Annotated in this window: 43 protein-coding genes, 1 tRNA gene, 15 pseudogenes, 1 riboswitch and 1 other annotated feature (2 of these 61 cut by a window edge); of the genes and pseudogenes, 18 read left to right on the top strand and 41 right to left on the bottom strand. The window is 37.0% G+C overall.

Going from position 1 to position 57,671, the window contains the following annotated elements:
• From NBRC111893_RS03730 to NBRC111893_RS03690, 10 genes and pseudogenes are all read right to left on the bottom strand, one after another.
• Positions 1 to 824, bottom strand: the 5' portion of a protein-coding gene (locus tag NBRC111893_RS03730; RefSeq protein ID WP_439957174.1) for a DUF1002 domain-containing protein. 88 nt of this gene lie to the left of the window's left edge; only the first 824 of its 912 coding nucleotides appear in the window; it begins with the start codon at positions 822 to 824; its stop codon lies off the left edge, out of view.
• A gap of 173 nt (positions 825 to 997) precedes the next feature.
• The gene (locus NBRC111893_RS03725; RefSeq protein ID WP_125008040.1) at positions 998 to 1,753 is read right to left on the bottom strand and encodes a serine hydrolase; all 756 of its coding nucleotides are present in this window, start codon (positions 1,751 to 1,753) and stop codon (positions 998 to 1,000) included.
• A 97-nt stretch (positions 1,754 to 1,850) separates the two neighbouring features.
• Positions 1,851 to 2,636 (bottom strand): C40 family peptidase, encoded by a 786-nt coding sequence (locus tag NBRC111893_RS03720; RefSeq protein ID WP_369689696.1) that lies wholly within the window; start codon positions 2,634 to 2,636, stop codon positions 1,851 to 1,853.
• 133 nt (positions 2,637 to 2,769) lie between these two features.
• Complete coding sequence (locus NBRC111893_RS03715) at positions 2,770 to 3,840, bottom strand: dipeptide epimerase (RefSeq protein WP_125008039.1); 1,071 nt, start codon at positions 3,838 to 3,840, stop codon at positions 2,770 to 2,772.
• A 9-nt stretch (positions 3,841 to 3,849) separates the two neighbouring features.
• Positions 3,850 to 5,473, bottom strand: a pseudogene (locus NBRC111893_RS03710) (peptide ABC transporter substrate-binding protein).
• A 95-nt stretch (positions 5,474 to 5,568) separates the two neighbouring features.
• Positions 5,569 to 6,114 carry a C39 family peptidase gene (locus NBRC111893_RS03705; RefSeq protein ID WP_125008038.1) on the bottom strand — a complete coding sequence of 182 codons (546 nt, stop codon included), beginning with the start codon at positions 6,112 to 6,114 and terminating at the stop codon, positions 5,569 to 5,571.
• A pseudogene (locus NBRC111893_RS03700) lies at positions 6,114 to 7,220 on the bottom strand (DmpA family aminopeptidase). The gene NBRC111893_RS03705 and the pseudogene NBRC111893_RS03700 overlap by 1 nt, the downstream one beginning before the upstream one ends.
• A gap of 119 nt (positions 7,221 to 7,339) precedes the next feature.
• On the bottom strand, positions 7,340 to 7,561 hold the full coding sequence (locus NBRC111893_RS11130) for a CPBP family intramembrane glutamic endopeptidase (protein WP_225417555.1): 222 nt from the start codon (positions 7,559 to 7,561) through the stop codon (positions 7,340 to 7,342).
• 4 nt (positions 7,562 to 7,565) lie between these two features.
• A complete protein-coding gene (locus NBRC111893_RS03695) occupies positions 7,566 to 8,048 on the bottom strand; it encodes a hypothetical protein (RefSeq protein WP_225417553.1) in 483 nt (160 codons plus the stop codon).
• Between the two features lie 12 nt (positions 8,049 to 8,060).
• A complete protein-coding gene (locus NBRC111893_RS03690; protein ID WP_125008037.1) occupies positions 8,061 to 9,902 on the bottom strand; it encodes a S53 family peptidase in 1,842 nt (613 codons plus the stop codon).
• Between the two features lie 356 nt (positions 9,903 to 10,258).
• On the opposite strand from NBRC111893_RS03690, the gene mscL reads away from it, so the two are divergent.
• From mscL to pgmB, 3 genes and pseudogenes are all read left to right on the top strand, one after another.
• A complete protein-coding gene (gene mscL / locus NBRC111893_RS03685) occupies positions 10,259 to 10,636 on the top strand; it encodes a large-conductance mechanosensitive channel protein MscL (protein ID WP_125008036.1) in 378 nt (125 codons plus the stop codon).
• Positions 10,637 to 10,743: 107 nt separating this feature from the next.
• Positions 10,744 to 13,455 (top strand): annotated as a pseudogene (locus NBRC111893_RS03680) (glycoside hydrolase family 65 protein).
• 15 nt (positions 13,456 to 13,470) lie between these two features.
• Positions 13,471 to 14,140: pseudogene (gene pgmB / locus NBRC111893_RS03675) on the top strand (beta-phosphoglucomutase).
• Positions 14,141 to 14,211: 71 nt separating this feature from the next.
• Here pgmB and NBRC111893_RS03670 read toward each other — a convergent pair.
• On the bottom strand, positions 14,212 to 14,982 hold the full coding sequence (locus NBRC111893_RS03670) for a Cof-type HAD-IIB family hydrolase (protein ID WP_125008035.1): 771 nt from the start codon (positions 14,980 to 14,982) through the stop codon (positions 14,212 to 14,214).
• Positions 14,983 to 15,133: 151 nt separating this feature from the next.
• Here NBRC111893_RS03670 and NBRC111893_RS03665 point away from each other — a divergent pair, with 151 nt between their 5' ends.
• Complete coding sequence (locus tag NBRC111893_RS03665) at positions 15,134 to 15,790, top strand: deoxynucleoside kinase (protein WP_125008034.1); 657 nt, start codon at positions 15,134 to 15,136, stop codon at positions 15,788 to 15,790.
• 34 nt (positions 15,791 to 15,824) lie between these two features.
• Here NBRC111893_RS03665 and NBRC111893_RS03660 read toward each other — a convergent pair whose 3' ends face one another.
• Together NBRC111893_RS03660 and pepV are read right to left on the bottom strand one after the other, a co-directional pair.
• The gene (locus NBRC111893_RS03660; RefSeq protein ID WP_125008033.1) at positions 15,825 to 16,301 is read right to left on the bottom strand and encodes a universal stress protein; all 477 of its coding nucleotides are present in this window, start codon (positions 16,299 to 16,301) and stop codon (positions 15,825 to 15,827) included.
• 14 nt (positions 16,302 to 16,315) lie between these two features.
• Entirely contained in the window at positions 16,316 to 17,710 is a 1,395-nt protein-coding gene (gene pepV, locus NBRC111893_RS03655; protein ID WP_125008032.1) for a dipeptidase PepV, read from the bottom strand.
• Positions 17,711 to 17,819: 109 nt separating this feature from the next.
• On the opposite strand from pepV, the pseudogene NBRC111893_RS03650 reads away from it, so the two are divergent.
• Positions 17,820 to 18,646 (top strand): annotated as a pseudogene (locus NBRC111893_RS03650) (NAD(P)H-hydrate dehydratase).
• Between the two features lie 35 nt (positions 18,647 to 18,681).
• On the opposite strand, the gene NBRC111893_RS03645 reads toward NBRC111893_RS03650, so the two are convergent.
• Positions 18,682 to 20,331 carry a putative polysaccharide biosynthesis protein gene (locus NBRC111893_RS03645; protein WP_125008031.1) on the bottom strand — a complete coding sequence of 550 codons (1,650 nt, stop codon included), beginning with the start codon at positions 20,329 to 20,331 and terminating at the stop codon, positions 18,682 to 18,684.
• A gap of 209 nt (positions 20,332 to 20,540) precedes the next feature.
• Here NBRC111893_RS03645 and NBRC111893_RS11125 point away from each other — a divergent pair, with 209 nt between their 5' ends.
• From NBRC111893_RS11125 to NBRC111893_RS12075, 3 genes and pseudogenes are all read left to right on the top strand, one after another.
• Positions 20,541 to 21,137: an acyltransferase family protein gene (locus NBRC111893_RS11125; RefSeq protein ID WP_225417552.1), complete on the top strand. Its 597-nt coding sequence runs from the start codon at positions 20,541 to 20,543 to the stop codon at positions 21,135 to 21,137.
• A 49-nt stretch (positions 21,138 to 21,186) separates the two neighbouring features.
• On the top strand, positions 21,187 to 21,573 hold the full coding sequence (locus NBRC111893_RS11120; RefSeq protein ID WP_225417549.1) for a hypothetical protein: 387 nt from the start codon (positions 21,187 to 21,189) through the stop codon (positions 21,571 to 21,573).
• A gap of 1 nt (position 21,574) precedes the next feature.
• A pseudogene (locus NBRC111893_RS12075) lies at positions 21,575 to 22,452 on the top strand (alpha/beta hydrolase).
• 124 nt (positions 22,453 to 22,576) lie between these two features.
• Here NBRC111893_RS12075 and leuS read toward each other — a convergent pair.
• Positions 22,577 to 24,996: pseudogene (leuS, locus tag NBRC111893_RS03630) on the bottom strand (leucine--tRNA ligase).
• A 73-nt stretch (positions 24,997 to 25,069) separates the two neighbouring features.
• Positions 25,070 to 25,276, bottom strand: a binding site (T-box leader).
• 97 nt (positions 25,277 to 25,373) lie between these two features.
• On the opposite strand from leuS, the gene NBRC111893_RS03625 reads away from it, so the two are divergent.
• Entirely contained in the window at positions 25,374 to 26,009 is a 636-nt protein-coding gene (locus NBRC111893_RS03625) for a phosphatase PAP2 family protein (RefSeq protein WP_125008030.1), read from the top strand.
• A gap of 7 nt (positions 26,010 to 26,016) precedes the next feature.
• On the top strand, positions 26,017 to 26,580 hold the full coding sequence (gene mnmM / locus NBRC111893_RS03620; protein WP_125008029.1) for a tRNA 5-(aminomethyl)-2-thiouridylate-methyltransferase MnmM: 564 nt from the start codon (positions 26,017 to 26,019) through the stop codon (positions 26,578 to 26,580).
• A 55-nt stretch (positions 26,581 to 26,635) separates the two neighbouring features.
• Here mnmM and NBRC111893_RS03615 read toward each other — a convergent pair whose 3' ends face one another.
• Together NBRC111893_RS03615 and metK are read right to left on the bottom strand one after the other, a co-directional pair.
• The gene (locus NBRC111893_RS03615) at positions 26,636 to 28,102 is read right to left on the bottom strand and encodes an MDR family MFS transporter (RefSeq protein WP_125008028.1); all 1,467 of its coding nucleotides are present in this window, start codon (positions 28,100 to 28,102) and stop codon (positions 26,636 to 26,638) included.
• 78 nt (positions 28,103 to 28,180) lie between these two features.
• Positions 28,181 to 29,370: pseudogene (gene metK / locus NBRC111893_RS03610) on the bottom strand (methionine adenosyltransferase).
• A riboswitch (SMK box riboswitch) is annotated at positions 29,368 to 29,452 on the bottom strand. (Overlaps the previous pseudogene by 3 nt.)
• Before the next feature lie 109 nt (positions 29,453 to 29,561).
• On the opposite strand from metK, the gene NBRC111893_RS03605 reads away from it, so the two are divergent.
• Both NBRC111893_RS03605 and NBRC111893_RS03600 read left to right on the top strand, forming a co-directional pair.
• The gene (locus NBRC111893_RS03605; RefSeq protein ID WP_125008027.1) at positions 29,562 to 30,215 is read left to right on the top strand and encodes a hypothetical protein; all 654 of its coding nucleotides are present in this window, start codon (positions 29,562 to 29,564) and stop codon (positions 30,213 to 30,215) included.
• 164 nt (positions 30,216 to 30,379) lie between these two features.
• A complete protein-coding gene (locus NBRC111893_RS03600) occupies positions 30,380 to 30,634 on the top strand; it encodes a hypothetical protein (RefSeq protein ID WP_125008026.1) in 255 nt (84 codons plus the stop codon).
• 139 nt (positions 30,635 to 30,773) lie between these two features.
• On the opposite strand, the gene NBRC111893_RS03595 is transcribed toward NBRC111893_RS03600, so the two are convergent.
• The 5 genes and pseudogenes from NBRC111893_RS03595 to NBRC111893_RS03580 all read right to left on the bottom strand — a co-directional run bounded on the left by NBRC111893_RS03595 (position 30,774) and on the right by NBRC111893_RS03580 (position 35,327).
• Entirely contained in the window at positions 30,774 to 31,844 is a 1,071-nt protein-coding gene (locus tag NBRC111893_RS03595; protein WP_125008025.1) for a hypothetical protein, read from the bottom strand.
• A gap of 16 nt (positions 31,845 to 31,860) precedes the next feature.
• On the bottom strand, positions 31,861 to 32,358 hold the full coding sequence (locus NBRC111893_RS11115) for a hypothetical protein (protein WP_225417547.1): 498 nt from the start codon (positions 32,356 to 32,358) through the stop codon (positions 31,861 to 31,863).
• A gap of 48 nt (positions 32,359 to 32,406) precedes the next feature.
• Positions 32,407 to 32,961, bottom strand: coding sequence for a hypothetical protein (locus NBRC111893_RS11110; RefSeq protein WP_225417545.1), 555 nt, complete (start codon positions 32,959 to 32,961; stop codon positions 32,407 to 32,409).
• Between the two features lie 100 nt (positions 32,962 to 33,061).
• Complete coding sequence (locus tag NBRC111893_RS03585) at positions 33,062 to 33,955, bottom strand: magnesium transporter CorA family protein (protein WP_125008024.1); 894 nt, start codon at positions 33,953 to 33,955, stop codon at positions 33,062 to 33,064.
• Positions 33,956 to 33,975: 20 nt separating this feature from the next.
• A pseudogene (locus NBRC111893_RS03580) lies at positions 33,976 to 35,327 on the bottom strand (amino acid permease).
• A gap of 315 nt (positions 35,328 to 35,642) precedes the next feature.
• Here NBRC111893_RS03580 and NBRC111893_RS03575 point away from each other — a divergent pair.
• Positions 35,643 to 36,005: a hypothetical protein gene (locus NBRC111893_RS03575; protein WP_125008023.1), complete on the top strand. Its 363-nt coding sequence runs from the start codon at positions 35,643 to 35,645 to the stop codon at positions 36,003 to 36,005.
• A 69-nt stretch (positions 36,006 to 36,074) separates the two neighbouring features.
• On the opposite strand, the gene NBRC111893_RS03570 is transcribed toward NBRC111893_RS03575, so the two are convergent.
• On the bottom strand, positions 36,075 to 36,506 hold the full coding sequence (locus tag NBRC111893_RS03570) for a MarR family winged helix-turn-helix transcriptional regulator (protein ID WP_125008022.1): 432 nt from the start codon (positions 36,504 to 36,506) through the stop codon (positions 36,075 to 36,077).
• Between the two features lie 210 nt (positions 36,507 to 36,716).
• Here NBRC111893_RS03570 and NBRC111893_RS03565 point away from each other — a divergent pair, with 210 nt between their 5' ends.
• Positions 36,717 to 37,538, top strand: a complete 822-nt coding sequence (locus tag NBRC111893_RS03565; RefSeq protein ID WP_125008021.1) for a LicD family protein — start codon at positions 36,717 to 36,719, stop codon at positions 37,536 to 37,538.
• 74 nt (positions 37,539 to 37,612) lie between these two features.
• Positions 37,613 to 37,921, top strand: coding sequence for a DUF960 domain-containing protein (locus NBRC111893_RS03560; protein WP_125008020.1), 309 nt, complete (start codon positions 37,613 to 37,615; stop codon positions 37,919 to 37,921).
• A 170-nt stretch (positions 37,922 to 38,091) separates the two neighbouring features.
• Here NBRC111893_RS03560 and NBRC111893_RS03555 read toward each other — a convergent pair.
• The 9 genes and pseudogenes from NBRC111893_RS03555 to cdaA all read right to left on the bottom strand — a co-directional run bounded on the left by NBRC111893_RS03555 (position 38,092) and on the right by cdaA (position 47,598).
• Positions 38,092 to 38,163: transfer RNA gene (locus tag NBRC111893_RS03555), tRNA-Asn, on the bottom strand.
• 81 nt (positions 38,164 to 38,244) lie between these two features.
• Entirely contained in the window at positions 38,245 to 38,553 is a 309-nt protein-coding gene (locus NBRC111893_RS03550; RefSeq protein ID WP_125008019.1) for a hypothetical protein, read from the bottom strand.
• Between the two features lie 186 nt (positions 38,554 to 38,739).
• Entirely contained in the window at positions 38,740 to 39,807 is a 1,068-nt protein-coding gene (locus NBRC111893_RS03545) for an ABC transporter ATP-binding protein (protein WP_125008018.1), read from the bottom strand.
• A gap of 108 nt (positions 39,808 to 39,915) precedes the next feature.
• Complete coding sequence (locus NBRC111893_RS03540; protein ID WP_225417543.1) at positions 39,916 to 40,683, bottom strand: glucosaminidase domain-containing protein; 768 nt, start codon at positions 40,681 to 40,683, stop codon at positions 39,916 to 39,918.
• A 137-nt stretch (positions 40,684 to 40,820) separates the two neighbouring features.
• A pseudogene (locus tag NBRC111893_RS03535) lies at positions 40,821 to 42,040 on the bottom strand (glycoside hydrolase family 73 protein).
• 380 nt (positions 42,041 to 42,420) lie between these two features.
• Complete coding sequence (gene glmS, locus NBRC111893_RS03530) at positions 42,421 to 44,238, bottom strand: glutamine--fructose-6-phosphate transaminase (isomerizing) (protein WP_125008017.1); 1,818 nt, start codon at positions 44,236 to 44,238, stop codon at positions 42,421 to 42,423.
• Positions 44,239 to 44,414: 176 nt separating this feature from the next.
• A pseudogene (glmM, locus tag NBRC111893_RS03525) lies at positions 44,415 to 45,760 on the bottom strand (phosphoglucosamine mutase).
• A 26-nt stretch (positions 45,761 to 45,786) separates the two neighbouring features.
• Entirely contained in the window at positions 45,787 to 46,746 is a 960-nt protein-coding gene (locus NBRC111893_RS03520) for a CdaR family protein (protein WP_125008016.1), read from the bottom strand.
• 2 nt (positions 46,747 to 46,748) lie between these two features.
• Positions 46,749 to 47,598, bottom strand: a pseudogene (gene cdaA, locus NBRC111893_RS03515) (diadenylate cyclase CdaA).
• A gap of 258 nt (positions 47,599 to 47,856) precedes the next feature.
• Here cdaA and NBRC111893_RS03510 point away from each other — a divergent pair.
• The gene (locus NBRC111893_RS03510; RefSeq protein WP_369689707.1) at positions 47,857 to 48,441 is read left to right on the top strand and encodes a DUF1361 domain-containing protein; all 585 of its coding nucleotides are present in this window, start codon (positions 47,857 to 47,859) and stop codon (positions 48,439 to 48,441) included.
• Positions 48,442 to 48,475: 34 nt separating this feature from the next.
• On the opposite strand, the gene NBRC111893_RS12270 is transcribed toward NBRC111893_RS03510, so the two are convergent.
• The 3 genes and pseudogenes from NBRC111893_RS12270 to murB form a co-directional block, all read right to left on the bottom strand.
• Entirely contained in the window at positions 48,476 to 48,913 is a 438-nt protein-coding gene (locus tag NBRC111893_RS12270) for a hypothetical protein (protein WP_439957170.1), read from the bottom strand.
• A gap of 554 nt (positions 48,914 to 49,467) precedes the next feature.
• Positions 49,468 to 50,597 (bottom strand): annotated as a pseudogene (locus tag NBRC111893_RS12265) (cation:proton antiporter); the annotation flags it as partial.
• Positions 50,598 to 50,611: 14 nt separating this feature from the next.
• Positions 50,612 to 51,478: a UDP-N-acetylmuramate dehydrogenase gene (murB, locus tag NBRC111893_RS03500; RefSeq protein WP_125008014.1), complete on the bottom strand. Its 867-nt coding sequence runs from the start codon at positions 51,476 to 51,478 to the stop codon at positions 50,612 to 50,614.
• Between the two features lie 203 nt (positions 51,479 to 51,681).
• Between murB and NBRC111893_RS03495 the strand changes: the two genes are divergently transcribed.
• Complete coding sequence (locus NBRC111893_RS03495; RefSeq protein WP_125008013.1) at positions 51,682 to 52,215, top strand: 3'-5' exonuclease; 534 nt, start codon at positions 51,682 to 51,684, stop codon at positions 52,213 to 52,215.
• A 49-nt stretch (positions 52,216 to 52,264) separates the two neighbouring features.
• Here NBRC111893_RS03495 and NBRC111893_RS03490 read toward each other — a convergent pair whose 3' ends face one another.
• The 4 genes and pseudogenes from NBRC111893_RS03490 to NBRC111893_RS03475 all read right to left on the bottom strand — a co-directional run bounded on the left by NBRC111893_RS03490 (position 52,265) and on the right by NBRC111893_RS03475 (position 54,998).
• On the bottom strand, positions 52,265 to 52,756 hold the full coding sequence (locus NBRC111893_RS03490; protein WP_125008012.1) for a GNAT family N-acetyltransferase: 492 nt from the start codon (positions 52,754 to 52,756) through the stop codon (positions 52,265 to 52,267).
• Positions 52,757 to 52,758: 2 nt separating this feature from the next.
• On the bottom strand, positions 52,759 to 53,190 hold the full coding sequence (gene tsaE, locus NBRC111893_RS03485; RefSeq protein WP_230402945.1) for a tRNA (adenosine(37)-N6)-threonylcarbamoyltransferase complex ATPase subunit type 1 TsaE: 432 nt from the start codon (positions 53,188 to 53,190) through the stop codon (positions 52,759 to 52,761).
• A gap of 103 nt (positions 53,191 to 53,293) precedes the next feature.
• Complete coding sequence (pta, locus tag NBRC111893_RS03480; RefSeq protein ID WP_125008010.1) at positions 53,294 to 54,277, bottom strand: phosphate acetyltransferase; 984 nt, start codon at positions 54,275 to 54,277, stop codon at positions 53,294 to 53,296.
• A 29-nt stretch (positions 54,278 to 54,306) separates the two neighbouring features.
• Positions 54,307 to 54,998: pseudogene (locus NBRC111893_RS03475) on the bottom strand (uracil-DNA glycosylase).
• Between the two features lie 110 nt (positions 54,999 to 55,108).
• On the opposite strand from NBRC111893_RS03475, the gene NBRC111893_RS03470 reads away from it, so the two are divergent.
• On the top strand, positions 55,109 to 55,633 hold the full coding sequence (locus tag NBRC111893_RS03470) for an LURP-one-related/scramblase family protein (RefSeq protein WP_125008009.1): 525 nt from the start codon (positions 55,109 to 55,111) through the stop codon (positions 55,631 to 55,633).
• A 50-nt stretch (positions 55,634 to 55,683) separates the two neighbouring features.
• On the opposite strand, the gene smpB is transcribed toward NBRC111893_RS03470, so the two are convergent.
• On the bottom strand, positions 55,684 to 56,160 hold the full coding sequence (gene smpB, locus NBRC111893_RS03465) for an SsrA-binding protein SmpB (RefSeq protein ID WP_125008008.1): 477 nt from the start codon (positions 56,158 to 56,160) through the stop codon (positions 55,684 to 55,686).
• Positions 56,161 to 56,179: 19 nt separating this feature from the next.
• Positions 56,180 to 57,671 (bottom strand): annotated as a pseudogene (gene rnr / locus NBRC111893_RS03460) (ribonuclease R) (it continues 877 nt past the right edge of the window).

Below are 57,671 nucleotides of genomic sequence, written 5' to 3'. Positions count from 1 at the left end.
AAATCTTTTAGATCTGCCATTTTATCACCAACAGAATTAGCTAAATCGCTAGCCATTCCCTTAGCATTATTAATATATGTGTTAGACTCTGAAATTGGCGCTTTTTGCACGTTTCCTAAAGCAATAACAATGTTATTAATAGTGGTTTGTGATGTCTTATCGTTAATTCCTTGTTCCTGCAAAGCATCTTGAAGCATTTGTTGAATATCATTCTTCGTAGCTAATTGATCATTTTTTTGTCGTTGTTTAGCTAAATCAGATGAAACTTGGCCAACTGCGGCCATTAGTTTACCTGGGTAACTTTTGTCATCACTATTTTGGTTAATTGCTGGTTGCGTTGCATCAAGGACCCCATTAGCTGCCTGAGTGTTCTGTTGATTCAAGGTAATTCCATCGTTCGCTAACGCTTTATAAACACCAGTTAATGCCGATTCACCCGATACCGGTTTGTCTGCAGTAACAGTGATAATCACATCGTTAACTCCAGCCATCGTTGCCACCATCGAATACTGTTGGGATGTCACTTGAGTAATATTATTACTACCATCGTAGGGTTCAATATTTACCTTAACGCCAGTTCCAGGATCAGCAGGAGCCAAAGAAACACTACTGATCATACTAGCGTCGCTAGTCCCAGCTGAATTGATATAGGTAGCATAGTCAGAACCATTAACCGTTAACGATTGATAGTTTGACTTAACCCCCAAAGCATTACTAATGCTATCTTTATCTTCCGAAGCCAATCCTGATCCATACACTACGTATGGCTGCGATAGTGCTTTAGTTTGAACATTTTCATCAGCACTAATGGTTTTGACTCCCATAAAGAAGACTCCCAAAATAGCAACTAACGTAACTGCAATCGTCGCTAATCTAGTCTTAATTTGTGTATTCATAGTGGACTCCTTAAAAATTTATTTGTGCTTAAAGTTTACATCAAAAAAGCCAATTCCTATTTGAATTGACTTTAATTTAACGTTTCTCAAGATAAAATTAACTATTTATTTAGAATTGTCGATGCGATTAATTGGCCAACCTGATTAAACAAACTAATTGTATCAGACCGATTTGCAAAGTCACTGGTCAGTAAAGCTATGTCGATTGTTTGATCACCATAGATAAATTGGGCAACATCGTGATCCAATGACTGACCCTCACCCGTCTTATTAGCAACTGTGATTTTTAATCCTAACTCATCAAAATTCCCAGGTAACTTATAGCGAAATTGCTGATTAATAAACCAACTATTAATTTCACTGCTTCTAGCTAAAGCTCGCTTAAACAAAGCAAGTGACTCAATAGCCGTTGTAAAATTATCTCGGCCAGCTTGTAAAGCATTAGTATCCATCATCATTCGATTTAATTGAGTTGACTTAAAGCCAGCCGATTTTAACCACTGATTAACCACTCCAATGCCACCTATATAGTTAATTAATATATTAGTGGCACTATTATCAGATACGCTAATCATCATGCTCATAAGCTTTCTAACTTGCAATTTTTGGGGACGCAAAACTGAAATAACACCTGAACCAGCTACCAGAGCTTGATCATCAATTTCGATTATTGTATCTAGATTAGTATGACTGTCAATTAACGTATTAAGAACTGCCAATTTAATTAGCGAAGCGGATCTAATTACTTCGTTTTCTTTGATGGCTAGGACATTAACACCATTCTCCGAAATAATAATACTAGCTTTACCCGCAAATTGATTAACTAAAGTCTTAATTGCATTTATTGGTATCGTCATTAGTGCCAATATCTCCTAAAGCCCGCAAATTCTTCGGCAAACTTTTGCTCTGTTAGCTCAGCAATATCAACACTTTTACCTAATGTCCGTGATTCAATCATTTGCCATTACCAATGTACATCCCAACATGATGGACATAGCCCTTGCCATGATCATAAGCGAAAAATACCAAGTCACCTGGCAGGACTTCTTCCGGGGAGATTGGTGTCCCATTTGCGTGTTGATCATCAGCGTCTCTTGGAATCATAATTCCTAACACCCGGTGCAAACTATACACTAATCCAGAGCAATCAAATCCATATGATGAAATACCACTCCAGATATAGCGAAGTCCCAAAAATTGCTTGGCCAATTCAACCATAATTTGACCAGAATTGTCAGCATCGATTGGAATTTTCGTTGCATCAGCCTTAATATAACCTGGACCAACCGGAGTATTTATCTCAATCCAGTCACCATCTCGGCTAAGCTCTTCAAAAGCAGTCCCCTGACTCAATTCCATGATTGGATGTTTAGCTTCATCATACAAATCGGCGAACTTAGTGGCAACTCTTACCTGACTTGTAACCGGACTACTCTCAGTCTCAGAAATCAAAGCGCTGGGAATCCACCCTGGATAACCACGCTTATCTAAATCATCAGCTTGAGTGGGTATCACAACCTTGGTCCAAGCATTATCCTTTCGATCGACTATAACCTCATCGTTAAATAATGCCTGGGTGACAACCCGATCATTATCACCTAAATCAATTGTTTCTTGATCAGTCATCTGTTCAATCCATTGCTTAGTATTCCCTTTAATTGCAGGCTCATCAACTGATCGAACAGCATCTTTTGATGTCCAAATCGTTGCAACAGGAACGTTAATTCTCATTGTTTTCATTCGTCACCCCTCCTATTTCTTCATATGTTACCACTTTATTTTTGATTGTCATTCGTTATCTACTATGACGTTTTGCTTAATTTGTTACTAACAAAATGGGATATGAATTTATTCATACCCCACCTGCTAATTATTAAAATCCTAATCCGGGTTTATTTAATAATTCAAGTCGATTTTGATCACTGACATATCCACCTGAAACTGGATTTTCAGAAAACATCAGTGCCGCATCCAAATCAACATACATAATATTCCGCTTGGCCGCAGCAAGATGAGCAGCTGCCGAAACAGAAACAGATGATTCAATCATGCTACCAACCATGCATCTAATGCCGGCTGCTTCAGCCAGTGCGTTGATTTTTAATGCGTTATCGATTCCACCAGCCTTCATCAATTTTAAATTAATCAAATCACAGCCGCGCATGGTGATTAATCTCAAAGCATCTTCAATCGAAAAAACACTTTCATCCGCCATAATCATCGTATCAACGTTTTCGGTTACATATTTCATTCCCACAAAATCAGCAGCTTGGACCGGTTGTTCAACTAATTCGATATTCAAACCAGCGCTTTCCATCCGTTTGATTGCAACCACCGCCTGCTTTGCGCGCCAACCTTGATTAGCATCTAATCGAATCTTGACATCTGGTCCAACCGCTTTTCGAATTGCTGTGACTTTCTTCAAGTCAGCTAATGCATCCTCTGCTCCCACCTTGATTTTTAATGTCGTAAAGCCATCATTTACCAACTGTCTCGCTTGATCAATCATATCTTCAGTATCACCAACACTGACTGTATAATCAGTGACCACTTCATTACTTGTGCCACCCAATAATACATATAGCGGCACCTGATATCTTTGAGCAATTAAATCATTAATTGCAATATTTACCGCTGCCTTCGGACTGGAGTTATGCACCATCGAATTATCGATCAATTCTTTGATAACATCCGGTTGATCCAATGAGATGTCAATAATTTTGGGGGAAATGATGTCTTCAATTGCTCCAACAATGCTCTGGGTAGTATCCCCAGTAATCACTGCGGTTGGAGCTGCTTCACCATAGCCAACATTGTTATCAGAGTCCCGAATCTCAACAATCACGGTTTCAGCAGTCGTCACTGTTCTTAGTGCAGTGACAAACGGGCGTTTTAACGGAACGTCAACCACCCTGGTTTTCACACTTTTAATTACTGAACTCAAAACAACCTCCTACTTCACGTAAGCTTCTTTATAGTTATAGTTGGCACCAGCAGTGTTATAAACAATTCCTTTAATATTACTGTTTACTAACCATTTCTCACCCGATTGATACAATGGAACGATTGCTTGTTCCTTCAATGCGAGGTTTTGTGCATCAATCATGTCTTGCCAACGAGCATCTGGATGATTTCCGTTGACCCCATTCGTTTTATTCATTAATGAATCATATTGCCTATCTGACCATTTAGAGATATTGCTTGGGTTTTTCGAAGTCAAAATATTCAAGAAAGTGACGGGATCTGAGAAATCAGCAAACCAGTTAGCAACGGTCACTTGGAAATTTTGGTCAGCTTGGCGACTTAATACTGTTTGGCCAGGAATATTGTTCAACGTGACCTTAACTTGTGGTAAAGTCTTTTCAATTGTACTTTGCAGATATTCGCTTAATTGCTTTTGGTCATAAGTATCAACGTTTAACAATGTAAACTTTAATTGTTTTTGACCAATCTCACTCAATCCCTCCGTCAATAATTTCCGAGCCTCAGTTGGATTGTATTTCATTGAATCAGGGCAGTTGTATCACTAGTGAAATCGGTATTATTATTTGGTGAGAACGCTAATCCCTTGGAAACAAAGTTATCAGTTTGAACCGCTCCACCACCAACCACTTTGTTTGCTAATGTTGAACGATTGATTGACATTGAGATTGCTTGCCTAATCTTTTTGTTCTTAAATGCACTAATTTTTTGGTTGAACGCAATATAATATGAAGATGATTGCTTCCGAGATATCATATTTTTATTGTTACCCATTTGTTTAGCTTGAGTGGCGGATAGTTGAGCCATATCCAACTTCTTTTGCTGATACAAATTCAAACTAGTTGACGGATCTTTAACAACGTTAAACTTAATGTCATCAAGTTTAACCTTCTTCTTGTCCCAATAATTAGGGTTTTTCTTCAATGTCCAGCTAAGGTTCGTTCCGTTCCAACCACTCAAAGTAAATGGTCCGTTATAGACCATATTGCTGGCAGTTGTCCCATATTTACTGCCATATTTAGCAACTACTTTAGAGTCCTGAGGGAAGAAAACAGGGAACCCTAGTAACAACTTAAAGTAGGGAATCTTTTGATCCAAGTTCACTACTAATTTGTACTTACCAACTGCTTTCACTCCAAGAGAGTTAACAGCGGCTTTTTTATTTTGAATCTCATCAGCATTCTTAATTCCTGAGAACAAATATCCATATTGGGAAGCCGTTTTGGGTTTAAAGTTCTCCGCCAAGAATAAACAAAATCCTTAGCTGTAACTGCGTCACCATTGCTCCACTTTGCATTTCTTCTCAGGTTAAATGTGTATGTCTTACCATTATTTGAAACTCTAGTATCAGTAGCAATTCCAGGTTCAACTTTACTATTTTCACCCAATCGAAATAGTCCCTCATCAACGTTATTCAAAACATTAAACGCCGAAACTGAAGTTGTTTTGGACAAGTCGATTGTTGATAATTCCGTATCAGTTGAAGTAGTAATCAATTGTTTCTTAGCGTTATTGCTTGAATTACCACAACCTACCAATATCAATGCAACTGTTGCAAATGTTGACGCTAACGTTACCTTATGAGATAAACCCATACAAATTCACTCCCCTGAATTTTGATTTAAATATAATGTTACTAATTAATTTAGCATAAAAATTAGAATTATGCATTCTATTTTTAATTGTTTTCTCATTTTAAAATTGCTAATGCCATATTTCTGGTTTGATAAATGTGAACAAATTTCGCCTTATCTAAGTAATATGTGCCATCGATAGGATCGCTAACATGCACCCGAAAATCGGTTATTCCATCAACTAATACTGCATGATTATTGATTGGAACCTCGCCAAATGGATAAGTTTCAATTTTGGGCTCTTCAAAGTGAACCGTTACGTATGCAAGAACTGGATCACCATTTTTCACAGATTCATAAATCGATTCAACACCTTGATTGCTTAAATCACGATAGTTAGTGTAATTTGCTGCCCAATCGGCTAAGGGCTTGACAAAAATTGCTTCAAACTTCCCATGCGCATTTCTAAATGGTGATCCACCAAATCCTCGGTTAGGATTGCCTGCTTGATCAATAGGCATTTTTTTTAAAAATTCTCCATAATTCACTTCTAGTAATTTACCTTGGGAATGTAATCCTTCTAATAAACTGGCTGCCTCACAACCATTAATTGCTCCCCAAGCATATTGGTCAATGTTTGGTGCGTCCAACAAGATATCCATTATTCAGTCACCCCTAAAAGCGTTAATGTATTCATTATTAATTCATCATATGCAGGACTTTGTTGTTTCAGTTTGAGACATGCATCAATTAATCCCAAACGTTTACGTTGCTTACGATCGATCACTGATTCAGAATGTACCATTGAACTTAAGATTGATTCATCCACACTTGCTGCGACTGCCGAAAAACTTATCAATGTGATTATCATTAAATCGAGTAATTGAATCAAAATCTGAATCCGCAAAATGGGCCACTCGGTTCTGAGTTGAGAATGCAAACACGATTTCACCACTCCCATTACCGATATAGCCCCCAGAACGATTGATACCTACCGTTGCTCGTTTAGCTAATCGTTTTAACTGTCGCGAATCTAGCGGTGCATCAGTGGCGATAACTGTGATAATTGAACCCTTTTCTTCTTTATTTTTATCGGCCTGAATCATATCAGATAATGGCTTACCAATGGGTAAACCATTAACGATAAAGTCTTGTAAATAACCGTAATTAGTCATGGTTAAAGTTCCTACGGTATATGTATGATCATCATCAATCTTAACCACTCGGGATGCAGAACCAATGCCACCTTTTAGGTCATAACACATCATCCCACGACCAGCTCCAACCGCTCCTTCGGCAAAATCTTCATCAGCATTCTCAAACGCTTGATTAACATCATGTTCGGTAATTCGCATAGCTCTGATATCTGAAACATCCCCATCGTTGCATTCGGCAACCACTGGATTGACCGTACTAGTAGTATCACCAATTTCCGGATTTGAGCCAACATTTTTCTAGTCAATGCGTTCACAGCCGTGCCAACTGCAAATGTATTAGTCAATACAATGGGCGTCTCTAAAGTACCTAATTCATCAATCTGAACTAACCCAACACTCTTGCCGAAACCATTTAACACACAAGATCCCGCAGGTAATTTGTCACGAAATAAATTCCCAGTGCCTGGGATGATGGCCGTGACCCCAGAGTGGACCTTACCATCATCAATTGTGACATGCCCAACTTTAACTCCTGAAACATCCGTAATTAAATTTTTAGGTCCTTTAATACCTTCTGATAGGTCATTAAATAATGCCTTTGATAGTCCCATTTAATCATCATCCAATTCATTTTTAATTATCTAAATAATGCATTAAACAATTTAGCTAGTCAAACAAAAAGCATCAGTTTCACCGACTATTGGTTTACTGATGCTTTTAATATTATCGCTTAATGTTGAGTCATCAACAGGGTTACCATGCCGAGCATGGCATACAAATTATTCAGAAAATGCAAGACAATCGAAACTTTGATATTCTTAGTCCGATTATATAAATAAGCTAATACTGCCCCCATCGAAGCATACGTTAAAAAACTTATAACGTTCAAATCTTCCATGTGAGGAATAGCAAACAATACAGCACTAACTACTATCGGCCAAACCTTAGCCACTGGATTAAAAAAAGCTACTGATTAAAAATCCTCTAAATACTAATTCTTCTAAAATTGGAGACAAAAAAACCGAAGAAATTAGTAGCAAGATCAGGGTTACCCGATTTGAATTTAATAATTGCGCAATCACCTGATTATTAGATGTTTGCTGAACACCGTAAATTAACTGATTAAGGACCCCTAAGCTTATCTCGAAGGCTAGCATCACTACGAAGCCAATCAATACTAATTTAATATCATGCCACTTTAATGGTTTAGGCGTAACTTTCCCATACCGATGATAAAAGTATCTAGCAATAAAAATAACTACCCCAAAAATCAGTAAGTAAGCCACTCCCAATGTGATCGTTGCAGTCGTAATTTGTTTGGTTCTAGCAATAATTCCTAGTGGTATCTGAACTGTTAATACTAGTAAAATCAGAAAAATTAAAATTCCAATTCGTTCAAAATAATCTCCAGGGCCTAATTTTGTTGTTTTCAAATCCATATAGTACCTCCACTAATAATTATTTTTTATTGCCATCGATAGTTTGCCAAAATTAACCGTTCCTAGCCCTGTTGCTTGGTTATACAACTTACCAGGTTGACCGGTATAATACAGATTATTATTATTTTCAGCACTATCTAATGGTGTGAATGGTGAGTTGGCTGATTGAGCTAATTTATACATAATTGGATTGACGAAACCTAGTCGACTACCATTATCATCTCCAACAAGCAATAAACTTGCAGCGATTTGTGGCGCAGCCAGACTAGTACCACCCATAACGTACCACGAACCATCAGAACCATCTTTTGAACCCGAAACATACATACTATAACCAGTCACTGGATCAGCATTCGCAGAAATATCTGGCAAATTACGGCCAGTCGATTTACCGTACTTTTGCGGTTCACTAACCACTCTAACAATCCGATTATCAGTAAATGACCACTTTTTAATGGCTGCAAATGTATTAACCCCACTTACCCCTAATTGATACTTAGGAGTGGAATTAAACTTACTAAAACCACCTCCGCCACCAACAAAATATTTAGTTAACTTTGAAAGATTATTGAATGATAAGCTAGTCGTCGTACTTGGATTGACAATGTCCGTCCCCCAAGCACGTTCTTTTTTGGTAATCACTCGTTTATGGTTGACCCATTGATGAGTTGATAATGTCGTCCCGCCAACTGCAGTAACAAACGGCGAACTTGCTGGGAAATCAACTGATAATCCACTCTGATTGCCTTCTAAAACGCCGTCATAAGCTCCATTATCCCCGCTAGCACTCAAAACACTAATTCCTTGAACCGCTGCTTGAGCAAATAAGAGGTTCAACGCTTCATTATACTTAGTTGGCGTAATGCCTAATCTGATTTCATTAGCCAGAGTTGCTTCACTTTGACCCCAACTGATCGACAAAACGCTAGCCCGATTCTCAGCAACCGCATTTGCGAGTGAAGAAATCATTCCAGTAGTATCTGGATTACCAATATATGTCCGTATGAACGCATCTGGGGCAATCGCTCCAGCTTGCTCAACATCTAACGTTGTTTCTTCAGCGTTTGCCCAATTATCCTTAGTTCCGCTAGTGCGACTGACACTTAATCGATTGGCGCGAACATTAATTCCAACCGATTTCCAATAGTGATAAGCGTCAGCGTAGTGATAATTAGCAAATGAAATAATACCAATCGTCTTACTCCGGCCACTGTTTCCACTCTCATAAAGCGACTTAACTCCATAATGGTTAACAAACTTCATTGGTGAATAACCATCATTAGCATGACTACTTTGAATCTTTGATGCCAAAGATGCTGGCTGTTGCGCGTATCGAGAACTAACGGCATAGTATCTGGATAAACCACTAACTAGCAGTATCTTGTTAGTTAGTTTTTTAGTTAACCGTGGCTTGCCAAGCATTTTTCGATAACTTACCCCATCATTTTGGGATTTAATTAAGGTAACGTGAAAGGCTCTAGCCAAGTTTTGCTTAGATCCAGTGACCAGCAGCACTAAATTCCCTTTTTTAGGCTTAGTTACTAAATGATATTTTTTAAAGTAACTATTTAATTGTTTAACAGTATTTGATTCTGCGCCAAACCGGTTGGCAAACTCGGTTGGCTCTAAATATTTGTGATACTTAATAGAACTTGGATTGCTAGTATTGTAAACCAACTTGAACAGTTTTGTTTGGTTACGTGGCTTTAATACCACACTGACTGTTTCATCAGGCACTTTAGTAGCTGCATAACTAGGTGTTCCCAATTGCCAGATAAACGCAAGTGAGAAGAAGACTAAAGCAACTCCAATAATTCTAGGCCTTTCATTAACAAGCTTAAAAATCTTAATCACCCCCACAGATATTATTTTGGTGTTTTATTTCTTAGGTACAAGATCACTACTGGTGTAAATATTAATTGGTAGATAATCACCGAGATTATCAAAAATAGAACCATTTTAGTTGGATTGCCATAGAATATTATTGAAATAGTCACAATCACTGCTACCAGTAATCCCGTTATTGTAATTCCCAATACTAAATAGATATTTTTCATGTCTGATCCTATTCGAATAAATTAGATTTTGTTTAATTCTAGCACACGTTTCGTTAAGATTCGCTAAGATTCATGGGTTTTAAATTGTATTCGCAAATAACCAATATGTATAATGATACTAGTTATTAATATGAAAGGAAGTGACCTTCAATAATGTTTAAAGAATTTAAAGAGTTTATTAGTCGCGGTAACGTAGTCGATATGGCGATTGGGGTTATTATTGGTGGTGCATTTACTGCAATTGTCACCTCACTGAACGATAACTTAATCAATCCATTGATTGGATTATTTATTGGTAGATTAGACTTAGCTAACTTACAAGTTAGCATCGGGGATGCCACATTTAAGTATGGCGCATTCTTAAACTCAGTAATTAATTTTCTGATTATTGCCTTTGTAGTATTTTTATTGGTCAAGTTAATTAATAAGATTAGTAGACCAAAGCCGGAAGAATCGGCTGCGCCAGACCCTCAAACCGAGTTGTTATCAGAAATTCGCGATTTACTTAAAAATGAATCAACTTCAAAATAACAGCACTGCTTACTGAAGCGGTGCTTTTTTAGTTCTCTTTAATTGAGTTTTGTTAATTGTTGAACTAAGATTGTGTTGTAAGCATTTATTTTTAAGGGGGAAGACAAATGAGAACGTTTGCTATTCAGGCTCGCGAAGGTATGTTGGAGATTAATTACTCCGAAAATTCTAATCAACCACCCTTCAGAAAATTTATTATTACATACAATCCGGATCTCTCGATTGGCGAGAATCTGGAAAGTATTAAATCAGTTTTAACTGGTTTGCCAATTGATGCTGGTATTATCGAAAATTCACTGAATTATGATTTTTCCGATACCATCATTGGTATTAATCATCAAAAGATTGACATTGGCTTAGCTATTGCTAACTTACTTAATGTCCCAGTTGTTAATATGCAAACTGCTAATGAAATTGGTCTTGAAAAGGCCGTCCAACAAAAAACTGAGTATCTAAAATGGCATTTAGATTACTATGGTGAATATAGTGGCAAGCGCAACTACGGTCAGGAAGCCATGTTAACAATTGGAAATGGTTATTTTGGTCTTAGAGGCGCATTCGTTGAATCAAATGCAGATCAAGATAATTATCCAGGTATGTATGTAGCTGGGGTATTCAATCAATTAACCACTAAGATTAATGATCATGATGTCGTTAACGAAGACCTAGTGAATATGCCAAATGGACAATATATTACTTTTGGAGTGGACCATCAAGAACCATTTCAAATTAAAAAAGAAGATATTCAAGATATCTACCGAAGTCTTAATTTAAAGACTGGCGTGTTAACTACTACCCTACATGTACAGCTATCAACTGGCCAGGTCTTAGAGATTTGTACCAAAAAAGTCGCAAATATGACGAATTATCACCGCTTTGCAATTCAATATGAAGTCAAACCGATTAATTTTTCAGGTAGCCTTCAAATTTACACTAAACTTGATGGAAGTGTTGAAAACCTTAACGTTGACCGATATAAAGACTTTGATCAACATCACCTCGAAATTATCGGTATGGCTGCAAATGACAACCAAATCTCGCTGCGCGGTCGAACTAAAACTTCTAAAATCGAGTTCATTCTTAATTCTAAGCTAACTAGTAGTAGTTGCGATATTAAAGATCACATTGATACTTCAACCGAAAATCAAGTGATCAGCCAAACGCTTAACTTAGATGTAGAACCCAACCAGACTTACACGTTCGAAAAAAATGTTAGCGTATTCACAAGTGGAAATCAAACTTTAATATCAGAGGAAGCTGCCCGAAATGATCTGGCATCTGCTTCCTATGAAGATACACTTAAAGATAGTCAAAATTCTTTAATAATGTATGGAAATTATCAGATATTAAGATTAGTAACGATATTACTTCACAAAAATTAACCCGGGTAAACATCTATCACTTAATGGTTTCAGGTTCAGCTCTGGCAACTGGAGAAATTGACGCCTCAACCGGAGCCCGCGGATTGCATGGTGAAGCCTACCGGGGTCACGTTTTTTGGGATGTTACCTTTGACCTTCCCTTCTACGCGTCACATTACCCTAAGATTGCCAAACAGTGTCTCATGTACCGGTATAATCGACTGAATCCTGCTCGTGACTATGCTAAAAGCGAAGACAAAGCTGGTGCAATGTACCCTTGGCAGTCAGGAATGTATGGTGATGAACAGTCACAATTTCTTCACTTAAATCCTGTTAGTGGCAAATGGGATCCTGATAACAGTCGTCTCCAGCGGCATGTTTCGATTTCAGTGGCTTATGATATTATCAACTATGTTCACATTTCTGGTGATTTGAAATTCATGAAGGATTATGGTCTTGAAATGCTGCTATCAATCACTAAATTTTGGATCAGCATGGCCTCTTATGACAAACAAGCTGATCGCTATGATATCAAAGAAGTTATGGGACCAGATGAGTTTCATGAAGAATACCCTAATTCAACTGATCATGGCTTGACCAATAATGCATACACTAACATCATGGTTTCTTGGTTATTCGATAAGGTCAATGATCTCATTAACCGATATCCTGACGAAGTCACACCAGTTGAAGATAAAGCTGATTTTTCTGATAACGACTTAACTAAAATGAACGATATTGCCCACAAGCTTCGATTGGATATCAATGAAGACGGCATTATTGGTCAATTTGAAGGCTACTTTAATCTATCAAGAATTAGTTTTGAGTCATATCGGAAAAGTATGGAGATATTTCAAGAATCGATCGACTACTTAAAGGTGAAGGAAAATCTCCTGATGCATACCAGGTTGCTAAACAAGCTGATACTTTGATGGCATACTACGCTCTACCAGCCACCGATGTTGAACAAGTAATTAATAATCTTGGCTACCAATTGCCAGAGAATTACTTCACAAAAATCTCCGATATTATTTAGACCGCACGACTCATGGATCCACACTCTCAAGAATTGTTTACTCGGTACTTGATGAAATTGATGGCAATATGGATCAATCTTGGCAACTATTCTCCACTGCCTTGCTTTCTGATTACTATGATATTCAGGGAGGAACTACCGCTGAAGGAATTCACTTAGGGGTGATGGGAGCAACCCTCCAAATCGAAACTAGAAATTATGGCGGCGTTTCAACTGATGGTAAAGTAATTGCCATTAATCCGCATTTACCTAAGCAATGGACTAAGCTCGAATTTTGCAGTCTCTTCCAAGGCATCACCTACTCATTTATAATTGACCACAACATTGTCAGTGTTAAAGCTAACGCAGATGCAAACATTACTGTAAAGGGACAGAATTACTCCCTCACAAAAAATAAAGTTCAATCAATTAATTATCGCTAATTAGGAGTGAATAAAATGACAAAATTTGATGATATTAAAGGGTTCGTATTTGATTTAGATGGGGTTATTACCGATACATCCGTTTTCCACAGTCAGGCTTGGCATCAAGTTGCTGATAAGGTGGGCGCCCCTTGGTCACAAGAACTAGAAGATGGGCTTAAAGGAATCAGTCGGATGGACTCTTTGGAAATGATTTTAAAAGCTGGTAACTTGTCAGATAAATATACCGATGAAGAAAAGTTGACCTTGCAACTGAAAGAATACCAATTATCTCAAGTTAGTTGATCAAATGACACCGGCTAATATCTTACCAGGCATCAAAGAATTTCTTGATGCCTTGAAAGCAAATAACTATTTGATTTCACTTGCTTCAGCCTCTAAGAACGCCCCAACCGTGCTTAGTAAATTGGAATTAGCAGATTACTTCCCTGAAATTGTTGACCCTAAATCTTTAACTAAGGGTAAACCGGACCCCGAAATTTATCTTAAAGGGGCTGAACTAATCAATTTGAAGCCTGAACAATGTATTGGGGTCGAAGATGCTGCTGCCGGCGTCGAAGCCATCAACGCCGCTAATGAGACTTCAATTGGGATTGGTGATGATAAAATATTAGCAGCCGCTGACATTAACTTTAATGATACTAATGAAATGACCTTAGATAATATTAAATCGCAAATGAATTAAGCGTTAACTCAATATAAAAAAGCATTAGTAACTTCGAGTTACTAATGCTTTTTTATTACATCATTCGTTTTTTACTTAATTAAACCAAAGTGTTGTAATCCTTTAACAATTCCATTATCCATATTAGTATCCGTGATAAATTCGGCAGCAGCCTTAGCCTTCTCATGACCATTACCCATTGCTACTGGATGATCAACTTCAGCAAACATTTGAAGGTCATTTAATTGATCGCCAAAGGCATATGAAGGCACCCCTTCCAGACCCGCTTGCTTCATTAAAGTTTGAATTCCCGTTTGTTTGGACACACCCCAATTCATTGTATCCATGCAACGAGGATTGTTTCTAACTAATGATAATTCACCTTCGAACTTATCTTGATAACGCTTGTCTTTATCATAGTTAAAGACACACATAAAGTTAACATCATGCTTAAGGTACCACTTAGGGTCAACCTGAGTATGTAATCTTAAGATTCGATAATTCTCAACCGTTAAGTCATTATCGGCCGTTAGTGCCAATTCTTTATTATTATAAAATGCCACAACATCCCCTTGACGATGAGCAAACTCTAACAAATCTTCAATCACGTCTTGTGGGATAACCTCTGCGGCCAACTTCTTACCATCATATTGAACGTAACTTCCATTAGCACTAACAACTGAATTAATTTTGGTACTGTTTAATACGTAATTGATCTCAAAAATATTCCGCCCTGTTGAAATAATCGGTAGAATATTATTACGCTTTAATTCCTTGATGGCATCAATATTCTGTTGCGATACGTTCTTATCGTCATCAAATAAAGTTCCATCTAAATCAAAAAACACTACACCTTTATACAAATTAATCCCCTCCAGTAAAATTATCTAACACCATAATTGTACACTAGTTTAATTAAATTTACTTAATCTAAAATTCGCTAAAATTGGATATATTGTGGTAGTAAATTTATGGTACACTATATATTGTAATTTTAAAAAAAGAGGGGCTAATATGGTGATAATCACAGCAGGAATGATTGGTGTTGGTAAGACTACACTTACTGGCAAAATTGCAGAACATTTAGGAACGAAAGCGTTCTTTGAACCAGTAGGCGAAAATCCGGTACTGCCACTTTACTACTCAGATCAGAAACAATACGGTTTTCTGTTGCAAATCTATTTCCTTAATAAACGATTCTCAATGATCAAGCAAGCTCTTAGTGACGATAACAATGTCCTTGATCGTTCAATCTATGAAGATGCACTCTTTACTAGAGAGAACAACGCTGAAGGCAACATCACTGATACTGAACTATCAGTTTACTTAACTTTACTTGATAACATGATGAACGAACTCGACCAAATGCCAAAAAAAGCACCAGACTTGTTAGTTTATGCTGACAGTGATTTCGATACTATCAAGTACCGAATCAAAAAACGTGGTCGTGATTATGAACAATTTGATGATAATCCTGACTTAGAAAAATACTACTTCAAAATGTGGACAGCTTATAAGAAATGGTTTGACGAATATGATGTCAGTCCTAAGATGAAGATTGATCTTCAAAAGTATGATTTATCAGTTCCTGGTAACGTTGATATCGTTCTTAACCAAATCGACGAAAAACTAGCTACCATCAGAAAACCCGAAGAAGAACAAGCTATCTAAATAAAAACACGCCCTTTAACGGACGTGTTTTTTATTATTCCATTTCGGGTTCAGTTCTAACCACAAAAACATCAATTGGCGAATGACTTACTACATAGGTAGCCGTTGATCCCATCATGAGCCTAGTTACTGGACCAGCACCTGTAGCACCTACCACTAAAACATCTGCATCATAATCATTAATTATTGTTTTCGTTAAAATGTCTCTTGGATCACCGTATCTGACTGTTCCAATTGCTTCAAGGCCTTCCTCTTTAGCAATTTGAATATAGTTACTTACTCGAACCTGAACATCATTTTTAAGTGCTTCAATTGAATTAGGGCTAATTGCACCAAAACCAACCGATGCTCCTTTATTAATCCTAACCAAGTTTCGTTCATTGATCACAGCCACCACCACAAGGCGAGCATGATTATTAGCTGCAATCCTCATCGCTTTTTTGAAGGCTAAATCAGATGCCTGAGAACCATCAACTCCGACAACAACGTTGAAGTAATTAAATTTGGTCATCTTCTACCTCACTTCTATCCTTCTTTGGACAGTTCGTAAATTGATTCACCATAAATAGCCATTGCTTTGATTAGATCGCCAATTGGTTGGAATTCATTAGCTTGGTGCATAGTATCTTCAACGCCTGGGAAGAGAGCGCCAAATGCAACTCCTCGATCCATCAAACGCGCATAGGTCCCACCACCAACAACTTCTGGTTCAACATGCTTTTCTCCCGTTTGGCGTTCATAAACCCCGAGAAGTGTTGAAACGATTGGATCATCTTTCTCAACATAGTGAGGAACCATGTGTGATAGCTCTGTCACGTCATTGGAAACTTTCTTTAATTTTTCCAAGATAATTTCATCTGAACTTCCCTTAGGATATCTAAAGTTAGTGTTAATCAGTCCACCCTTGGCTTCGTTGAATTTCAAAATTCCAACGTTCATTGTGACATCACCCATAATGTCATCAGTGTAGTTAGCAGCAATCTTGTGAGCTCGAGAATCATCATGCAATACTTCTCCAGCTAGTTGAAGAAATTTATGAGCATCGCTAGCAAAAGCAAATTGATTCAAGAAATTAGCAAGGTATGTTCCAGCATTGATTCCATTCTTAGGTTCCATTGCATGGGCTTGTTTACCAGTAACTAAAATTTGAACTCCCTCATCAGTAACTTCAATTTCACCTGCTACGGGGTTGTTGTCCAAAAAATCAGTAAATGAGGCAACAAATGATTGATTATCATCAGTTTCGACTAAAGCAGTTGCCTTACCGGGAACCATGTTAGTTCTTAGGCCAGAGTCAAAATTCTTAAGCACAAATTCTTCTCCATTTTGGCTACCAAACTTAATTTCATATGTGGCATTACCCTTTTCCCCATTAATCAATGGAAATTCTGCGTCTGGTGAGAAGCCAAACGTTGGTTGGGGTTCAACTTCAAAGTAATGTTTCATCCCCGTCCAATCGCTTTCTTCATCTGTCCCAATGATCAACCTAATCTTTAATTTAGGTTCAATATTTTGAGCCTTGAGCATCTTCAAACCATAGTAAGCAGCTAAACCTGGCCCTTTATCATCTGAAGTTCCACGACCATATACTTTGTCATCAATAATCGTTAATTTAAATGGATCCGTTTTCCAACCATCTCCAGCCGGCATTACATCAGCGTGTGATTGAATCGCTAGGGTCTTATCACCTGAACCATATTCGATGTAGCCAACAGTGTTATCTAGTTTAACCGTTTTAAAGCCATCTCGTTCACCCATAGCCAAAAATTGTTCCATGGCTTTAGTTGGTCCTTCACCTAAAGGGTATTCATCAGTTGCATGTTCGTCATCTCGAACACTTTCAATTTCAATTAATGACTTCAAATCATTTAAATATTCATCTTTATAATCGTTTGCTAAAGCTTTCCAATTAATTGTCATAGCTGCGCTCTCTTTCTACCTTGTTTGCTAACATTTTATCATATTCAGTCGGGTTACGTTCAATTAATCTGATCTAACAATGATATACTAAAATCATGGAGGCATTATTATGAAAAAGATTAACGCAGACGTTCTAAGTATGATTAAAACCAGGCCAGCCAACAGTTACAAAGGGACCTTTGGCCGAATTGTCTTGATCGGCGGTAACGCCAACTTTGGTGGTGCTATTATTATGGCAACTATGGCTGCCGTCTATTCAGGGGCAGGTTTGGTCACCACCATTACTGATGAGTCAAATCAAAGTAGTTTACATAGTCAAGTTCCCGAGGCAATGTTTCAAAGTATTAACGAATTGAACAACGCCGTTGATTTAATTGCATCGGCAGATGTTATCGTTATTGGTCCTGGTCTAGGGACTGACGTAAACAGTGTTAATGTTTTAAAAACCGTTTTTACTGCCGTTACATCCAACCAAACATTAATCATTGACGGTTCCGCCCTAACCATTATTGCGAATGGAAAAATACCATTGCCAAAAATCACAACGAATGTATTAACCCCGCATCAGATGGAATGGCAACGAGTTGTTAATATCCCTATAGCGGAGCAAAACCCTGAAAAAAATCAACGAGCTACTGACCACCTAAATGCGATTGTAGTTGTTAAGTCAAGCCGAACCCAGATGTATAGTCCTACCGAAGAACCGGTCGAAAATACTGTTGGGACGCCTGCTCAGGCAACTGGTGGAATGGGAGATACTTAGCAGGCATAATCGGTGGTTTTATCTGTCAATTTGGTAATTCATTTCAGACTGTTCAGGCTGCTGTGTACACTCATAGTGCGATTGCTGAAGAATTAGCAAAAGAACAATATGTGGTTCTCCCTCACCAAATTTCAATGGCATTACCCAAGTTTATGAAAAATAATGAACATTAAAAAAGCTGAGACATAATATGTCTCAGCTTTTTGGGTTATTTAATTCTTAATTTAGCTCTTAATCCATTGCTTCTTGCTCCAAGCACGATATCAGCTGTTCTAGTTCTTAGTGTTAGGTAAACATACACAAAGCCACCAACAACAGCGGCGATTACCGCCACCAGGACACTAACCAAACCGCTAAATGGATTAGTAAATAATGACATGACCATATTGCCAAGATAAACCATTGCTAAGGCAACAACATACATCACTAATGCTGCAATGCCAACATTAACTAGGGTGCCTTTAATCTGTTGCATGTCATAACCAAAATGATTCTTCAAGAAGCGAATAATTAAAAAGTTAGCAACTAACAAACCAATTGCCGTTGAAATCAAGGGACCAAATACTCCCAAGAAGTGCACACATGGCCATTGAACAACCAATTTGACTGCAGTCCCAATAAAGAAGTATTTCACAGCACGTTTATTTTCTGACAACCCTTGCATTACTGCAGAAGCAACCACAAACAGTCCCATTAAAATTGAAACAATTGAAGAAACTGTCAAGACGTTAGCAGCAAGTCCTTGGTATTCTATCCCATAGAAAGCTCGATTAAGGGGACCAGCAATTGCGGCCATCCCTAATGCGGCTGGAATCATCGTAAACATAAACATCGACAATACATTCGTATTTTGAGCTTTAATTTCATTTTTATGATTATTAGTCAATGCCTCGGATAACAATGGTACCGCCGTAACAGCCAATGCAGAAGCCAGCGAAATTGAAATCATAATCAACTTATTAGAATTAGCCGCAAACATAGCAAACAAATCACTAACTTGATTTGGAGTGAAGACATGCAGGTTATTCATGATTGGAAAGAAAGTATATTGATCAATTAATTGGAAGATGGTAATTCCAGCACCCAAGATAATAAACGGAACGGACTGGGCAATAATTTCTCGATATAGTTGCTTAGGTGAAACCTGAATTTGATTATTACTATTTGCAACCAATCCCCTAAAATGTTTTCGTCGTTTTAGGTAGTAAAAGCCAAGGGTTAACGTTCCAAAAGCTGCTCCGACAAACGCAGCAAATGTTGATTGCGAAACAGCTGTGATCCAGTCACCATGCATTACTTCCATGATAATATAAGCAGTTGCTAACATATATAGAACTCGAGCTAATTGCTCAACAAATTGCGAAATTGCCGATGGGGCCATTTCTTGATACCCCTGAAAGTAACCGCGCGTTAAACTCATCGTTGGAATGATTAGGACGGCCCAAGCTAGCGAGTGAAGTACCGGAACAACGTTGTCATTTCCCCCATCTAAAAGTGGCGCACCAAAATACAGTACCAAGGCCGAAATGATGCCTAAAGCCGCGGAAAGAACCAATCCTCTTTTATAAATACGGATTCCGACACCATACTCATTCATAGCATTATAGTGGGAGACTTGCTTTGCAATCGCTGATGGAATTCCGGCAATTGCTACAATTAAAACAAAACTATAAATATTATAGCCAAATCCGTATAGGGCATTTCCCCGATAGAAATAATCCCCAAACCATTGACGCCAAGGAATTATGTAAATAGCCCCAAGGATTCTTGAAAAAATGCTTCCAGCTGTCATCCACGCCGAACCAGAAAGCATTTTATCTCTAGAAGCGTCTCCTTGAGAATTGTCAATCTCATTCATTTTTAAAATCCCACTTTCATCGATTTAATACACTCGTACTATTTTATCAAGAATATAATTATTATCAATCTTTCGTTGAATCTATTTATAAATCTTTATTAACTAACTTTTAATTTATATAATCAAAAAGTATTGTATTAAAATTAGTAAATGCACTAAAATGTTATTATTGGGTAAAATTACACATTAAATCTATTGGGGTGAATATTTTGAGTAAGAAGCGAATTGAATGGATCGATGTTGCCAAAGCAATCGGAATTATCGCCGTTGTTTTAGGTCACTCATTGACCTATCATGGAACGCTGTATCATTTTCTGTATTGGTGGCATATGCCCATATTCTTCATCATGGGAGGTTTCTTCTTAAGACCAGTTAAGAACGGTAAGTGGCTGGAGTTTTTCAAGAAACGAGTTTTTCCGTTACTCATTTCCTACGTTTTCTGTGGGACGATCTTAATATTTCTATCACATTTTCTTAGACACGAAACCTGGAAATACACTGCGTTCTACTTTGTCCGGTTAATCTATGGTGGTCAAACTTTAAATCATTATACGAGTGTTTTTTGGTACATTAATGTTTACATCATTGCCTTAATCCTTGTGACACTCCTGATTACATACATTAAAAGTCGAGAATCCTTGATTATTATCGGTTTTCTCTCTTTAATTATTGGAACCAGTTACAAACATATCTTTTTCTTGGAATATAAATATCTTCCATGGGATTTTGATGTTGCATTGATTGTAGTCTTTTTTGTTTTTATTTGGGTATCTCTATTTCAAGAACATTCAAAAAATTGTCACTGATTTATGGCTTATTATTCCTTCCGTATTAATTACCATTTGGTTGATATTCATGCAGCATACGGACCGTTTCAACTTTGGCTTTTTCTTAAAATCAAGACAAATCCACGCATCATTCCATCACATTGCCTTATCACGAATTTCCTATGCTGCGATTATTCCTATTTTAATTAGTGTGGTTGTCTTTAGTTTTTGTTACTTCCTATCTGAATATACACCACACTTTGTTGTTCATTTTCTTCAATTAATCGGCCAGCAAACCCTTGGAATGATGTACCTTCATAAAGCACTACTAGACATATCAGCCCAGATGGGAATTCAATCCCCCTATGTTCAAACACTTTTTGCTCTGGCAATTTCCTTTATTCTGTCGTATATTTATATGTATTTCCTAAATCGAATTCGATTATCAAGACTGAATAAGGTGGCAAAAGAATAATATGTTTTCAAAATTCCGTTTCAATAGCTTCCGTACCTTATACTTTATCATTGGAATAATCATAATTATCCTAACTGCGCTATCATTATGGCACTCACGACCACAGGAATTAAAGAAACCAGACACACGGTTTGTGAGTGATAATACCCCAACACTGTTTATTCACGGCTGGTCAAGTAGTTTACTGGCAGAACGTGATATGGTAACCTCTGCTGAAGTTAGGGGCGTCGCTAAGAAACGGATGATTATCAACGTCCGTTCCAATGGTAAGATTGTAGTTGATGGAACTATCAAAAATGGATGCGCAATCCAATTATTATGCTCCAATTCGACAATAATCGCGCTGGTGAGGTTCAATATGCTCACTGGATTACCAAAGTATGCAAATTATTAAAATCAAAGTATCATGTTAATAATTTAAATTTTGTTGGGCACTCAATGGGTGCATACGCGGCCGTTTACTATAATATGTTAAACGGTAACCGTAGTGACCTTCCCCGAACTCAAAAGCTTTGTCTAATCGCCGGACCTTATGATGGTATTATTAATAATCACAAGGCCAATCAGCCAACTACTGGTCCATTAAAGACATTATGGGATGATATGCCGAACCAAAACCGGCTACTAGCAGATGGCCGGCCTAAAATTATTCATCCTGAATATAAATTATTATACCGGTTAAGAAATAACTTCCCTCATCAAGCCAGGGTGTTAAATATATTTGGTAATTTAGGTGATGGGTCAAACTCTGATGGCGTCGTCACTGCCACCTCCGATCTATCTCTTGGCTATTTATTAAGAGATAAAGTTAGCTTTTATCAAACTTTTGAAACTTCGGGGCTAAAGCCCAACATTCACAACTCCACAATAATAACTTAGCGGTTAATCAACAGGTAACTAAATTTATTTGGTCAAAAAACTACCAGCCTGGTTCGGCTAACGATTTACAGCAATAAAAAATCCTCGAGACTTATTCTCGAGGATTTTTTATTTAGATTTTATTTTAGTTAGCAACGATATTAACAATTTTGTTTGGCACAACGATCACTTTGCGAACCGTCTTACCATCAGTAAACTCTTTAACCTTTTCATCAGCTAAAGCAACTTCCTTTACCTTATCTTGATCTTCATCATTAGCAACTTCGATGTGGGCTCTCACTTTACCATTAACTTGAACCACCATTTGAATAGTATCTTCAACTAATTCGTTCTCATCATATGTTGGCCAATCAGAATATGCAATGGTATCGTTATGACCCATCAAGCTCCATAACTCTTCAGCAATATGGGGTGCAACGGGGGCAAGCAATTTAACAAAACCTTCAAGATACTCAATTGGCAAAGCATCTACCTTGTAAGCCTCATTAATGAATACCATCATTTGCGAAATTCCAACGTTAAAGCGCATGTTTTCAAAGTCATCAGAAACAATCTTAACCGTCTGATTATAAACCTTAGCCAATGAACCATCGTTAATGGTTGTAACCCGATCACGCAAATGATTGTTATCATCAATCATTAAGCGCCAGACTCGGTCTAACCAATGATGTGCTCCCTTGATTCCTTCCGTACTCCATGGTTTAGAAGCATCCAAAGGTCCCATGAACATCTCATAAACTCGAAGTGTATCCGCACCGAAACTTTCAACGATTTCATCGGGGTTAATTACATTTCCCTTTGATTTAGACATTTTTTCGTGGTTAGTTCCTAAAATCATTCCTTGATTAACTAACTTTTGGAATGGTTCTTTAGTTGGCACTACCCCAATATCATAAAGGAACTTATGCCAAAATCTAGCGTAAAGCAAATGAAGAACTGCATGTTCTGCTCCACCAACATACAAGTCAACCGGTGACCAATATTTAAGCTTGTCGTAATCAGCTAACGCATCCTTGTTATCTGGGTCAACGTAGCGTAAGAAGTACCAAGAACTACCAGCCCATTGTGGCATAGTGTTAGTCTCTCGTTTACCTTTACGGCCATTTTTATCAATGACATTTACCCAATCGTCGATATTAGCAAGCGGACTCTCTCCACTACCAGATGGTTCAATATTTTTAGCCTTTGGTAACTTTAATGGTAATTCTTCCTCGGAACTAGAGTAGTTTCACCATCTTCCCAATGAATTACTGGAATTGGTTCACCCCAGTAACGTTGGCGTGAGAAAATCCAGTCACGAAGACGATAATTAACCTTTTCACTACCATACCCCTTTTCAGTTAACCAATCGATAGCGGCTTTAATCGCATCATCTTTGTTCATGCCGTTTAAGAAATCAGAATTAATATGCTTCCCATCACCAGTATAAGCAGCTTCTTCAACGTCACCACCATCAATTACTGGGACGATTGGTAAGTCGAATTTCTTAGCGAACTCATAGTCACGGTCGTCGTGGGCAGGAACTGCCATGATTGCCCCGGTTCCATATGAGGAAAGAACATAATCACCAATCCAAATTGGCACTTGTTTGCCATTAATTGGGTTGATTCCATAAGCGCCAGTAAATACCCCGCTCTTGTCCTTGTTAAGATCTGTTCTTTCAAGATCTGATTTACGGGAAACTTCTTCTTGATAAGCTTCAACAACGGCTCGTTGATCATCACTAACAATTTTTGAAACTAATTCATGTTCTGGTGACAGAACCATATAAGTAGCACCAAACAATGTATCAGGACGAGTAGTAAAGACTTCAACTTTCTCATCAGGATGCCCGTCGACACCAAAGAAAACACTAGCACCTTTAGAACGACCAATCCAATTACGTTGTTGTTCTTTGATACTTTCAGGCCAATCAAGATCATCTAAATCATCAATCAACCGATCAGCATATGCAGTGATTTTAAGTACCCATTGTCGCATTGGTACTCGATAAACTGTATAACCACCACGCTCTGTCTTGCCATCGATAACTTCTTCGTTTGAAACAACCGTTCCGCCCATAAAATCAGGAGCCCAGTTAACTTCAATTTCATCTTCGTAAGCTAAACCTTTTTTATATAATTGCTCAAAAATCCATTGAGTCCACTTGTAATATTCAGGGTCAGTTGTATTAACTTCGCGATCCCAATCATATGAAAAACCAAGGGATTTAATTTGACGTTTAAAGTTTTTAACATTTTGGGCTGTAAAATCGCGAGGATTGTGTCCCGTCTTTAATGCATATTGTTCGGCTGGTAGACCAAATGCATCCCATCCCATTGGATGAAGCACATTCTTGCCTTGCATTCTTTTCATTCTAGCCATGATATCCGTTGCTGTATATCCTTCAGGATGGCCCACATGCAAGCCTTGACCAGATGGGTAAGGAAACATGTCTAACACATAATACTTTTCCTTATCCATTGAATCAGACGCCTTAAACGTCTTATTTTCGTTCCAGTAGTGTTGCCACTTACGTTCAATCACATCATGATTATATGCCATAAATTTTATCCTCCTGATTATCTGCAATTTTCAACAAAAAAACCCCATAACAAATTCAGTCTTCACTGACTTATTATAGGGCGAGTTATCGCGGTACCACCTATGTTCCCCTTACTAAGTAAGGGACACTCTTAAGCATTAACGGAGCTACCGGGTTAGTTTACTTTAGTTCAATTAACCATTCCACGATGAGTTCGCTATTCTTCCTTTCAAGTTCACATTAACCACTTGATTTCTGAAGTAAGGTTGACTAGTTACTAATTCGCTTCATCATTTTTAAAAATTAAAATTGCTGACTTTAATGCTATCAAATCATTCAAGAAAAAGCAACTTTACAATGATATACTTAATTTATCATTATTAAAGAAGGTATTCTATTGAACAAATTGAACTATCGTAATCAGAAATTAACTATTACCGTGACCGCCATCATCTTTTTAACTCTGACAATTCTAGTGGTTTCACATTATTCACCACTGCAAACAATTGATAACTACATTCAAGCAGCAATTAGATCAACTATGAGTCCAAGCCAAACGTCCTTTCTAATCCCCATCACCAATTTAATGGGTATTCGCTTATCGTTAATGATTGCCGGTTTTATTATTATCGTCTTATTCTTACTTAAACAAAAAAGTGCAGCTTTATTCATTATAATAAATTGTTTGGTACTATCTTATCCAATTAATGGACTTCTTAAGCTCATCATTAATCGTCCTCGACCAGCACTTCACCATCTAGTCTTCGTACATTCTTCCAGTTATCCAAGCGGTCACGCGATGATTAGCATCATGCTTGGTGGGTCGCTAATATTATTAATGAATCACTTTGGGCGCCGAAATTCATTCACATTTATTACTAAGTTACTAATCATTTTATTCATCATGGTCATTGGGTACTCAAGAATTTATTTAGGTGTCCACTATCCTAGCGATGTGATTGCTGGCTATTGTATGGGACTAATAATTATTAATACTACATATATTTTATTTAAAAGGTGGCATATTTTATGAAAATCATCTGCAATCAGCTTTAGCGTTTAGTCATTCTCTATTGCAAAGTGTTGTCAATCCTGGTGATCATGTAATTGACGCAACTATGGGCAATGGGCATGACACCTTATTTCTTTCCCAATTAGTACACACGACTGGCCATGTATCAGCATTTGATATCCAACCAACAGCAATCAAATCAACTGCACAGCTATTATCAGATAATCAAATTTTTGATGATAACTATACTTTATATCAAGTAAGCCACTCCAAAATTAGTGAGGTAATCCCTAAAGAACACAAAATTAAGGCTGCCATTTTTAATCTGGGTTATTTACCAGGTGGAGATAAAACAATCATCACTCATCACGAAACCTCAATTCCCGCTATTAAACAATGCCTCAATTTACTTGAAACTCATGGTTTAGTTATCGTTGTTCTATACTATGGTCATCCTGGCGGTGAGGACGAAAAAAAAGCCATCATTGATTTTGCCCAATCCCTTGATCAACATGAATTTAATGTCCTTCAGTATCAATTTATTAACCAAATCCAAGCCCCACCTATTTGTCTTGCATTTGAAAAAAGATAGTAGAAATGGCCTTAGTCAAGGTTGAGATTCTTCTCATACCGACTAAAGCCGTTTTTTATTCTTTTCGTTTATCATACGTATTAGCAATGTATGCTAACACGATTAAGATTAGACCAACGATAAATACATTGTGTAGCGAACTATATAATATTTGTCTTAAGGCTGGTAATAACTTAGCTGGTAGTTCATGCACAGTTTGCGGATTGATTAGCTTATCGATCATATCCATCGTGAGGCCATTACTAGAAGCAACTTTTCCCATCATTGTCATGTTCATCACAATACCAAATCCCGACATCATCAATGATTGGCCCAAGGTCCGCGCAAGCGTATTAAATGAAGTTGCGACCCCAATTTGATCACTATTCACCGTGTTCTGTACACTGATAGTAGTGGTAGTAATTGTAATTCCAAAACCTATTCCACAAATCGCCGAAATTACTAAGAAGGCTACAAATGGCGTATTTGCTGGGATAACAACCATTATTCCAGCTCCAATCAACACAAATGCTAAACTGATATTTAGAATAGTTTTAGGTGTCATCTTAGCCATCATTCTACCGGCTAAAAACGATCCGACAATCCACATCAACGAACTTGGAGTTATGGCAAATCCAGCCATCGACGCCTTCAATCCTAAGATTCCTTGGGTCCAATCTGGCAAATAAACTTCATAGCCAATCAAGAAACCACTAACCAGTGCAGAAACTAAGTTTTGAGCAACAAACGTCCGATTTTGAAATAATGATAGCGGAATTAACGGATCTTCCACAATGGATTCAGTTCTAATGAACATTACCCCAGCAAAGCCAGCCACCACAATACATGCCAATATTGCATACCAATTGATTGGCGTTTGCCCAATTACTTGAAACGCCCACATCACTGCTAATAAAGTAATGGTTAAGAACGTCATTCCCCGATGATCAACTTTCGTTTTTATCTTCATCCGATCTTCATCTAAACAAAAGAAAATCATCGCCATCACAATTAAGCCAATTGGCAAATTAATGAAGAAAATCCAATGCCAACTCAAATGATCAACGATAAATCCGCCCAATAAGGGCGCAATAATGGATGCAATCCCCCAAGCTGAACTATTAAATCCAAGCACCTGGGCTCGTTTTTCTAGCGGATAAATATCGGCAATAATAGTGTTTGATACCGGCATAATAGAACCAGCACCAATTCCTTGGATTGCTCGCCAGAAAATCAATCCAATCATTGAATGTGAAAGTCCTGACATCACTGAGCCAATAATAAAAATTAATAAACCTGTTAAAAACATAGGCTTTCGGCCAATCTGGTCTGACAGTTTACCATATATGGGCGTTGAAATCGCATTTGTAAGCAAGAAAATTGAGAATACCCAGTTCATTAAGGATACCCCATGCAAATCACCGATAATTGTCGGCATCGCAGTTGAGACAATCGTTCCTTCAATAGCACTCATAAATGTGGCCACAAATAAGGCGACTGTGACCACCGGAACGTTGGTCTTTCTATTGGTTTGGTGAGCCATAATTATTCTCCTTTGAAATGGTTTCCAATAAAAAACGCCCCTGAATAAACATTCAAGGGCGTTTTGCTAATTAGCTGTTTATAACTTGAAGTAATCTTTTAACGCATTTACTTTATCAGTATGTTCCCATGGTAGATCAATATCTGTTCTACCAAAGTGACCATATGCAGCTGTTTGCTCATAAATTGGTCGATTTAAATCAAGCATTTGAATAATTCCAGCGGGCCGTAAGTCAAAAATGCTTCGAACGGCTTCCACAAGTTGTTCCTCCGAAACTTTGGCAGTACCAAATGAATCAACAGAAATAGAAACCGGTTCAGCAACCCCAATGGCATAAGCTAGTTGAACTTCAATCTTATCTGCTAAACCAGCTGCGACAATGTTTTTGGCAATGTAACGCGCAGCATAGCTTGCTGAACGGTCAACTTTAGTTGCATCCTTACCAGAAAAAGCACCACCACCATGGTGAGCGAAACCACCGTAAGTATCAACGATAATCTTTCGACCAGTTAAACCGGCATCCCCTTGAGGTCCACCGATCACGAATCGACCGGTTGGATTGATTAAATATCTGGTTTCATCGTCCAAATATTCAGCCGGAATAACCGGTTTGATAATTTGTTCAATAACATCTTCGCGGATGTGATCCAAACTAATTCCGTCAGCATGCTGGGTACTAATAACTACAGTGTTAACGCGAACTGGCTTACCAGCATCATCGTATTCAATAGTCACTTCAGCCTTAGCATCAGGCCAAGATAGGCAAGTTGACCAGTTTTTCGTAATTCTGCTTGTCGTTTCATTAACTTGTGACTTAATGAAATTGGCAGTGGCATTAACTCTGGAGTTTCATTGATTGCGTAACCAAACATTAATCCTTGATCACCCGCACCAATTTTATCTAATGGGTCACTATCGCCTTCACGAGTTTCAAGTGCCTCATCAACCCCTTGAGCGATATCTGGTGATTGTTCATCAATCGCAACCATTACCGCACAGGTGTCACCATCAAAGCCATACTTGCCATCCGTATAACCAATTCGTTTAATCGTATCTCTAACGATATGTTGAATATCAACATATGCATTAGTAGAAATTTCACCAAATACTAATACTAATCCCGTAGTAACTGATGTTTCACAGGCTACTCGTGAATTAGGATCTTTCTTTAATAATTCATCCAAAATTGCATCACTAATTTGATCAGCAATTTTATCAGGATGTCCTTCTGAAACTGATTCCGAAGTAAAAAGATGTTTTTCTTGCATCGTCTTTCCCCCACCTATTATTTTTTATGGTTACAAGGATTCTCTATATATTTATAGAGCCTATCGGGAACTCATAACTATGATATCCTATCATAAATTTGCAATTAATTAAACATTGAATTATTAATTGAATTGACCACACCCCTAATTAATAATATTATTTTATATATGAATTAAAAGGAAGTGACAAGGTGAACTTCGATATTCGATCTACAACCTATAAGATACTTCAGGTATTAATTCCTGTGATTGTTTGGTCAATGTTTGCTGGTGTGCCACTACATCAGTATTTTACTAGCCCCAATCTTGTGTTAATTTTTATCCTAGGATTATTTTATTCATTGTTGATTAATCAAATGTTTGTTAACAAGCCAAATTTGATATTAATATTGCTATTAGACATTATTAGTACTGGTTTACTAATTAGATTAGCTAGTTCAATCGGCATTTTAAATGTTTTGTTAATTATTTTAGGCATAATTTTAGCAAATAGCTTGATTTTTACTAACTTAATTGATGAACCACATTGTGCTTGGATTATTTATTCGCTTATATGTGGTCCCGGAATCGTCTTTGCAATTATGATTATTAATAATCACTTTATTACGATGCTTAACCTAATTGTGCTAACGTTATTGATCTTTCTTAATGCCCTATTCACATTTCCACTATTTATGTCTAAACCAACTTGGACATTCACCATCACAATTGCGGTCATAACTGTACTTTTAGCATTAAGTATTATTCCATCAGTGATCAAAATTATTAGTTTAATTGTGCTAATTGGTGTCTTCTTGTTTCTCCAATTCAAAATCAAACCAAACAAATTTAAAACAAAAAGCTGATATCGCCATTACCTTATCGTTGCTGTGTACTATTGTCTTATTCATTTAAATTCTTTAAGAGTTCTTAAGCAGTTTAAGGATTTACAAAGTCGTTATTAATTTCCACTATCGCATAGTCGATGATGTTACAATCATTGCTATATTAAGAAAGTGGTGATTAACTAATGGATATAAAAATTGTCGGTGATATTCGAAATGGTAACTTTCAGCCTACCCTGACCGGCAACCTTGCCGTCGATGATGCGCTAATTGATAATTTTTGTCAGAATCTACGTGCTAAAGTAGCTGATACCGTCCATGATGTCCGCGTCTCTGTTGACCATTTTCTTAATTTAGAACGCAGAACTGACTCAATCATCGTCATCGATAATGACATTTCAAAATATTTAGATGATGACACAAAAAATTACACACCATGATCGATGTTAATCATACCGATATTTTACATGGCACCGTCGATAGCATTGCTGAAATATTAACCAATCATCTGGATAACTCCAAGTAAAAAACCAAAGCGGTTACTAGTGAATCTTTCACTAGTAACCGCTTTTCTAATTTTTAATACTGACTATTCGACATTAATACTTCAGGATTTCTGTTTGATAATAACATCCCGTGACCTGTGCCATCGTAAAACAAGCTTTCGAATTCTCGCCCTGAATTAAATCTAGTGTACTTAAAAGAACCGCTGGTTAATGAACCTCGACCGTTCAATTTACTTGCTGGCAAACTAACAATTGAATCATCAGATACCAAATACAAACGACCATTCTTAGGGTTGTAGCCCATTGATTGTTGATGAGTTCCGGTTTGGTGGCTTAATAATTGCTTAGTTAATGTAACAGCAATTCGATTTCCTGAAATAGTTGCCTTGTAAATCTTTACCTTACCAGCAGAAATCCCCCACCAATAGGCATGACCTGTGGTATCAAACGTTAAGTTATGACCAGCGGGAACGTTGGCACCATGATTGTTCATATGAAATTTGAGTACTTTGTTAGGTTTCAATGATGCACTAGAAATTCTTTGAATCGTGGACCATTTGGTTGGCTTCATAGTTGCTGAGTCACGCCACATCCATAGAGAATGATGTTTTTTATCATAAGCCAATGATTGACCATGGCCAACTTCAAACATTGACCCAACTTTAATCCCAGCGACTGCTGGCTTAGTTGTTAATGCTGCTTGAGACTTTGCAAATCCAATTTTTGCTAGCATACTGCGATCATAGCGCACAATAAATCCCTTGCCGTTCAGTTCATGCGGTGCATAAACCACAAATAAATCTTTACCATTAGTGGCAGCCGATTGCGGATTGGTAACATCATATTTTGAATTTCCAAATACCGCATGCGTTGTCGGTAATAAATACTTAGTCGTAAATGACCACTTAGTTCCACTAATACTATTTAAAGCCTCACTACCGGTTGGATTACCCGACCAAGCGTAATTCCCATCAGACTTCACAAAATTTACCTGACTGTTACTTACGGTCCGCAGACTTGTAGACGTATATTGATGAATTGCATTTGATTTTTGCACATATGTCGCTGCACTAACAATGTTAAATGACGCAAATGTTAATAATCCCCCCAGAACAATTCCAGTACTAAACTTCTTGAACCCCATACAAATTCCTCCCAAGTTAAAATGCTTTATCGGCCTGTAACACCTCTGGACAATGATTAACTAATAAATTTCCGTGTGAACTCCCATCGTAAGCCACCCCTTCAAATTCACGAATTGGCTTGAATTTGGTCCATTCAAAGTTATGGTTAGTCAGACTACCATGTCCTTTAAGACGATTAGCCGAAAAACTAGCAATCGAACCATCCGAGATTAACAATAACCGCTTCCTTACTTGATTATATCCCATACTCTGAATTCTGGTACCCGGAATATGACGTAAAATTTGATGAGTTAACCGAAATTTTACCGTTCGTTTGCTGATTTTACCTTTATAAACATATCCGCCAAACCCAGGATTGGACCAGAAATATGCGTTCCCCGTCTGATCAAATGTTAAAGTATGCCCACCAGGAACACTGAAGTGCTTCGCCCTAAGCCTAAAGCGAATCATTTTATCTGGCTGCAACTTATGACCGTTAATATGTAACATATAACCCCATTGGCTTGTTGGCACTCGCGGTGCTTTTTCTTTATCCTGCCACATATACAAGCCATGATTCTTTCAGTTATAAGCTAAGGATTGACCATGACCTGTTACAAATATTGGTCCGACTTTAATATACTTTTGAATTTGTTTCTGTAAGTCAGAATATTGACCGTGATTCTTGCTATATACTCGCTGCAATTGTTCAGGATGCAGCCGAATTCCCATACTATCGAGTCCCTTAACATTAAAGCGAACAATTCGACCTTTATTTTTAAGGTTAGTTGGACAGTACACAATATACATATACTTATGCTTATTCATCGCAATTGATTGAGGATTGCCCCAATGCTGATTATTTTTACCGGGCACCGGTAACAAATACCTCGTCGTAAATGTCACCTGTTTTCCTTGGGAATCAATTATTTGATGTTGGTTGGCCTCATCGTCCACGTGATGATATTTTTTGGGGACATGCACATACTTAACCTTCCGATTGTTAACGTATCTCATCGCTCCTTTTTTAAGTGCAGAAGACTTTTGATGATAAACAGTCATTTTAGCTTGAACTGGAAATGCACCATTCAATCCGAATGATAATATCAAAGCGAAAATGACTTTTCTTAACTCCATTAATGTTCCCCCATATATTTAATATTGGCATAACCAACTTTGTTGACAGTAATAAACCATCCCAAAAGTAACCTAAAGGGATGGTTTGAATTGCTCTTCATTATAATTTTTTATTTTTTCGTAAGTACCAGATCATAATACCAACCAATATCAACGTAAAAACTAGTGATCCTAGCCAAGAGAACTTACCACCAGCAAATGGCAACCCCATATTCATTCCGTAAAATCCTGAGACAATTGGCGGAATTGCAAAAACCAGTGACCAAACTGTTAAAAATTGCATAGTTTGGTTTAAACGATTATTTAACATATTTCCAAACGTGTCCTCAAATTCACTCACCACGGTACTAACAATTTCAAAACTATTTTGACATTGCCGATACTCAATCAATAAATCATCAACCAACTGCCGATTTTCCTTAGTGGCCATATCATTAAGATCATCTTGAGACAACACTGTTTTAAATTGTTCCAAAGCAATTAAATTCCCCGCACATGCGGATCTTAAATATACTAGCTTACGTTTTAGATCAGAAATTGCCATTAACCGATTATTAGTAACCTGACGATTACTTAACTCTAGCCCCTCCGCTTCTTCACTCATACTGTTTAGCAACTCAAAGTAATGATCTACAATTGACCGCAAGATTGCCATTATTCTTAGTGGCAAGCTCGAAGCATTGGTGGTATCAGCCATGACCCCTCGTTGCTTGGCATCATGACACACAGTGATCAATGTCGTTTGAGTAAACCCAATAAAAATTGGTAGCGTTGTGGTTTTACTAGAAACTTTAACGGGCAACGCTCGAATCACAAGCGCTCCAAAATTATCCACACTATCAAATGTTGCTCGCGGTTCTTCATAATTATCAATCATGTAGTTAAAATATTTTTTTGAAATATTGACCTTAGACAGCTCATCATCAAGTTCGTTTTTAGTTGGTTCAACTACTTCAATCCACTTATAATTATCCATTTGATGACTCTCGATCATTCTGCTCGACCCCTTAGAAGTTACTTATGTTTTTTGACACCAAATTCATATATTAAGAGTAACAGAACGAACGATCCAAGTGAAATAATCATTGGGATTCTGGTAGCGGAATTAAATAATAGGAACACTAAAATGCCACTAAAGAACAATAGGGTCGCATAATCAGCAACTGGATATCCTGGCATTCTAAAGGTATTAGCCCCTTCTGGATGTTGGTGACGATAGACTAGATGAACCACAATTAAAATTACCCAAACAATGACAAAATTAATTGTTGAGACACTAGAAACTAAGCTAAATACGCCTTCTGGCATGAAATAATTTAATGCCACAATAAATAACAATACTACAGTGGACACATTTAGTGCTAAATTAGGGACACCATTACGGGATAACTTGGTGACAAACGATGATGCATTGCCACCCATCCCTAACGCATACATTGTCCGGCTAGTACTAAATAAACAACTATTAGTTGCAGAAATTGCAGCCGTTAAAACAACGAAATTTAAAATTCCGGCCGCTCCAACTACTCCAATTCCAGAGAAAACCTGAACGAATGGGCTAACGCTAGTTTTAATGTGGTTCCATGGAAAAACACTCATAACAGCGATCATTGAACCAACGTAAAATAAACCAATTCTGATTGGTAAGCTATTAATTGCCTTGGGTAAATTTTCCTCAGGATTATCAGTTTCACCAGCAGTCATCCCTACCATTTCAATACCAACAAACGCAAAAACTACCATTGGAACGAAAGCAAGAAGCCACTAATTCCCGTTGGGAAAAATCCGCCATGATCAAATAAATTATTGAATCCGGCAGTGTAACCACCAGTAATTTTAAACTTAAAGATTGCCAAGAAGAAACCAACCGCAACTAATACAATAATAGCGACTACTTTAATCATTGAGAACCAGGTTTCTAACTCACCAAATAGCTTAACATTCACTTTGTTAGCAAAGAATAAAATCCCCAAAATTATTAATGGCGGAATCCACTGCGGAATACTAGGGAACCAATATTTAACATAAATTCCAGTGGCTGTTAGATCCGCCATAGCTAAACTAATCCAACAAAACCAGTATGTCCAACCAGTAACAAATTCAAATCGATCGCCAAGATACTCCTTAACAAAGTCCAAAAATGAATGTTTAGCTTGATTGGAAAGTAATAATTCTCCGATTGCCCTCATCAGCAAAAAACAAAAACCCCCAACGATTAAATACGATAAGATGATTGATGGTCCTGATAAGTGAATAGCGCTTGAGGAACCCAAAAACAACCCGGTTCCGATTGCACCACCGATGGCAATCATTTGAATATGTCTACTCTTTAATGACCTAGATAGTGCTTTTTTATCCTCTTCCATACTTTAAAACCTCCAAAATCAAAATAAAAAACACCCCTGGTACATTTCTAGTACCAGGGGCGTTTTTTAAACGCGGTTCCACCCATTTTTTACAATAATTTATTGCCTTTTAATTGCTGATAACGGTTGCACCGATAAATCGCCATTTTCAAATTCTAGCTTTCAGCACTGCTAGATCTCTGTTTACCATGTGACAAACATTATAAAGATACCTATTATATTTTGTCAAGCATCGATATGTATAATTCATTTTGCAAAAACTCAATAATTGGTGTTAAATTAGTTTATAAACCTTTGACCTAGGAGGTCATAATTATGAGTGATAAGTATCCCACTTTTAATGAAAATCAGTGGCGGACGGCTCAACAAGCAGTTATTAATGAATATTCTGATTACATAAATGAACTACAAAAAAATGGCGTAGATTATACAATCAAAAATGCTCGTAAATTATTAATTTATCAAGATCTATTATCAGAGTGGAAAGATCATCGTCTAACAACCGTGATAACCGATTTAGAAGATAATCCATTTGCCTTAACCGTCTTTAACGACTTAAAAAAGACCCGTGTAAGCCACTTACTTAAACGTGGTTACCAACACATCGCCGAGTGGCCAGATTTTAATCCGACGCCTATTGCCTTATGGCTGGAACTTCAAGAAGACGTTAGCATTTAATATTTGTAACCAAAAAACCAGGCAGCTGTGGGCTGCTTGGTTTTTGTCACTACTCGGCAGTGAAATTGTTCATCTCATGAGATGAAAGTCCTTAATAAAACTTATAATACTCTTCGCTTTATCTTCACCATAGTTTGAAATCCAGTTATCAAACCGCTTGGTGGTTAATTCATAAACTTTCCGCTCAACATCTTGGCCGCTTGGAGTCAGATGCAAGTAAAGACGACGACGATCACTTTCAGCCGGTTTTTGGTAGATATAGTCGTGCTGTAGCAATACCTTGATTTGTCTGGAAATCGCACTTCTAGTTACCTTCCGTTCGGCAGCAATGTCCATTAAAGAAACATTTTCTCGATCAGCAATTGTATGCAAGATTAAGTACTGCTCAAACGATAATCCGTACTGAGTTGCCGGTTCTGATACAAAACTATCCAAATACTTCAATGACGATAAGTATACATCGATTGCTTCTTTTAAGAGTTCATCATTTGTGTTACTCATTTTGAATCACCATTCCTGTACATTCTCCTATTACATTTAAACAGTCACTTCATATTATATTACCATTTTCCGGCTGAAACAATAACAATTAACTAAATTTGATTACTTATTACTTATTCAGTAATTCATTAATACCTTTTAATCATCATACATATTGTATTATATAATATGTATAATGATTAAAATTAAAAACAAGAAGAAGGTGAAGATATGCCTCAACTAACCCAAAGAATTCAAACAATTGAACTTCAGAGTTATAAATTTTTCCGTGATCTTTGTCAAAAGAATCACTTAAAATATTTCGCCCTTGGTGGGACTCTTCTTGGTGCCATTCGACATCACGGATTTATTCCCTGGGATGACGATATGGACATTGGCCTGCCCAGAGAGGACTACGAAAAATTATTGCAAATTACTAGCAAAGAACTTAACAACACTCAGTACTTCTTTCAAACACCCTTCTCTGATAATAATTACGCCCTTAGTTACGGAAAATTATTAAACCGAAATACTTATATTGAAGAAAAAAATAATTATAACGATGCCAAAAAAGGAGTCTTTATTGATGTTTTTCCAATTGATAAGATTCCCAGCTCACCAGAAAAGCAACGTCAACAGTATATCAAGATAAAGCGGCTTGATAGTCGTTTATATCTAAGACTAAGATACAACTTTATTGATAACCCAATCAAGCGTTTTTACTCACCACTTAATGAACAGCAACTTGCCGCCGCTCAAGATTTTAAAATTCAACGAGAAACAATAATGCGTACCTATAACAATAATGACGATCTACTCCTTAATAAAAATCTGGCGTCACAATATGAATATGATGCTGAGGTTTTTACGACAGACCAACTAAACAACATTATCGAAGTACCATTTGAAGACACCACAATACCAATCTTCGCTGATTATCATACTGTCTTAACTAATATTTATGACGATTACATGAGCATGCCTCCAGAAAATCAGCAAGTTTCAAAACACATTAGCTTATTAATCATGGATAATCAGCAGTTCACTCAATAGTTACTTCTGCTTGCAATGATTATTCATTTTTGGTAATTTGAAATTATTAAAACATTTAGATATGAGGTGATTATATGTTTGATCGAACTCAGGCAAGATTTGCAAGTTACACTATCGTCTCATCGTTACCTGACCAGGCAATCGATAATGTTTGGTTCATTATCGATAACGACTTACAAGGTATTTTTCCATTATCTAACCTAGTCACGTTTAACTTAATCAATAACGATGGCACCTTATCGTATGACTTTTTACAGGATAATGAAATTGTTGCTACGTTTGATTCACCATATCCATACAGTAATGAATACCCTCAATCAATCGTAGTATACGACAGCGGTGAACAACAACTAATTGCTACGCCTACAGAAATCAACTTATAAAAAACAGTCTTCTATTAACGAAGACTGTTTTTTATTATTCACTTAATTATCACAATCAACTTTTATACGTCATCTGAGACAAAAGTCGAATTGGATTATCATATCATGATGAGAAAAGTCCCACCACATCAGCATTTTAAGCCTATGTAGCAGGACTTTCTTATTGCAAGCTGCTCCGGCTGGGATCGAACCAGCGACCTCTTGATTAACAGTCAATTATTCTACCGCTGAACTACGGAGCAATAAGTTACTAAAAACTATAATATATTTATACCATGTAATTAAATTTTTTGCAATCATTTTATCATTAATTACTCATTTAATTACCCAATGTGGTTTTCTTTCAAAATAGCAGCAATTTCTGCTTGCATCTCATCGGTCTTGGTCCACTCTTCAAAATGATCCATCTTTTCATCAGGCATCGTAAAATTTTCGTTAATGTACTTCTCATAGTTTGCAACGTGAGTTGAGTGTGGAATGTTTAATTGTAAAATTCGGACTTCTTTAATAAATCCACGTTCTGCCGCTAATTCAGCTCGACCATTTTGAACCATATTACTGATCTCAATATATTTAGTATCATCATTTCTAGTAATTTCTTCAATCAATGTCAATTCTTCATTATTTTTCATTTTTGATCCACCCATTCAATATCATATTAATGATTATACAGAAAAAAGCTGGCGGATTAAAGTCCACCAGCTATCAGAGAGAAAGAGAATTGATTTAGAAGGTATTTGTTATACTACCCATGTATTAATATACCGTTTATTGTAAGCGCTGTCAATAACGGTTAATAAAAAAAGCCAACTGGCTTTTTAAGGAAGGTGCAGTGTATTAGATGGGTTTAATAGTAATTGGGGATTAGTTAACACATGTTCTATTGAATATCCTGAAACATTAACTAAACAGAAGAAAATTAATGCAATAAGGACTGCCCAAGTAAGGATTTGGTTAGTCAGGGACATTTTTTCCGAAATAACAGAACCATAAAATAGCTTGTTAATCTTAGATGGAATTGATTTATCCTCCGGATTTACCTTTTGATGTTCCTCTGTAACCTCTTGTTGATACTTTTTAATGCTAAAGTTCTTTTGAATATTCTTACGTTCGGCTTGGAACTTTTTCTTTTCTTTCTTACTCAAGCCCTTGAACCATTGAACGAATTCATGATACTTTTCAGTGACCTCATCAGTCGGCCCTACCATTTTTAGTTCACCATAGTTAATCCAAGCAACTCGATCACAAAGCATTTGAATTTGTTTTAATGAGTGACTAACAAAAATAATAGTCTTACCTTGTTTCTTAAAGTCAGTAATCTTATCAACACATTTTTGATAAAATGTGTCGTCACCAACGGAAAGGGCCTCATCAATAATTAAAATATCCGGATCAATGTGAACTGCAATCGCAAATCCTAGTCGTGATCGCATACCACTTGAATAGCTCTTAACTGGTTGATCAACAAAATCACCAATATCTGCAAACGAAATGATATCTGGCATCATTTCATCGATTTGTTCATTGGTCATTCCTTGCATCAAAGATTTAAGTCGGATGTTTTCACGTCCAGTTAATTTATTTCTAAGTCCAGCCCGAATCGCAACAATTGAGGTATCACCCTTAACATCAACTTGACCTGTCGTTTGAGGAATAATTCCAGAAATAATGTTTGACAGCGTAGATTTTCCAGAACCGTTAACCCCGATTAAACCCATGGTCTCACCGGGTTTGATAGTTAGTGAGATCCCCATTAAAGACCAAAAATGAGGGATTTGTTTTTGACTTTTAATTGAAAAGAATGATCTTAACTTTTCAGATTGAGTCTTAAACAAGTCATATTCTTTAGTAACGTTTTCAACTTTAACTTTATATTCTTCTACCATTTTTAATTCTCCTAGTTGAGAAATCAATATTAACTGCTATATTATATCAAAAATAACCAGAAAAAAAAGGCTCGCCTTATGACTTATACGAACCTTAATTTTCCATTACTATTTAGTCGTTGCCGCTTGTAGTGTAAACATTAGCTTGGGAGCAATATTGTGCGTCGTTTTCTTAGGGAACACATGCTGACTTGCAATCACAATTTTTTTATTAGTGATCTTTGATGGTTCATTATTATCATCATTTGTTTGTTTAGGAGCACTTAACTGCCGCGTAACTTCTGCGGTTAACTTATCATTGATGCTTGTTGAACTTGGACTAGTATCTAACTTATCTAAGTTGTAAGCACTAATTAAATGGTTAAGCTTATTCCCATATTCCATGTCAGTAGCGTATGTTGAAGAAAGTGCCATTGCAGCATCACTAGCACTCAGTGAATTAGTTGTCCACGTACCAGAGTATAAATCAGGGTCATCAGTCGTCCCATTTCGTAAAATTTTGGCATTATCTTCAATTGAAGCCAAAATGGTTGGATATTTTTTAAATGTAGCGCTAGTAGAAATCGTTTTCCCATTTGAAGTCATTTCTTGGGTACCCATTGTGACTGATTGGCCATCATAACTGCCCTTAACTCCAAAGTAATTATTGCCCTCTACTGCGAGGGATGACTGACCATTATCACTTTCTAACATTGCCTGAGCCATCATTACCGACGCATACAAATGATTTTCGCGACTAACTTTAACTATCGGGGCCTTCATTTGCTCAATAAAGTCGGTCTGAACTGATGCCTGAGCATCATCATTAGTAAATAAAAAACAACCAAATAACGCGAAACACAGCATTAATAGCTGTCCCTTAAATTTATGGTACATAATAAATACGAGTCCTCCTGCTTAATCTTGTTAACTAAGTAGGCTATTTGAAATCCAATAAGTTTTACCATTCTTTGGTGCAATAATTCGGTACCAAACACCACTTGAATTTACATCATAACCTACCATATTAGAAACTAATTTGCTTTTATTTGTAATTCCCAACGTTTTAAAGGAGCTCTTTTTACCCCTGTAGTATTAGGTACGTGATTATAAGCATAACCACTTTTAACTGTCGATGCCAGTTTCTTATTTAATTTTACTTTAACATAAACTACATTAGCTGTGTACGACTTAATTTCTGACGATTTAATCCAACCACTAGTGCCGTTAAATTTGATTCGATACCATAATTCTCCTTGACTATTATCAACAATCGCTTCACCGTCAACCACATAATTCACATTTTCTTGTAACTTGCTAATTTTCCCCATTGATTTTGCTAAGTAGTCACTACCATACACATGGTTATAAATATCTGCATTAGATTTTGAATCAACTGTAATTGATCCACTATTTGTATTGTAGAAAGTTTCCGGAAAAGCAAGAACTGGGCTATAAACCCAGAACTTGTGTTTTTGATTTTTATTAAAATCTAATTCGATACCAGTTGGTACTAGTTCCCGCTTTTTGGCCTTCATATCTAAATACACCCAAACTGGCTTAGTCACCTTCAGAGATTTAAAAGAATAACGCTTCTCTTTAGCACTGGTACCTTTTACGTGATTATACGCATAGTACTTATTAAACGTTGGCGACAACAGCACCATTTGGTTTGGATCAGCGCTTGTATATTTAGCAGTATCAAGTGGTTTAGCACCAGGATTGGCCGCACTTCCATCATTTGTACCAGTATCATTTAAATTACTTGAATTTGAACCTGAATTACTTGAATTTGAACCTGAATTACTTGAATTTGAACCTGAATTATCTGAATTTGAATTATTACTTCCAGAACCACCGTTGCCGGTTTCACTGAATGTCTGGTCTAAATTATATTGTTGAATCAACGTAATCAATGAACTACCATAATTAGGCGCAGTTGCATATTTTCCGGTTAACGAATTAGCTGCATCTTGATATGTATTCGCGTTTTCCTTCCATGCGCCCGAATAATATGATGAATTTCCTGAAATTCCGTTTCTAAGCAAATTACCATTATCGCTAAACGATTCATACGCCGTGGGATATTTTTGAAGTTTGCGTTGATATTTTGAATTTGACCATTCTGATCATACTCAGTGGTTGGCATTGATACTGCTTGCCCATTGTATGCACCCTTAATTCCGAAAAAGTTATTAGCTTGTTTAGTCAGTTGGCTTTGTCCCCAACCACTTTCAAGGGCCGCTTGTGCCATCATAACTGATGCATACAATCGATACTTATTAGCAGCCTTTTGGACATCCCCTTTATACTGACTAATAAACGTTGATTGCGTGGTCTGCGTTGCAGCAGAGCCGCTATCAGCTTTAACTACCTTGTGAAAACTACTAAATCCCCCTGCTAATAGTAAAGTGGCGCAACTTAGGGCCACTGCTTTTTGTATTGCCTTTAATTTCAAAAGATTCACCCCTTAAATCATAAAACCATCTAGGTTAATAGTATTAGAAAATCCGCTAAAACTAAAGGATAATCTACATAATCATTATCTCACAATTAAAAATTATTAGTTTCTTAATGATTATTAAAAAAGGCATGAACTTAAAGTTCATGCCTTTTTGCAAATCAGCTGTTTAATTATTCAACTGTCACACTCTTAGCTAAGTTTCTTGGACGGTCAACGTCTAATCCCTTATTTAAACTTGTGTAATATGCTAATAATTGCGCAGGAATCACACTCAACAATGGTGTAATCATTTCATCGATATCTGGAACCACAATTGTGTCGTCTTCCTTACTTAAACCACTTCTAACAATTGTCAATATGTTAGCACCTCGTGATAGAGTTTCTTGTAAGTTGCTTCTGGTAAGACCGGCAGTCTTAACTTGCGTGATGATACCAACAACGGGGGTACCCTCTTCAATCAACGCAATAGTTCCGTGCTTTAATTCACCTGAGGCAAATCCTTCAGCTTGAACATAAGAAATTTCTTTAAGCTTTAAAGCTGCTTCAAGCGAAACTGTTTGGTCAATTCCCCGACCAATGTAAAATGCTCTAGTAGCATTAACAAAGTATTCTTTAGCCAACTTTTCAATTTCATCTTTTTCATCAATAATGGCCTGCATTCCAGTCGCAGCTAAACCTAATTGCTGACGAACGTCAAAATCTTCGGCAATTACTTGTTCTTTAGCAACTCCAACTGACTTAGCAAGAATTGCTTCAACAGCAATTTGTGCAGTATATGCTTTGGTTGAAGCCACTGAAATCTCAGGACCAGCATGTAGCAACAATGTGTAGTTGGCTTCACGTGACAATGTTGAGTTAGCAACATTAGTAATTGTTAAACTCTTAAATCCACGAGCGTTAACGTTAACCAACACTTCACGACTATCGGCGGTCTCACCACTTTGTGATAAGAAGATGAAAAATGGATTCTTAGTTAACAATGGGTCATCATAAGCGAATTCTGAAGCAACGTGAACTTCGGTTGGAATGTGAGTAAGCTTTTCAAACATCTTCTTACCGACTAAACCAGCATGGTAACTAGTACCTGCTCCAACAATGTGAATGCGATCAGCGTTCTTAATGGCATCAATCATTTCAGGATCAAGGTTGTCTTTACCGGTTTCTTCAGTATAGATTGAAGCTAGTTTACGCATAACATTTGGCTGTTCATCGACTTCTTTAAGCATGTAATAAGGATATGGTCCCTTATCAGTTTCTTCAGCATCCATGTCCAAATGGTATGTGTCACGTTCGACTTTATTGCCATCTTTGTCTTCAATGATAATTTCATTAGGCTTAACTGTAACCACTTCACCATCATGAAGTTCTAAGAAGTCATGAGTTGCATGGAGCATCGCAACAGCATCAGAACAAACTACATTAAACCCATCACCTACACCAATTAGTAATGGACTTTTATTCTTAGCAACATATAGGGTGTCAGGATCTTCACTATCTACTAGTAAGAATCCATAAGAAGAACCTTCCAAAAGTGACAATGTCTTTGTGAAGGCATCTTTAGTTGATAGACCTTCAGTTCTAACAAATTTATCAAGCAATTGAACAACTACTTCGGTATCAGTTTGACTTTCAAACGTAGTTTCACTCAAGTATTGTGATTTTAATTCTTTAAAGTTTTCAATAACCCCATTATGAACTAAGTAAAAACGGTGATCTTCTGAAAATTGAGGATGAGCATTGGCAACACTCACGACCCCATGAGTAGCCCAACGAGTATGTCCAATTCCAGCAACTCCGTGAACATCTGGAGTTACAGCAGCTTTTAAAGCACTGATTCTACCTTTTTCTTTAACAAGGTAATCATTACCCTTTAAATCATTAACGTAGATTCCAGCTGAATCATATCCCCGATATTCTAGCTTTTGTAATCCCTCTAACAGAATTGAAACAGCATTATCGTTTCCAGTTACTCCCACAATTCCACACATAATAATTCTCCTAATCATTTTTAAAATTGGTATATACAGAATTACCCATACATATTTAAATAACAGGTTAAATTTACAGGACTTTGAATTAAATGTCAACAATTTATGCCAAATGGTATAGTTCATTACAATTTACTAACTAGCTTAATAAAAAAGCCCCTCTATGAGGGCTTTTCTTAGATACCTAATTCAGATTTGACAACATCAGCAATTTCATTGGCATACTTTTCTACCAATGGTTTGGTAGGTGCTTCAGTCATAACTCTTAACAGTGGTTCAGTTCCACTTGGGCGAACTAAAACCCGACCATCACCGTTCATTTCATCTTCAACTTTGGCAATTACTTGCTTAATTTTTTCATTTTCTAAAGCATGGTTCTTGTCACTAACTTTAACGTTAATAAGTTCTTGAGGATACTTAGTAACTTCCTCAGCTAATTCTGAAAGCTTCTTACCGGTTACTTGCATAACCGCCAATAATTGCAAACTAGTTAGCATTCCATCGCCAGTGGTATTAAAGTCCAAGAACACAATGTGACCTGATTGTTCGCCACCAAGGTTATATCCATTTGCATTCATTTCTTCAACAACGTAACGATCGCCAACTTTTGTCTTAACACTAGTTAGACCATTTTTTTCCATCGCTTTGTACATACCTAAATTACTCATAACGGTAGTTACAATCGTATTTTCTTCAAGCGACCACGTTCAGCCATAAATTTACCACAAATGTACATAATCTTATCACCATCGACAATGTGACCATCTTCATCAACCGCAATACAACGATCGCCATCACCATCGAAAGCAATTCCTACCTGAGCGCCATTTTCAACAACAAACTTTTGAAGTTGTTCTGGGTGGGTTGAACCAACCTCATCGTTGATATTTAATCCATTAGGATTAGTGGCCATTGTCTCAAAGTCGATGCCAAGGTCAGCGTATAAACTAGTCACTAATTTACTAGTTGCCCCATTGGCCGAATCAACACAAACTTTCATTCCAGTTAAATCATCAGAAATTGTTTGTTCAAGAAAATGAATGTACTTTTGGCTACCTTCCATGTAATCCCCAGAAACTCCCAATCCTTGAGCAGAAGGTCTAGGCAAAGTATCTTCAGAATTTTCTAGAATAGCTTCAATTTCTTCTTCCATTTCATCAGAGAGTTTGTAACCATCTGCACCGAAAAATTTAATTCCGTTATATTCAACTGGATTATGTGATGCAGTAATCATAACCCCGGCATCAGCTTCTTGATTTCTAACTAAGTATGCTACCCCAGGAGTAGTAATAATACCTAAGTTTAAAACTTCAATTCCAACTGATAACAATCCCGCAATCAAAGCTTCCTGAAGCATTTGACCAGAAATTCTCGTATCTCTAGCAACCAATACTTGTGGTTGGTCACGCTTTGAATGATGAGTTAGAACGTACCCACCGGCACGACCACACTTGAACGCTAATTCAGGAGTTAGTTCTGAGTTTGCCACTCCTCTAACACCATCAGTTCCAAAATACTTCATCAATAATTCCTCATTTCAAATTATAATTATTTTCTAGTAACTTTTACTGAAATTTTGCTAGGATTAAACCCTTCAACCCCATTGAGTTTAGGATCGAGAACAATTTGCTTGGTCTTAGTTTTAGACACATCACTGGTATCTACCTCAACTTCAACCTTTGTAAGCTTTCGAAGTTGCTTACGAGTCCCAAATACTTCGATTCGCTTAGTAGTTGTTGACAAATTAAACTCATCCGTTTGATCTTCAATCCCCTTACTCTTCAATGATACAGGGACTTCTTTACTGTTGCCAGGTGTAATTGGTAAATTAACGTCGGCAGTTGCCGGAGTAATCACAACGTTAACCGTATTGTTGTTCTTATCCAGAGCCTCAATAATTGCTTGACTATTAATTGATGTCTTAGCATTTTGAGGAACATTTAACTGAGCTACAACTCGATCAATCTTATTAATTTCGTCGGATGCCCCAGTTATCTTGACCGTCTTAACATCAGCACTTGCAGTACCGGTTTGGTAGCCAGCAGCAACATTATCCTTTGAATAATTAACTTTCAATGGATACGTAACAGTCTTTCGCGGTTGAATATCAACCGTAATCGTCTCTGGATCAAATCGATATCTTAGTTCACTATTTAACCCCTCTTGTTGGATCCGTACCTTATGCTTTCCAACCGTTAACTTAGACAAGTCCGCAAACGCCTTAAAATTTTGGGTATTGGCTGTTGTCGTTACCAGTGCCGATGGCCCACTAAGGTGAATTTTAACCTTTTCTGGATAACCGTTAACAAAGTACCGATTACTATTAACCGTTAGCGAAAGCGGTACAGAGAATGTTTCTGACCGATTAGAAGACAGTTGCGTAATTCGATTATTTGAATTTGGAGATGAGGTACTGGAAGTCGTCCCTTGAACGTATATAAATAAAACGATTGTAAAAAACAATGCCATTAATCTAGAGGTCCAGTTACTAAATAAAAACTTCTTCATAACTATTTACCTCCCCTAAAGTGAGCATCGATAAATCTTGATACCTCACTGAATAAATTACCGCGGTGGGCAGCATGGTCTGGGTCATCGTTCATAAGTTGATCCTTAAAGTATTTAATGTAATCATCTTGGGTCATGCCGCGTAAAAGTTCATTATTCTGAGTGATTGAAACTTCACCAGTTTCTTCAGAAATAACAATAGTCATCGCATCAGTTAATTCTGAAATCCCCACAGCTGCACGATGCCGGGTCCCCAATTCCTTAGGAATCAGGTTGCTTTGTGACAGTGGTAAATAAGCTGCAGCAACAGCAACCCGATTGTTTTTAATAATCACGGCACCATCATGCAAGGGCGTATTAGGAATAAAAATATTAATTAATAATTCGCCAGTCACCTCAGCATCAATATCAATTCCAGTTTCAATATATTCCTCTAATCCAGTATTCATCTGAATTGTAATTAACGCCCCAATTCGTCGCTTCGACATGTATTGAATTGCTTTATCCAATTCAGTAATCAGCTTTTGAGCGGCCTGATTTTCCTGCTTCCCCTTTATAAATAGGGAGCCACGTCCAAGATGCTCTAATCCACGCCTAATTTCTGGCTGAAAGACAACGATGATTGCGATAACTCCCCAGCTTAGGACTTGATCAACCAACCATGAAACCATGGGGAAGCCTGCCCATAAACTGATAAGCTTTACAAGGGCAATTACAACGATTCCACGAAGTAATTGGACTGCTTTGGTGCCTCTAACCATCAAAATTAGATAGTAAACTAGGATCCAAACGACTACGAAATCAATTAAACCTTGAAAAATTTTGTAATGTAAATATCGTAGACCAATCCATTATGTTCTCCTTAAAAATTATTCGTTATTATTATATCATTGACTGGCGTCAATCGCCTAATCTCCAATAAATTATGACGTTGTTTAAATAAAATATAAAATAAGTAAATTAATTCTAAAATTCATGGTAATTACTCTCAAAACATAGTTTAATGATAATGATATTAGTAAGGAGGAATTAATTTGAACACATTAACTAAATGGGTGATTCGGATAATCGCGATTATCTGGATGGGCTTTTTGTATACGTATCTAAAAAATCCTCCATTTAATTTTTTTAGTTTTAAACACTTTTTTAGCGTTTATTCCCATTGAACTGAGCTTTCACATCGATAAGAAGCGCCCTCATAACCCCATTTTATTTTGGGTAATCGTGATTATCTGGTTACTCTTCTATCCAAATACTCCTTACTTATTAACCGATTTATTCCATCTATCACTGTTACAACCTTATGGTAGCAATGGTTTATTACGGTTAAATAATTATATGTGGTTCAATTACGCTCTTCTTATGATTTCAACTATTTCAAGTACCGTTCTAGGTTTTTGGGGATTAGATCGAGTTGCCAAAGCCATTGCAGATCGTTTACACATGCATCACTTAGTATTTACAAATGTGGTCATTGTGATTTTAACGATTTTGTCTTCAATTGGAATCTTTATTGGTAGATTTCTCAGAATTCACACAATCTACTTATTCTTAACGCCAGAGCAATTTATCAAACCACTATTAAATATGTGGAGCAGTAGTGCACTCCTTTTTATCGGTCTGCTAACTATTATCCAGCTACTATTTTTCTATTTAATCAAACTAATTCAGCTAAATCATTTTCAAGATGAATAAATAAAAATGGAGGGGGAAATTCCCCTCCATTTTTTTAATTTTCATCCTGATAGTCCATAATTAAGACAGTTTCAGAATAATTAATATATTGTCTTAATCGAGCCGCCATCCGCCATTCAATTTTGCCTTGCTCCAACAAAACCTGAACCCCTTCTCGCTCCGAAGCCAATGCTTTGATTCTTAGTCCCTGAACTTGAGAATGTAGCCGATTGCGGTCAGTTGACATTCGATTTTTTGATTCTTCAATCTGATTTCGATAATGAATTACTAAGTGATATACCGACTGACTATCAAATCGTTCATTTTCAATATCATCCCGATTGAAATACTCAGATAACGCCTTAATGGCCGCCTTAGCCTGTTCAATATGGGCTGTAGATAATTGATTAGCTAATTCGGAATTAGCATTTCGATTAACTAGCCACATAGTAATTATTCGCCGAATTTTACGAATTCGATGTTGATTATTCAAACTAAAACTAATCTTTGGTTTATTTCCTTCAGACTTTCTTAAACGTTTATCATTTTTTGAAGTTGATCAAGGCTAATTAAATAAGCATCTTCAGAAATTTCATTATCATCTCTAAGCTTATCAAGTGCTTCAAATTCACCATTTATCGCTACTCGGCGTAAGGCCATTTCATCAGCAATGATTTTATTCATATCTCGCAAGTTATTTTCCTTTAGCTCCAATCTTCTAATTAAAAATTGGTAATCTAAAATCAAATCAAATGCGGCTTGTTGATTTTCTGTACGGCGATTCTCTTCAATACTATTAATTGCAAGCTTCATAATGTAAATTCTCGCTTGTTCTTCAGTAATATAATTTGAATCGGTTTGTGAGTCAGCTTCCAAATCCTCGTCCTCACCATCGCTACCATCAGTATTTGAACCCCGCGTAATTAACGGCGCCTTATTTTTGGAGACTAACGGTAATGTAATGGTGGCCACAATTAAACTAATAATAATCACAAAAGCAGCCACAAATAGCGCCAAGGAACGAGATGGGAACCTAGCTCCGCCGTCAATAACCGTTGGAATTGATAATACACCAGCCATCGTTACTGCTCCACGGACACCTGATAATCCAGCAATTAAAGCTGCTTTTAAGGGTGACATCGAGTTTTTTCCGTGAGTAATCGCTGTACCTAAGACTTGATATAAATAAATCCAAACGACCCGAATAACTAATAAGATTAGCCAAGCGACAAAGGAAATCCAAACAGCATGAAATGTATTAATATTGTCATTATGAATAATTTCCTTAGTGGCAATTGGTAATTCAATTCCTAAAATAACAAACACAATTCCATTTAGCATATAAATAATAATGTCCCAAGTCTTTTCACTAACCAAAGTTAGTTCCGGTTGACTATAATCCGTAACCCCACCAAAGAAATGAAATAAAATTCCAGCCACTACTACCGCAATAACTCCAGATGCATGAAGTCCTTCTTCGGTAATCATATAAATTCCAAATGGCGTTAGCACTTGCAATATCGTATTAAAAATAACATCATTGATTCCTTGTCTAAATAGCCAGTTTTGCAATACAATTACTAAACTTATTAGTACTGCTCCACTAATACAACCCACGACACTAATATAAAAAAAGTCTAATGTCGCTGACTGAATTGAAAAAATGCCAGTGACCGTCGCAGCAATTGCGTACTTAAAGGCGATTAGACCAGAGGCATCATTAATCAGACTTCACCGCTAACAATATGTAACACCCCTTCTGGAAGCGATACTCGCTTAGAAATCGACTGAACCGCAACGGGATCAGTAGGTGATAAAATCGCTGCTAGTGCAAAGCTAACTGCCATTGGCATCGTTGGAATAATAACATGGAACAACAACCCACCCAATAAAGTTGTTAAAAATACCAAGACAATCGCATTTCCAAGAATGGGTCCTCTTAATTTCCATAGCTCTCGTTTGGGAAACCTTCGACCATCATTAAATAACAACGGAGCAATGAATAATAGTAAAAACCAATCCGTCTTTAACGGAATCGATACCTGCATAAATAGTGCCGCACATAGCCCTAAAAACACCTGGATCAAGCTAACCGGAACAGATGGAATAAAATGGTCTAAAACATTGGAAAGTAAGACTACTCCAATTAATAATATGACTGCTTCAAGTATGTGCAATTAACATCCTCCTTTTACTCATTATCGCCAATAATCCGTACTTCAGTCTCTAAATTAACTCCAAATTTCTCCTTAACGGTTGCTTGAACATGCTTAATGACATTTAAATAATCCGTTGCTGTGGCCTTATCAACATTCACAATAAATCCAGCATGCTTTTTAGATACTTGAGCACCACCAATTTGGAAGCCCTGAAGACCGGCATCATGAATTAGTTTACCAGCAAAATAACCTTCCGGGCGCTTAAAGACACTACCACATGAAGGTAAATCTAATGGCTGTTTTGCAGCTCTTAATTCATTTAAATGATCCATTTCTTTTTGAATCTTATCGCGACTGCCATGGCTTAATTCAAAGGTAGCAGCCAGAACGATTTGATTATTTTCTTGAACACTGCAGTGTCGATAACCAAAATCAAGTTCTTGTTTATCAAGATGAAGAACTTGATCATCTGGCGTTAACACATCAGCAGATACTACAACGTCTTGCACTGAGCCACCATAAGCACCTGCATTCATAAAGACGGCGCCACCAATGCTTCCAGGAATCCCTGCGGCAAACTCGATGCCACTCAATGAGTTTGCTTGCGCAACTTTTGTCGTTTCGATAAAAGATGCCCCCGCTTGGGCAATCAAAACATTTTCATGAACTGTGATTTTATTCATTTTGGTAAGAATCAAGGTTAATCCTCGGATCCCACCATCTCTAACAATCAAGTTACTTGCATTACCAATAACTGTAATTGACAGTTGGTTTTCATTAGCATATTGAACTAATTGTTGAATATGATCAACTGATTCAGGAAAAGCCAAAATGTCTGCTTTGCCACCAGTCTTGGTATTGGTATATTTAGATAATGGTTCATCTAAAAAAATATCCATATCAGCTGAAAATTTAGTTTTGCATTTCTCTATAATTTTTCATATAGTCATTTCCTCATTCCGAATACATATGTAAATATATTGTACCATGAATCAGTCCGTTTTCATCCTGGAAGCTAGTCGCCCGTTTCATTCGGCGATTAAACTGATTGCATATTTAGCTAATTACAATTACAATTAACAACATTAATTGAGGTGAAAACATGAATTTTGTTGCATTTGATTTTGAAACTGCCAATCGTCAGCGAGCAAGCGCTTGTTCTTTGGCTTTAACCATCGTCCGTGACAATCAAATTGCGGATCAATTTTATTCGTTGATTAATCCGGAGACTGATTTTGATTGGCGAAACACTCAGATTCATGGCTTAACGGCTGTTGACGTCAAGGATGCCCCCAACTTTGCCGAATTATGGGAGCACATTAACGATATCTTCAAAACCAATCGTTTAGTGGTTGCTCACAATGCTTCGTTTGATAATAGTGTCCTAAAACGCTCATTAGAACGCTATGAAATCGAGTTGCCACACTACATGTCACTTGATACTCTGAAAACATCTAAAAAGTTTTATCCAGATTTGAAAAATCATAAATTAAACACTTTATGCGATGAATTCAATATTCCTTTGGAACATCACCATAACGCCTTAGATGATAGTGTTGCTTGTGCTAATATCTTGCTATATGAACAACAAGTCTTTGGCACCCAAGCCTTGATTCCATTTGTTAAAACTGTTTAATCCAGTTTTAAATAAAAAGCCTACCGAAATATTTCGGTAGGCTTTTTATTTAAATATCTGCTGTATCAATTTCCATGTATACTGACGCACGATCATCAATGGCCAGTTCAGAAACTACTTTAAATCCATACTTTTCGTAAATGTGAATTGCCGGTGCATTGTCCTTAAATACAGTCAAGGCCATCTTATTCAAATTAGAATAGTCAATTGCCCATTCAACTGCTAATTCAACCAGATTTGAGCCAATTTGATATCCCTGATATTCATTAAGCACAGCCACACCCAGTTCACCAATTCCCTTCTTTAAAAATTCAACCGTGACAATTCCAATTAGTTCATCACTAAGTGTAGCCACAGCAATCAAGCTACTTTTCGATAAATTAATCAACGAAATCATCTTTGCTTCATCTTCTACCGTTAGGGAATTCAAATCAGAATCTACCACAAAAGTGTCGGATTCAGTTTGCAATTTTTTTAATAGTTCGATTACTGCTGCCGCATCGGCCTCATTTGCTAACCGAAAGTCCACTTCTTCAGCCATTATTAATCTCCTAAAATTTGGTTAATAATTCGATTATACCGTTCACTTGTTCCGGTGAAAGTTAGTCGTCGTTTACTATCAGATTCATTATCTAGTCGTTGAAAGCTAATTTTTAAGTAATTTTGGGGTAACGTGTCTTCCACAAATTGTGACCATTCAACCACACTAACTCCATCACCGTTAAAATATTCGTCTAGTCCTAGTTCATCACCACTACCATCTTCTAATCGATAGACATCCATATGATAAAGTGGTAAACGACCACCGGAGTATTCTCGAATAATTGTAAATGTTGGACTTTTAATTGACCGCTTAATGCCAAGTCCTTCACCCAATCCCTTGGTAAAAGTGGTTTTTCCAGCACCTAGATCACCATCTAGCAAAATTACATCGCCAGCGGATAACAAGGGAGCTAATCTTTTACCTATTTGCATAGTTTCTTCGGCCGATTTAACTTTTACTGACTGCAATCTGAATTCCTCCCTTAAAATCAAAGGATTGCGGCAATAAATCACCACAATCCTTAAGTTAATTTAATTAGTCGTTTGTTAATGATTGAGCAGCAGTGATGATTGAAACCTTGTAGATATCTTCTTCATTGCTACCACGTGACAAATCTGATACCGGTTTGTTTAAGCCTTGTAGGATAGGTCCAATAGCTTCAAAGCCACCAAATCTTTGAGCGATTTTATAACCAATATTTCCTGATTGTAATTCAGGGAATATGAATACGTTGGCATGTCCGGCAACCTTTGAATCAGGAGCTTTTTTAGTCCCAACCTCAGGTACAAAAGCGGCATCGAATTGTAATTCACCATCGATCGGTAATTCTGGAGCTGCTTCATTAGCAATTTTAGTTGCTTCCTGAACTTTAGTTACCATGTCACCCTTAGCGGAACCTTTAGTTGAAAAACTTAGAAGGGCCACTTTAGGATCAATATCAAATGTTTTGGCAACTTTAGCACTTTCAATGGCCACTTCAGCCATTTGTTCAGCATTTAATTCAATGTTAATTGCACAATCTGCGAACAAATAACGTTCGTTATCCCGTTGCATAATAAATGAGCCACTGATCAACTTAACGCCAGGTTTAGTTTTAATAATTTGTAATGCTGGTCGAACGGTATCACCGGTTGGATGATTAGCCCCAGAAACCATTCCGTCGACTTTATCCAAATATACCATTGTTGTCCCAAAGTAATTAGGATCATTCAACCATTGACGTGCCTTATCAGCATCAGTTTTTCCATTTCGACGTTCAACAATTGCATTTACCATTTGATCAATTACATCTTGGGGTTGATTTAAGTAATCAACGACTTCTACACCATCCAAATCAACATCTAATTCGTTTGCTAATTTAGAAACTTCGTCATTTGAACCTAAAATAACTGGTCGAATCAATGATTCATGAGCTAATCTAGCGGTTGCTTTAATTACCCGTTCATCATTGCCTTCAGGAAATACAATTCTAATTTGTTTACCTTGAATCTTTTGTTTAAGACTTTCAAATAATTCCATCATCATTCCTCCAATTAATGTAATTGAACCTAGGTTAGCTGGTTAACATTTTCAGGTAACTGCCAATCAATTGGCTCCTCGCCCATTGCGATCAAAGCTTCATTGGTTTTAGAAAATGGCTTTGAACCAAGAAATCCTCGACTTGCTGATAATGGGCTTGGATGAGCTGATTGGATAACGATATTCGTTTCTGTGTCAATCAACGAAATCTTATCCCTAGCAGCTCGTCCCCAAAGAATAAAAACAACTGGTTGGTCACGTTCAGATAATTTTCTAATTGCTGCATCAGTTAATTGTTCCCAACCCTTACCTTTATGAGAGAAGGCCTGACCGTTTCTGACGGTTAACACCGAGTTAAGCATTAGAACCCCTTGCTGAGCCCACTTAGTTAGATAACCATGATTAACTGGTTTGATTCCTAAATCAGATTGCAACTCTTTGTAAATATTTCTTAGCGATGGTGGCACCTTTACTCCTGGTAAAACTGAAAAGCTCAATCCATGGGCCTGATTTGGTTCATGGTAAGGATCTTGACCAAGAATAACCACTTTAACCTTACTAAACGGGGTTAATTTAAATGCTTCGAAGATATTATCCATGTCTGGATGGATAAATTGCGTCTGATATTCAGAGACTAAAAACTTGCGAAGTTGTTGATAGTATTCCTTCTCAAACTCTGGCTCTAAAACACCCCACCAATCATTTTGATAAACGGTTTCATTCCTAACACCTCAACATCCATTTTACCATATCAAAAGTTAAATAACATTCAGTAATCAATTATTAAATCCCGTGTTAAAATGAATTAAATCATTGTAAAGGGATAATGTTATGGCAAGAAAAATTCAAATCAACGTGTCAGAGCTTGAACGATCACACGCCACTAAGGTTATCAATGAATTTAGTAACAATCAATACTTGGTAGTCGGCAGATGGGGTCTTGTTACTGACAGCTACTCAATTTATTCAAGATCCGGAGAATTACTGTGTGAAATCAAACAAGCTACACTAGGAACTAGCCCCCGGTTTGATATCTATTACTTAGATAAATTAGTCGGCACATCAATAATTAACTTATCATTACACTATTCAACCATTTATATTAAGGGAATCAATTGGTTAATTATCGGCAACGAAGTAAAACAAAACTATTCAATTATTAAAAAGCAGAAACGGATTGGCACAATTCACTCGTTCAACACTCATGGCGATGTTGTTAGGATTATCTCTACTGATAATATTAATGACGAATCAATAATGGTGGCAATTGCTGCAATTTTGAACCATCCAGTAACCACTAGCCAACTAAACATCTCCAAAAATCCATTTAATCACTTTAACCCCACCATCAGTTAATCCATTCAAAAAGGGATCTAATTCGATAATTGAATTAGATCCCTTTTAATTTAATTATAATGCTTCATAACCCGTTCAATTTGCCGATCTTGCTCTTTTCGTTTAAGCGTTTCACGTTTGTCATATTCTTTTTTACCCTTGGCAACACCAATTAATACCTTGGCAAAACCATTTTTAAGGTAAACTTTCAATGGCACAATTGTAACCCCTTTATCTGAAGAAGCACCAGCCAACCGCTTGATTTCCTTTTTATGAAGTAATAACTTACGATTTCTTAACGGATCATGGTTAAACTGATTCCCATTAGTATATTCACTAATGTGAACGTTCATCATAAACGCTTCACCATTTTTGATTTGCACAAATCCATCTTTTAAATTTAATCGCCGATCTCGAATTGACTTAATTTCAGTTCCTGTCAATACAATTCCAGCTTCATAAGTTTCCTCGATGGAATAATCATGGCGGGCCTTCTTATTTTGAGCCATTAGATTATCGTCATTTTTTTTGGTTTTTTTCTTAACCATAATCTCACCTCATGATTTTTTAGTGCTTGCGACTGTTGCTATTGTTGCGTGATCGATTACCTGAGCTATGATTGCTGTTATTACTATTGCTATTTCGGTTATTATTTCGACCATTTCGATTATTACTATTATTTCGATTACCGTTCCGATTGTTACTATTACTGTTTTGACGATTACCACCGCGATAATTATCATTATGTCGACGCTTAGGCAAAATATCACTTGTCGGTGTATTTTGTGGATCAACAATGTCAAAATCAACAGCACTTTGTTCAACATCAACATTGATAACCTTCACTCGAATTGGCTGACCCATTTTATATGTTCTACGAGTATTTCTACCAACAAGAGCCATAAATTGTTCAACATATTCATAATAGTCATCATCCATTCGACTAATATGAACTAATCCTTCAACAGTATTAGGTAATTCAATAAACATTCCAAACTTAAGTACTGAACTAATAACGGCGTCAAATTCTTCACCCACGTGGTCGTTCATGTACTCAGCCTTCTTCATAGCATCGGTGTCTCGTTCAGCATCGATAGCTCGGCGTTCATATTCTGACGTGGTTACGGCGACCTCATCAAGCACGTTAGCAAATTTTCTTTTTAGTTTCTTCGTTAATCCCATTTTCATCGTAGTAATGAATCATTCTGTGAACCATCGTATCAGGATAACGTCTGATTGGTGACGTGAAGTGAGTATAGTAAGGCGCAGCAAGACCAAAGTGACCAAGAGATTGGTCTGAATACTTAGCTTGTTTCAAACTTCTAAGTAACATAACTGAAACCATGGTTTCCTCAGGCTTACCAGCCACTTGCTTAAGCACATTTTGAAGAGTCTTAGGTTGAATATGTTCGGGATCACCCTTAACGTTGATTCCAAAAGCAGTCAACGTTTCAAAGAAGGTCTTAATTCGATCAGCATCAGGCGTTTCATGGACCCGGTATAGGAATGGCACATGTTGTTCAAAATAATGTTGAGCAACCGTTTCATTAGCAGCTAACATAAATGATTCAATCATTCTTTCCGCTAATCCACGCACTCTAACCTTAATGTCAATTGGATGACCTTTTTCATCAACAATAATTTCTGCTTCATGATCGTCAAATCAATGGCACCATGATTTTTCGGTTCTTAGCTAAAATTCGATGTAAATCACCCATCTGTTCAAACATTGGTACCAATTCTTTATATTGATCCATTGTCTTTTCGTCATGAGCTTCTAAGATTTGATTAACTGCAGTGTATGTCATTCTAGCTTTAGATCTCATCAAGCTCGGATGAATTCGATGCTTAATAACATTTCCAAATTGATCAATTTCCATCTCACAACTCATACAAAGTCTTAACTCACCCTCGTTAAGTGAACAAATTCCGTTAGATAATCTTCTAGGAAGCATTGGAATTACTCGGTCAGTTAAATATACGGAAGTACCACGTCTAAATGCCTCTTTGTCTAATGGACTACCTGGTGTAACGTAATGACTAACATCAGCAATGTGAA

This window comes from Lentilactobacillus kosonis (assembly GCF_003864335.1).
Taxonomy (GTDB): Bacteria; Bacillota; Bacilli; order Lactobacillales; family Lactobacillaceae; genus Lentilactobacillus; species Lentilactobacillus kosonis.
The sequence above is the reverse complement of the archived record's forward strand: the minus strand, read 5'-3'. Positions and strand labels throughout refer to the sequence as shown.

Excerpts from the sequence above, each read along its gene's own strand:
- NBRC111893_RS03545 (WP_125008018.1), bottom strand. The coding sequence starts at position 39,807 with ATGGTAGAAGAATATAAAGTTAAAGTTGAAAACGTTACTAAAGAATAT.
- NBRC111893_RS03645 (WP_125008031.1), bottom strand. The coding sequence starts at position 20,331 with ATGAATGAGATTGACAATTCTCAAGGAGACGCTTCTAGAGATAAAATG.
- NBRC111893_RS03720 (WP_369689696.1), bottom strand. The coding sequence starts at position 2,636 with ATGAAAACAATGAGAATTAACGTTCCTGTTGCAACGATTTGGACATCA.
- NBRC111893_RS03540 (WP_225417543.1), bottom strand. The coding sequence starts at position 40,683 with ATGTACCATAAATTTAAGGGACAGCTATTAATGCTGTGTTTCGCGTTA.
- NBRC111893_RS03725 (WP_125008040.1), bottom strand. The coding sequence starts at position 1,753 with ATGACGATACCAATAAATGCAATTAAGACTTTAGTTAATCAATTTGCG.
- NBRC111893_RS11110 (WP_225417545.1), bottom strand. The coding sequence starts at position 32,961 with ATGGAGTTAAGAAAAGTCATTTTCGCTTTGATATTATCATTCGGATTG.
- NBRC111893_RS03490 (WP_125008012.1), bottom strand. The coding sequence starts at position 52,756 with ATGGCTGAAGAAGTGGACTTTCGGTTAGCAAATGAGGCCGATGCGGCA.
- murB (WP_125008014.1), bottom strand. The coding sequence starts at position 51,478 with ATGGATATTTTTTTAGATGAACCATTATCTAAATATACCAATACCAAG.
- NBRC111893_RS03615 (WP_125008028.1), bottom strand. The coding sequence starts at position 28,102 with ATGGCTCACCAAACCAATAGAAAGACCAACGTTCCGGTGGTCACAGTC.
- NBRC111893_RS03705 (WP_125008038.1), bottom strand. The coding sequence starts at position 6,114 with ATGGATATCTTGTTGGACGCACCAAACATTGACCAATATGCTTGGGGA.
- NBRC111893_RS03570 (WP_125008022.1), bottom strand. The coding sequence starts at position 36,506 with ATGAGTAACACAAATGATGAACTCTTAAAAGAAGCAATCGATGTATAC.
- NBRC111893_RS03560 (WP_125008020.1), top strand. The coding sequence starts at position 37,613 with ATGTTTGATCGAACTCAGGCAAGATTTGCAAGTTACACTATCGTCTCA.
- tsaE (WP_230402945.1), bottom strand. The coding sequence starts at position 53,190 with ATGCAAATAGGTAAAAGATTAGCTCCCTTGTTATCCGCTGGCGATGTA.
- glmS (WP_125008017.1), bottom strand. The coding sequence starts at position 44,238 with ATGTGTGGAATTGTGGGAGTAACTGGAAACGATAATGCTGTTTCAATT.
- NBRC111893_RS03660 (WP_125008033.1), bottom strand. The coding sequence starts at position 16,301 with ATGACCAAATTTAATTACTTCAACGTTGTTGTCGGAGTTGATGGTTCT.
- NBRC111893_RS03695 (WP_225417553.1), bottom strand. The coding sequence starts at position 8,048 with ATGGATTTGAAAACAACAAAATTAGGCCCTGGAGATTATTTTGAACGA.
- NBRC111893_RS03575 (WP_125008023.1), top strand. The coding sequence starts at position 35,643 with ATGAGTGATAAGTATCCCACTTTTAATGAAAATCAGTGGCGGACGGCT.
- NBRC111893_RS03585 (WP_125008024.1), bottom strand. The coding sequence starts at position 33,955 with ATGATCGAGAGTCATCAAATGGATAATTATAAGTGGATTGAAGTAGTT.
- NBRC111893_RS11120 (WP_225417549.1), top strand. The coding sequence starts at position 21,187 with ATGCAGCATACGGACCGTTTCAACTTTGGCTTTTTCTTAAAATCAAGA.
- pta (WP_125008010.1), bottom strand. The coding sequence starts at position 54,277 with ATGGAATTATTTGAAAGTCTTAAACAAAAGATTCAAGGTAAACAAATT.
- smpB (WP_125008008.1), bottom strand. The coding sequence starts at position 56,160 with ATGGTTAAGAAAAAAACCAAAAAAAATGACGATAATCTAATGGCTCAA.
- NBRC111893_RS03600 (WP_125008026.1), top strand. The coding sequence starts at position 30,380 with ATGGATATAAAAATTGTCGGTGATATTCGAAATGGTAACTTTCAGCCT.
- NBRC111893_RS03520 (WP_125008016.1), bottom strand. The coding sequence starts at position 46,746 with ATGAAGAAGTTTTTATTTAGTAACTGGACCTCTAGATTAATGGCATTG.
- pepV (WP_125008032.1), bottom strand. The coding sequence starts at position 17,710 with ATGACAATTAATTGGAAAGCTTTAGCAAACGATTATAAAGATGAATAT.
- mscL (WP_125008036.1), top strand. The coding sequence starts at position 10,259 with ATGTTTAAAGAATTTAAAGAGTTTATTAGTCGCGGTAACGTAGTCGAT.
- NBRC111893_RS03565 (WP_125008021.1), top strand. The coding sequence starts at position 36,717 with ATGCCTCAACTAACCCAAAGAATTCAAACAATTGAACTTCAGAGTTAT.
- NBRC111893_RS03595 (WP_125008025.1), bottom strand. The coding sequence starts at position 31,844 with ATGGGGTTCAAGAAGTTTAGTACTGGAATTGTTCTGGGGGGATTATTA.
- NBRC111893_RS03550 (WP_125008019.1), bottom strand. The coding sequence starts at position 38,553 with ATGAAAAATAATGAAGAATTGACATTGATTGAAGAAATTACTAGAAAT.
- NBRC111893_RS03495 (WP_125008013.1), top strand. The coding sequence starts at position 51,682 with ATGAATTTTGTTGCATTTGATTTTGAAACTGCCAATCGTCAGCGAGCA.
- NBRC111893_RS03665 (WP_125008034.1), top strand. The coding sequence starts at position 15,134 with ATGGTGATAATCACAGCAGGAATGATTGGTGTTGGTAAGACTACACTT.
- NBRC111893_RS03470 (WP_125008009.1), top strand. The coding sequence starts at position 55,109 with ATGGCAAGAAAAATTCAAATCAACGTGTCAGAGCTTGAACGATCACAC.